The following is a 56,988-nucleotide window of genomic DNA, read 5'->3' on the forward strand; positions in this document are numbered from 1 at the left end:
CCAGCCAGTCGCCCATGCCGTACCAGCCGAAGATCTTCTCGGTGAAGACGCCGCCGGTGATGAGCAGGCCGAAGCCGAACGCGAACAGCGTCGCCATCGGGATCAGCGCGGTGCGCAGGCCGTGCTTGAACAGCGCGCGCCTGCGGGTGAGGCCCTTGGCCTGCGCGGTGCGCAGGAAGTCCGAGCCGAGCACGTCGAGCATCGCCGAACGCTGATAGCGGCTGTAGTAGGCGACCTGGGTCAGCACGATCGCCAGGGTCGGCACGATGATGTGCTGCAGCCGGTCGAGCAGGACGTCGCCGAAACCGCCGTCGATCGCGCCGCCTTCGCCCTGCACGATGAAGAACTGGTACCCGTCGAGCAGGTTGTCGTTGACCGACTGCGCGCCCGCCTTGAGGATCGTGGCGATCACGAACACCGGCGTCGACAGCACCACGAAGGAGAACGTGGTGGCGATGTAGTCGCTGATCTTGTACTGCCGGATCGCGCTGACCACGCCGACGAGCACGCCGATGATGATGCCGATCGTGATCCCGAGCAGGAACAGCCGCAGGCTGACGCCCGCGCGGCGGAACAGTTCGTCGGTGATCGCCTGATCGGCGACGGTGCGGCCGAAGTCGCCCTGGATGACGCCGCCCAGCCAGGTGAAGAACCGGTGCGGGATCGCCTGGTCCAGGTGCAGCTCGGCGGCCTTGGCGTCGATGGTCGCCTGCGGAGCCGGCGGGTTGCGCAGCTTGAGCGCGTCCAGCGGACTGAACGACAGCGACGCCAAGGAGAACGCCGCGAAGGTCGCGACGAGGCACAGGGCGATGTAGTTGACGAGTCTGCGGAGGAGGAACCCGATCACAGTTGCCTCGCTTCGCCGGGGCCGGAGGATCCGCTCCGCGCCGCCGGGCTTCCCTGGCTCGCTCGCGATTGAGTTTTCGTCGAAAACACTGGGCGGTGCTGCCTTCCAATACTGACGCTCGTTGTGGGCGCAGCCTAATGGCGATCAGCCGTTGCGATCTTCGTTTTCAGGCAACCAAACAATCACGATTTCCGCGCTTCGGCGGAGAACAACCGACTTTAGCCTCTTGTTCGGGTCCCAGTGTCGCGGTGGGTGCGCGACTGTGCACCGGCGATGAGTATTCCGGAACGGTTCCGGGGGTTCCGGGTGAACGGTTGTGAACGGGGAACGGACACGCACGGAACGTCCGCTGCTCGGCGGCGCGCCGAGTCGCACGTGCGGATGCGTGTTCCCGCGGCGGAAACGGGCCGGCGGATTCCGGTTGTGCCGCAGCGTAATTCGCCTCGGGCTCCCGCGTCGCCGGGTTTTCCGGACCGGCCGGTGTCCACTGTGGTCAGGCGAAGGAAGGATTTCGCGGAAATGTCAGGACGGCGCCCGTCGCGTTGTTGTCGGTAAACGCGAAAAACCCCGCCGCCGCGTAGTGCGGGGCGGGGTTTGTCGCGAGAACCGAAGCGGTTCAGTCCAAGTAGTCGCGCAGCACCTGCGAGCGCGACGGGTGGCGCAGCTTCGACATCGTCTTCGACTCGATCTGCCGGATCCGCTCGCGCGTGACTCCGTAGACCTGGCCGATCTCGTCGAGGGTGCGCGGCTGGCCGTCGGTGAGGCCGAAGCGCAGCCGGACCACGCCCGCCTCGCGCTCGGACAGCGTCTGCAGCACCGACTGGAGCTGGTCCTGCAGCAGCGTGAACGACACCGCGTCGACCGCGACGACCGCCTCGGAGTCTTCGATGAAGTCGCCGAGCTGCGAATCGCCCTCGTCGCCGATGGTCTGGTCCAGCGAGATCGGCTCGCGCGCGTACTGCTGGATCTCCAGGACCTTCTCCGGCGAGATGTCCATCTCCTTGGCGAGCTCCTCGGGCGTCGGCTCGCGGCCGAGGTCCTGCAGGAGTTCGCGCTGTATGCGGCCGAGCTTGTTGATGACCTCCACCATGTGCACCGGGATGCGGATGGTGCGGGCCTGGTCGGCCATCGCGCGGGTGATCGCCTGGCGGATCCACCACGTGGCGTACGTGGAGAACTTGTAGCCCTTGGTGTAGTCGAACTTCTCCACCGCGCGGATCAGGCCGAGGTTGCCCTCCTGGATCAGGTCCAGGAACGCCATGCCGCGGCCGGTGTAGCGCTTGGCCAGCGACACCACGAGCCGGAGGTTGGCCTCCAGCAGGTGGTTCTTGGCCCGCTCGCCGTCGCGCACGATCCACTTGAGGTCGCGGCGCATCTGGGTGACGAGCTTCTCGCCCTCCTCCTCGGCGGTGCGCACGCGCTCGGCGGCGTAGAGCCCCGCCTCGATCCGCTTGGCGAGCTCCACCTCCTCCTCGGCGTTCAGCAGCGCGACCTTGCCGATCTGCTTGAGGTAGGCGCGGACGGAGTCGGCCGACGCGGTGAGCTCGGCGTCCTTGCGCGCCTGGCGCAGCGCCTCGGACTCCTCCTCGTCCCACACGAAGTCCGGGTTGTCCGAGGACTTGCCGCCCTTGTCCGCCGCGGCCGCGCGGCGGCGCGCGGCGGTGGACACCGGCGCGCCCGCGGGACCCTCGGCCGTTTCGGCCTCGTCCGCGTCGTCGGAGTCGTCGTCATCGTCGTCGGTCTCGTCGTTGACCGTTTCGTCGACGACGTCGACCTCGACCTCTTCGAGATCGGACAGATCCGGGCTGTCGAGTTCGGCCTCGTCGAGGTCGACCGGGCCGTCGGGATCGCCGTCTTCGGTCTTGGCGCCCTTCGCGGCGGCCTTCTTCGCCGGAGCCTTCTTGGCCGGAGTCTTCTTCGCGCCTGCCGACTTCGCGGCGGTCTTGCGCGCCGGGGACTTCTCCGCTCCGGTGGCCGCCTCGTCGGCAGGCTCGCCGGCTTCGGTCGCTGTCTTCGTCCCGCCTCGGGTTGCGGTTCTTGCGGCTGCCACTTACGCCCTTTCGCAGCGGTCGATCATGACGAGCCGAGATGTCGCCACCTCGGCTGCCTCACATTCGGGGAACACGCCTCGGCCTGCGGTTTTACCTCCGCAGCTCCTGCGCCGTGTTCCATTGTAACGACGCCGGCCCACTGCGTCGCGAAGCGATCACCCTCCGACCCCTGCCCGGCGCCTCCCGGTGACCGGTCCGAGACCCGGCGCGGACCCCTCGTTCAGCGCCCGGCGCCCTCCGCGGCGGCCGCGGCGGCCCCGACGATGCCCGCGTTGTTCTGCAGCGACGCGACGACCACCGGCGTGCGGATGTCCAGCAGCGGCACCCACTTCTCGGCCTTCTTGCTGACGCCGCCGCCGACGATGAACAAGTCCGGCCAGATCAGGTTCTCCAGCACCGAGAGGTACCGGTGCACCCGCTTGGCCCACTCCGGATACGACAGGCCCTCGTTGTCCTTCACCGAGGCGGCGGCGCGCTTCTCCGCGTCGTGGCCGTCGACCTCCAGATGGCCGAATTCGGTGTTGGGCACGAGCTTGCCGTCGTGGAACAGCGCGCTGCCGATGCCGGTGCCGAAGGTGAGCAGCGCGGTCACGCCGGCGCGCGCGGCCGCGTCGCCGAAGCGGATCTCGGCGAGGCCCGCGGCGTCGGCGTCGTTGAGCATCGTGACTTCCTCGACGCCCTTGCCGAGCCGCTTCGCGAACAGCGCTTCGGCGTCCGTGCCGATCCACTTGCGGTCGATGTTGGCCGCGGTGTGCGCGGTGCCCTTCTTCACGACCGCGGGGAGCGTGACGCCGACCGGGCCGTCCCACTCCGCCGCGCGGACGATCTCGGCGACGACGTCCGCCACCGCGTCCGGCGTCGACGGCTGCGGCGTTTCGATCCGGTGCCGGTCCCCGATGAGCTGTCCCTGTTCCAAATCGACCAGCGCGCCTTTGATCCCGCTGCCGCCGATGTCGATTCCGAAACCTCGGGTCGCCGTCACTGACGTGGTCCCTTCTCGCACGATTCAGAAGTCTGCTGCGGAGACTTTAACCGGATGTGATGACATGGCGGGCGTGGGAGTTGACGAGGCGATGCTGAACGACCTGAAGGACACCGCCGAGCAGGTCGCGGTCGAGGCCGCGCACCTGGTCAGGACGGCGTGGGTGCGGATGCAGTCCGGCGGCGAGGTCGCGGTGGACACGAAGTCGGCGGAGACCGACGTGGTGACCGCGGTGGACCGGGAGTCGGAGGAACTGGTCCGCGCGCGGCTGGCGCGGATCCGGCCCGGGGAACACGTGCTCGGGGAGGAGGGCGGCGGTTCCGCCGACGACGCTGCGGGCGGGGTCACCTGGGTGGTCGACCCGATCGACGGGACGGTCAACTTCCTCTACGGCTTGCCGGGCTTCGCGGTGTCGATCGCCGCGCAGATCGACGGGGTGTCGGTCGCGGGAGCGGTCGTGGAGCCGGTGAGCGGGCGGCGCTGGACGGCCGTTCGCGGCGGCGGTTCGTGGCTGGACGGCGTCCGGCTGTCGGTGTCCGCGGCGGACCGGCTGGACCTGGCGCTCGTGGGGATGGGGTTTTCCTACGCGCAGGACCGCCGGGTCCGGCAGGGCAAGCTGACGGCGGATCTGGTCGGGCGCGTGCGCGACATCCGCCGCGGGGGAGCCGCTTCGCTGGACCTGTGCGCTGTCGGGGCCGGTTGGCTGGACGGATTCTTCGAGCACGGCCTGCACCGCTGGGACTGGGCGGCCGGGGCCCTGGTGGCGCGGGAGGCGGGCGCGACGGTGCTGCTGCCGGGCGAGGCGGCGGAGCTGGGGGAGGACTCGACCTTCGCGGCGTCGCCGGGGATCGCGGCCGAGTTGCGCGCGGCGCTGGCCGAGGGCGGTGCGGCAGAGGTGTGACCGCGGGTCGTGCCTGCTGATCTCGTCGCGGACGAGGTCAGCAGGTGACGGCGCGGGCCGAGGCCAGGAGCGTCTGGTCGATGACCGGCGCGCCAGGAGTGGCTGATTGCTCGCTGCTGCCGCCGCCCTGGTGCGACTGCGACCAGGCGGTGAGCTCCTTCAGGATCTTGACCGCCTCGGGGCGCGGCTGGATGTCGGTGAACAGCTTGCCGGTGGCGAGGTCGACGGTGGCGTCCTTGCGGGTGTCGTGGACCAGCTCCGCGCAGGGGATCACGAGGCTGACCGTGCGGGCCGCGGCGGCTCCGTTGTCGCCGTAGCGGATCTGGCCGCGGCAGCGCGCGTCGCCTTTGGGGTAGGCCGGGTCGTTGCCGGGGTCGCCGATCGCGGTGAAGCCGAGGTCGCGCAGCGCGTTGGTGGCGATGCTGCCCTGTCCGCGCGTGCTGCTCGCGTTGAGCACCTTCAGCGCGACCTTGTCCGGCGGCATCGGCGAGCGGTCGTCCAGGCCGTTGTGCGGCACCGAGGTGTAGGTGATTCCCGGCGGGGCTTTGGGCTCGGGACTGCAGCGCACCGCCTCGTCGACGTCTCCGCGGCCCACGACGGCATTGACCCAGACGAACACCGCGCCGAGCGCGAGCACGCCGATCACGATCAACGCGGGCAGCGGACGGTGCTTGCGATAAGGCCGCGCACCACGGTTCCCCGACCCGTTCCCCGACGCCACCTGCCCCGTCCCTTCCCCTCGCAGAACCGGCCGCGGTAACCCCGCCGCGCCTCGCGGTAACCGCCAGCGTACGCACCGGCGTGGTAGCCGGTGAGCCTAGGCGCTCGCCGCCGCGCGCGGTGTCGCGGGTCACCTTCACCCGTTCCGCGTAATGCCCCTCCGTGGCGATCGCACCACGGACGGCTCCGCGGGAGCAAGCGGACACGGCCGCGAGGTGACGTTCGCGACGCCGGGGCAACCCGAACGGAGGACAGGCGTCTCACCTGCGCGTTCCCCCTCCCGGGTGACGCTGGAGCGGCAATGTCCGACTCGGTGCGAGGCGCGCCCGGCGGTGAGCTACCCTTCCCGGGCTCCGGCCGCCGGACGAGGTCAACCAGGTTGAGACCTGGGTCACTCGCAGGCCGGGCACAAACAGGGGCGCTGGAACGTTGACCAGCGGCACGACCGGTATCGGGCGCCTCCGGAACCGGTGCAGGACGACACGCTGAATCGCAGGGGTGAGGGACACCATGGCTACCGACTACGACGCTCCGCGCCGCAGCGAAGCCGACGAGCTGGCCGAAGACTCGTTGGAGGAGCTGAAAGCCCGGCGCAACGAGAACCAGTCCGGCGTCGTCGACGTCGACGAGGACGCGACCGCGGAGAACTTCGAACTTCCCGGCGCGGACCTCTCCGGGCTCTCCGGGGAAGACATGACCGTGAAGGTCGTGCCGAAGCAGGCGGACGAGTTCACCTGCTCGGTCTGCTTCCTGGTGCACCACCGGAGTCGGCTCGCCGAGGACAACGGCGGCCGGCTGATCTGCCGCGATTGCGCCTGACCTGGGGATTTTCCAGGGGAGATCCAGGGGAGATTCACGGGGACAGCGTTTTCGCGGTCTTGGGACAGACCGGGTAAGCAAGGGGGTCGGCCGTTGTGGTCGGCCCCTTTACTCGTGTTGGGGGGGCGGCTCGTCGCCTGGCGGCGACGTTGCCGTGGTTCTGCGTGGGGCACCCCGAAGTCCATTGTGCTGACGGTTCGGGGGTGCTTGTCAAGGCGGGAAAGATGCCTTGACAAGCACCCCCGAACCGCAGGGGAGGCTTCGTATCGGGGTGCAGGGTGGGGGCTGGCTGCCTGGACGCGTTGGGTGCGTCTGCTGCGGTTCGCGGGTGGCCGAAACTGCGGCGGTTCGCGGGTGGCCGAGACCGCCGCGGTTCGCGGGTGGCCGAGACCGCGGCGGTTCGCGGGTGGCCGAGAGGCTGTGAGGGGAACCCTGGGGGAATCTGGGGCTGTGAAGGTGGCCCTCACGGACTTTGGCGGTCGTGAGGGTGGGGGGCGTGGGTCAGGCGTTGGTGCGGAGAAGTTCTGCTACTCGCTTTGGTTTGCGGGTGCTGAAGAGCCAGTACGGGGTGGGGTCGGCTGGGTCGGTCAGCGTGATTCGGACGGCGGGGCCTACCCAGCCGCGGTGGAGGACGAAGGCTGCGGGGTCGCCGTCGCGGCCGAGGGCGTGGCGTTTCGCGTCTTTTTCCACGACGGTGATTTCGCCGACGTAGCGCAGGGGCAGGTGGGCCTCGCCGACCCAGAGTTCGGGGTCGTCGCCCGCGGTGATCTTGACCTTTGCCCTGCCCAGCGAGAGCAGCAGGGCGGCCATGACGGGCACGGCGATCGCGAGGGGGATCCACAGGGGGATCGACGGGTAGCCCAGGTGGACTTCGACGCCCAGCAGGATCGCTCCGGCCATCGGCAGGGGCCAGCCCCACCACGGGAGGTAGAGGCGTTCGGAGTGTGCGACGACGCCCGTCGCGGCGGTGTTCACGCGGTCAGCCACACATCAAGGGTAGTCTCGCCGCCCGTGTCCAGCGTTCAGGTCCTCCTTCAGCGGCTCGACCCCGAAGTCCCGCCGCCCGCCTATGCCCGGCCCGGCGACGCCGGGGCCGATCTCGTCACCACCTCGGATATCGTGCTCGGACCCGGCGAGCGCGGGGTCGTCGGCACCGGGGTCGCGATCGCGCTGCCTTCCGGGTACGCCGGGTTCGTGCACCCTCGCTCGGGGCTCGCGGCGCGCGTCGGATTGTCGGTGGTCAACACTCCCGGCACGATCGACTCGGGCTACCGCGGCGAGATCAAAGTCTGCCTCGTCAATCACGACCCGCGCGAGAAAATCGTGCTGGCGCGCGGCGACCGGATCGCGCAGCTGGTGATCCAGCGCGTCGAGCACGCGGAATTCGTCGAGGTCGCCGAACTCGAGGAGACCGAACGCGGCGCGGGAGGTTACGGCTCGACCGGCGGGCACGCCACACTGGCACCCGGCGCCGGAGACACCGGCGCGGGCACCGGGGAAGGAACGGAACGATAGTGGGGATTTTCGGACGCAAGCGCCGGTCCGGCGACGACGAGACCGGGGGCGTCGCTTCCCAGCGCGGCGAAAGCGCCGAAGCCGACGACGCGCTCGAACCCGAGGACCAGCTGTCGGAAACGACCGACGGTCCGTTCGACGCCACCGAAGCGGAGGAAGACGGCATCCCGCGCATCGACCTGGGCTCGGTGCGCGTACCGGTCCCGGACGGCTCGCAGGTGCAGGTCGAAATGGACCCGGAGGAAGGCGGCGTGCGAGCGGTGCACGTCGTGACGGAGGTCGGGCAGATCACCGTCAGCGCCTACGCGGCCCCGAAATCCGGCGGCCTGTGGCGCGAGGTCAGCAACGAACTCGCCGACCAGCTGCGCGCGGACGGCGCGAAGGTCAACATCGGCCGCGGCGAATGGGGCATGGAACTGTCCGCGATCGTCGGCGACGTAGCGCTGCGCTTCGTCGGCGTGGACGGCCCGCGCTGGATGCTGCGCGGCGTAATCGCCGGCCCGCAATCGGCTGCTTCGCAGGCCCCCGAGGTGCTGCGGGCCATCGTGCGCCGCACCGTCGTGGACCGAGGCAACTCCCCGATGCCGGTGCGCACCCCGCTCCCGATCACCCTTCCCGACGCGGTCGCCCAGCACATCGCCGAACAACAGGGCTGACCGCTTTCGCTCTCCAGGAGGCCCTCACGGACACCATTCCGTGAGGGCCTTTTCGGCGCATCCTCACAACGCCCGCAAAAACGCCAAAACAGTCGCCCTTCCCAGCGCTTCTCGTTCCCGGCCGAGCGCGCCGAGCGACGTCTCTCCGTACCGCCCCCGGGGCAACGCTTCCGCCCACTCCTCGGCGACCGAAGCGGGATGAACCGGATCATCCACGCAAGCGCCGACGCCCGCCGGAACGTCCAGCCCTCGCAAGGCCTCCACCGTCGGCGCGGCCCGCCCAGCCGCCACCCGCAGCCCGGCCTCCAACCCGTCTCCATGCCGCCGCCAAGCCCGCCCCAACTCCTCCACGAGCCACCCCGGACTCCCCGCGGCAGCCGAAGCTACCGCCCCGTCGACCCCTTCAGCGGCCACCAGATCCGCTGTAACGCCCGCAGCCAGCGCGGCGGGTGCTGCTCCGGATTCCCCATTCCAAGCCGGGAGCGCCGCGAGCAGCCCCCCGCAACGCCCGGGATTCGCCACCGCCCACTCCGCCGCGAGATGCGCCCCGAACGAAATCCCGCCCGCCAGCACCGTCCCGTGCCGTTCGGCGAGACGGTCCAGCTCCGCCAGGAACGCCTCCGCAAGCCCCGCCCCGGCGACCGGCGCGGGCGTGATCAGCGGCACTCCCAGCGCCGCGAGCGGCCCCCCGAACACCGAGCGCACGAAGACCTCGTCGGAGCCGGTGCCGGGCAGCAGGACGGCGACGGGGAGACGGATTGCGGACGTCACGTTGCGATCTTGCCGCAAACCCGTTTCCCTGGCTGGGACCACAGCTACGCTGGAACACGCACGGGCCGAACGAAGTCGGGGGCCCCGGAGCACAGGAGCACACCATGTCCGCCAAGGACGGCGGCTACTTCAGCCGGTTGGTTCGCAAGCTGACCAGCGACGTCGAGGACCTCGACGCCGACGAGATGTCCGAGAGGTCGGGTGCCGAAGGCGCGCAGCGCGCCTGTGACTGCCGGTCCGGCGAAGAGGTGACGGTGCTCGGCAGGCTGCGCAGCGTCGAGCTGTCGCCGACCGACGGGCCAGCCTCGCTGCAGGCGGAGCTGTTCGACGGCACGCAGGGCGTGACGCTAATCTGGCTGGGCAGGCGCCGGATTCCCGGCATCGAGCCCGGCCGCACCGTCAAGGTCCGCGGCCGGATGGCCGAACGGGACGGGCAGAAGGTGCTCTACAACCCGTATTACGAACTCCAGAGCCCGGTAGGGTGATCAACGCTCGTGACTGAACCCGCTGCTCCCCGCGACAAGAAGGACGTTCCCGGGAACGGGGACGACGAAGAGCGGCAGCCGACGCTGATAGAGCAGATGGGCGGGGTTTCCGGCCTGTTCTATTCCTCGGTGCCGGTCATCGTGTTCGTCCTCCTGAACGCGCTCTTCGGGCTCACCGTGGCGATCTGGGGCTCGATCGGCAGCGCGGTGGCGATCACCGTCCTGCGCGTCGTGCGCAAGGAGCCGCTGCAGCCGGCCATCTCGGGGTTCTTCGGCGTCGCGATCGCGGCGTTCATCGCGTTCCGCACCGGGTCCGCGAAGGGATTCTTCCTCTTCGGCATCTGGGCGAGCCTCGCGTACTGCGCCGTGTTCGTGATCTCGGTGGCGGTGCGCTGGCCGCTGGCGGGCGTCGTCTGGAACGCGCTCAACGGCAACGGCACCGCCTGGCGCAAGGACAAGCCCTCGCGCTACGGCTACGACGTCGCGACGCTCGCGATGGCCGTCATCTTCGCCGCCCGGTTCGTGGTGCAGCGCTGGCTGTACGACGGCAACCAGACCGGCTGGCTCGCGTTCGCCAAGATCGCGATGGGCTACCCGCTGTACGCGATCGGGCTGCTGGTGGTCGTCTGGGCGGTGCGCCGCTCGGACAAGCGGCTGAAGGCGCTCGCCGAGGAAGAGCCGGAGCCGGAAACCGACGCGCAGGTGGAGGCGCGGCTGCGGGAGAAGTACGCGCAGACGCCGACCCCCGAGACCTGATCCGACCCGCGAAAAGGGGGCGGGCCCAGCGCGGGCCCGCCCCCTTTTTCGGATGTCTCAGTAGCCCAGCGCCGAGCGGATCTCCGGTTCGACGTCCGAGGTCGCGACGAACAGCAGCTCGTCGCCCGCCTCCAGCGGGTCCTCCGGCTGCGGCACGATCACCCGGTCGCCGCGCAGGATGGTCACCAGCGCCGCGTCGCGCGGCAGCGCCAGTTCGCTCACCGGCTTGCCCGCCAGCGGCGTCTCCTCCGGCAGGGTGAGTTCCACCAGGTTCGCCTGCCCCTGCCGGAACGTCATGAGCCGCACCAGATCGCCGACGCTCACCGCCTCCTCGACCATCGCCGCGAGCATCCGCGGGGTCGACACGGCCACGTCGACGCCCCAGGCGTCGGTGAACAGCCATTCGTTGGCCGGGTTGTTCACCCGCGCCACCACGCGGCGCACCGCGAACTCCGTCTTCGCCAGCAGCGACACCACGAGGTTCGCCTTGTCGTCGCCGCTCGCCGCGATCACGACGTCGCAGCGTTCGATGCCGGACTCCTCGAGGATCGACACCTCGCACGCGTCGCCCAGCACCCAGTCGGCCTGCGGAACGGATTCCGGCTCGAACTGGTCGGCGTCGCGCTCGATCAGCATCACCTGGTGGCGTCCGTCGATCAGCTCGGCGGCGATGGACTGCCCGACGGCTCCCGCGCCCGCGATCGCGACCCGCATCAGTTCTCCTCCTCGGGGGCGCGAGCGGCCAGGCTCGACACGTCTCCGACGGTGCCCGACCGCGCCGCCACCCACACGTCGTCGTCGGCCTGCACGACGGTTTTCGCGTCCGGCAGCACCGGGGTGCCGAAGCGCATCATGAACGCCACCCGCGCGCCGGTGGTCTCCTGCAGCTCGCGCACGCTGCGGCCGACCCAGCCCTCGTGCAGCGGCAGCTGCAGCAGCGCGACGTTGCCGGACGGGTCGCGCCACGCGGAGGCGACGCCGTCGGGCAGCAGGGTGCGCAGGAACCGGTCGGTCGTCCACGGCACGGTCGCGACGGTCGGGATGCCCAGCCGTTCGTACACCGCGGCGCGCTTGTGATCGTAGATCCGCGCGACCACGTGCTCGATGCCGAAGTTCTCGCGCGCGACCCGTGCGGAGATGATGTTGGAATTGTCGCCGCTCGACACGGCCGCGAAGGCGCCCGCTCGCTCGATCCCGGCCTCGACGAGCACCCGGCGGTCGAAACCCGCCCCGACGACCTGCTGGCCGTGGAAGTCGCTGCCCAGCCTGCGGAACGCCTGCTGGTTCTTGTCGATGACGGCCACGTCGTGGCCGAGCCGCTCCAGCGCCGCGGCCAGGGACGCGCCGACGCGGCCGCATCCCATGATCACCACGTGCACGCTTAGCCTCCTCGAAGGGGGTGGGGATAACGTCCGGAGGTACCCTCGGACACCAGCGCCGAACCTACCTTGCGGCCACCCGGTTACGCTCTCGTGGTGTCGAAGTTCCCGACAGTGCTGAAGCGGCTGGTCCTAGGGCGTCCGTTCCGCAGCGACCGTCTCTCCCACACCCTGTTGCCCAAGCGCATCGCGCTGCCCATTTTCGCCTCCGACGCGCTGTCCAGCGTGGCCTACGCGCCGGAGGAGATCTTCCTGACGCTGAGCGTCGCCGGTCTGTCGGCGTACGCCTTCGCGCCGTGGATCGGCATCGCGGTCGCGCTGGTCATGCTCGTCGTCGTGGCGTCGTACCGGCAGAACGTGCACGCGTATCCGAGCGGCGGCGGCGACTACGAGGTCGCGACCACCAACCTCGGCGGGAAGTTCGGCCTGACAGTGGCGAGCGCCCTGCTGGTCGACTACGTGCTGACCGTCGCGGTGTCCACTTCGTCCGGTGTCGCCAACATCGGCTCGGCGATCCCGTGGGTGGCGAACCACAAGGTCATCACCGCGGTGGCGATCGTCGCCGTGCTGACCGCGCTCAACCTCCGCGGCGTGCGCGAATCGGGCAAAGCGTTCGCCATTCCCACTTACGGCTTCATCGCCGGCATCCTGATCATGGTCGTCTGGGGGCTGTTCCAGACCTTCACCGGCACCGAGATGCGCGCCGAGAGCGCGGGCTTCACGCTGCACGAGGAAGGCAGCTGGGCGGGCGTCGCGTTCGTGTTCCTGATCCTGCGGTCGTTCTCCTCCGGCGCGGCAGCGCTGACCGGGGTCGAGGCGATCAGCAACGGCGTGCCCGCGTTCCGCAAGCCGAAGTCGAAGAACGCGGCCACCACGCTGCTGCTGATGGGCGTGCTCGCGGTGACGATGCTCGTCGGGATCATCACGCTCGCGGTCGTCACGAAGGTGAACTTCGCCGAGGACCCGGCACGGCAGCTGGCCGGCGCGCCCGCGGGCTACGAGCAGAAGACGATCGTCGCGCAGATCGCGCACGCGGTGTTCGAGAACTTCCCGCCCGCGTTCTACTACATCTCGTTCTCCACCGGCATCATCCTGCTGCTGGCCGCGAACACCGCGTTCAACGGCTTCCCGGTGCTCGGCTCGATCCTCGCCCAGGACCGCTACCTGCCGCGGCAGCTGCACACCCGCGGCGACCGGCTGGCGTTCTCCAACGGCATCCTGTTCCTCGCGATCTTCGCGCTGGTGCTGATCATCGCGTTCGACGCGGAGGTCACCCGGCTGATCCAGCTGTACATCGTGGGCGTGTTCGTGTCGTTCACGGTGAGCCAGGCGGGCATGATCCGGCACTGGAACCGGTTGCTGGCCAAGGAGACCGACCCGGCGGCGCGGCGGCGGATGCGCCGCTCGCAGACGGTGAACGCGGTCGGCCTGACCATGACCGGCATCGTGCTGGTGATCGTGCTGATCACCAAGTTCCTGCTCGGCGCGTGGATCGCGATCGCCGCGATGGTGGCGATTTTCGCCCTGATGACGGCGATCCGGAAGCACTACGACCGGGTGTCGGAAGAGCTCAAGGACATGGGCGACGCGCCGACCGTGCTGCCTTCGCGCAACCACGCGATCGTGCTGGTGTCCAAACTGCACCGGCCGACGCTGCGCGCGCTGGCCTACGCCAAGGCGATGCGCCCGGACGTGCTCGAGGCGGTCACGGTCAACGTGGACGACGCCGACACGCGGGCGCTGACCCACGAATGGGAAGCGCACAAGTTCAAGGTGCCGCTGAAGGTCGTCGAATCGCCGTATCGGGAAATCACGAAGCCGGTGCTGGATTACGTGAAGCGCGTTCGCGGCGCCAACCCGCGCGACGTCGTCACCGTGTTCATTCCCGAGTACGTCGTGGGACACTGGTGGGAGCAGGTCCTGCACAACCAGAGTGCGTTGCGGCTCAAGGGACGGCTGCTGTTCCAGCCGGGCGTGGTCGTGGCGAGCGTGCCGTGGCAGCTGGAGTCGTCGCAGAAGGCGGCGGCGCGGATGCGCAAGGCCCGCCCGTCCGCCGGTGACGTCCGGCGCGGGTTCACCCCCGGCACCGCTCGACCGGCGGATGCCAAGAAGCCAGCCCCTGCAACAAAGGAATCATCTGAATGACCGACAGCTGGCTAGGCCGCGTACTGGAACTGGAAGTAGGTCCGGTAGCGCACGGCGGGCATTGTGTGTCGCGTGTGGACGGACGAGTGCTGTTCGTGCGGCACGCGCTGCCCGGTGAACGCGTGCGGGCCGAAGTGACCGAAGACAAGGGCGGTTCGTTCTGCCGGGCGGACGCGATCGAGGTGCTCAGCGGGTCCGAGCACCGGGTGACGCCGCCGTGCCCGCTCGCCGCGCCGGGCGGCTGCGGAGGTTGCGACTGGCAGCACGCCGAACCGGCCTACCAGCGTGAACTGAAGGCCGCGGTGGTGGCGGAGCAGCTGCAGCGGCTCGCCGGAATCACGCGCGAAGTGGTCGTGGAACCGCTCGACGACAGCCCGCTCGGCTGGCGCAGCCGGGTGCGTTTGGTCGCCGGACGCGACGGCCAGGCCGGGCTGCGCGCGCACCACAGCCACCGCGTCATCCCGATCGACGACTGCCCGATCGCGGTGCCGGGATCGCTCGACGCCGCGCTGAGCAAGCGGTGGCGGCCAGGCGTCGAACTGGAAACGACCAGCGACGGCGAGGGCCACCTTCACCTGCGCGAACTCGCCACCGTGCGCGGGCGTACGCAGGGCAAGCAGCTGTCCGGCGGCATGGCGATCCAGCACGCGGCCGGGCGGGACTGGCGGTTCGACGCGCACGGATTCTGGCAGGTCCACCCGCTCGCCGCGGACACGCTGGCGGAGCTCGTGCGGGACTGGGCGGACGCACCTCTCGGCGGGGTCGCCTGGGATCTGTACGCCGGGGTCGGGCTGTTCGCTTCGGTGCTGGCCGAGCAGGTCGGTCCGGACGGACAGGTGCTGGCGATCGAATCCGGCCGGCGCGCGGTGACCGACGGAGAGCGCAATCTTGCCGACCTGCCGCAGGTCAGCTGGCGTTCCGGGCGGGTGGAACACCTCATCGGGGACGCTCCGACGCCGGTCGACGTCGTGGTCCTCGACCCGCCGCGCAAGGGGGCCGGCCGGGACGTCGTCAACGCGATCGCGGCCGGCGAGCCGGACCGGATCGTCTACGTGGCCTGCGACCCGGCGGCGCTGGCGCGGGACGTGCAGTTCTTCTCCGAGCACGGGTATTCGCTGACGGATCTGCGGGCGTTCGACGCGTTCCCGATGACGCACCACGTGGAGTGTGTCGCGCTGCTGCAGTGACTTTATTGCGCCCGTTGGACTTTCGCCGCCGCGGCGAGCCCCGTCGCGGCTAAGACCAGTCCCGATGCGAGCAGGACCCAAGCCCCGGCCGCTGGCCGCACGGCGGCGGACGGGGGGAGATAGTCCACGCTGGGGAGCGTGATCACGAGGTAGCGCAGGAGGATTCCGGTTACCGCGATGCCGGTCAGGGCGGTGAAGGCCAGGGGCTTCGCTTGACGCCTGCGGAGAGCCAGGATCGCCAGCGCGAACGCGAGTGCCAGCGCTCCGGCGCAGGCCAGGCGGAGGCCGAGGTCCAGGTAGGGTTCCGTCGCGCCCAGCGGCAGATGCGCCGGAAGATAATGCGCGGTCGGCAGGGCAAGCCCGACGCCGCCTCCCACCGCGGCGATTGCTCCTGCCCACGCGAGCGCCCGATTTCCTGCCACACAAGGAAGTCTACGTCCGGCGCGTCGCCTGCCGCAGTGCTTTGCTTCGCGATCCCGCGCGGTTCCCCCTCTCTGCAAGGCTGCAGGCGCACTCGACTTCATCTGGTCGTTAAATCGCTTGTCCCGCAACGAAATCCGCGCCCTGGGCAACGCCCCGTTGCCGTTCCCGCGGGCGAGCGGCAGTGACTTTTAGTAACGGTTTGATTACACGAGAACCTTCACGCTCTCGCTGGCGACTGACCTTATGTGCATCGAGGAGGTGCGCTCTCCGGCAACGGCCGGAGGACGAAGCGAGGGGCGGACATGATTCTGCGCGAAATGCCGGCAGCGGCACGTGCTCTGGCGGCGAGCCGTCCGAGAACCGGATCCGGCGGGCTGGCCGATCCCGTCGTCCGGGGCGAGCGGGTGGTTGCGCCCGCTGGGACACCACCACCCGCTCGAAGATCAACCCCGGTCTTCCTTCAGCATGTCCGCGCACTTCTCGCCGATCGCCATCGTCGTGATGCACGGGTTCACGGTGACGAGGAACGGCATCACCGAAGCGTCGGCCACCCGGAGGCCCTCGACGCCGCGGACGCGCAGGCGGGCGTCCAGGACCGCCTCCGGGTCGCCGTCCGCGCCCATCCGGGCCGTGCACGCCGGGTGGTACACGGTGTTGTGCGTCTTGCGGAGGTAATCGGCGATCTCGTCGTCGGTTGTGCAGTCGCGGCCCGGCGCGAGTTCCACGCCTGCCCATTCGTCGAGGGCGGGCTGCGCGGCGATCTCGCGGGCGAGCTTCACGCCGTAGGTCATCACGCGCATGTCGTACTCGTCGGTGAAGTAGCGCGGGTCCACCCGGGGCTTGTCGCGGAAGTCGCGGGTGCGCAGCCGCACGGTGCCCCGCGATCGGCTGCGCGTCACGTTCGGCGTGAGGCAGAAGCCGTTCTCCGTCGTCGGGTAGCCGTGCCGGACGGTGTTCATGTCGAACGGGACCGAACCGTAGTGGAACATCAGGTCCGGCCGGTCCAGGCCGTCCTCGGTCATGGTGAAAATGCCGATTTCCCACCACTGCGTGGATTCGGTGACCATCGGCTGCAGGGCGTCCCACATCACCAGGCCCTCGGGGTGGTCCTCGAGGTTCGAGCCGATGCCCGGCGAGTCCACGAGCACCTCGACGCCGACCTCGCGCAGGTGCTCGGCGGGCCCGATGCCGGACAGCATCAGCAGTTTCGGCGTGTCGATCGCGCCGGAGCTGACCACGACCTCGCGGCGCGCGGTGATCGTGCTGTGGTGGATCAGGTCCGGGTCCAGCACCTCGACGCCGGTGCAGCGGCGGCCGTCGAACAGCAGCCGCTTCGCCCGCGCGCCGGTGCGGATCTCCAGGTTCGGCCGCTTGCCCATGATCGGGTGCAGATAGGACACCGATGCCGAGGACCGGGTGCCGTCCTCGCGGGCGTTGATCTGGAACCAGTTCGCGCCGTGGGTGACCGTCTTGCCGGAGTTGAACTCCGTCGTCGGGATGCCCGCCTGGTCGCACGCGGACAGCAGCGCCGCGCCCGCCGGGTCGCGCGGCGGGACCGACCGGATGGTGACCGGTCCGGAGCGGCCGTGGTGCTCGCCGGGGCCGTCGTTGGTCTCGAGTCGCTTGTACAGCGGGAAAACGTCGGCGGCCGACCAGCCGGGCAGGCCGATCGAGGCCCATTCGTCGAGGTCCTCGGCCGGGGCCCAGAACGCGATGCACGAGTTGTGCGACGAGCAGCCGCCGAGCACCTTGGCGCGGGCCTGGCGCAGGTAGGAGTTGCCCGCCTCCTGCGGCTCCACCAGGTAGTCCCAGTCGTAGCCGGATTCCAGCAGGCCCATCCACTGGGTCAGCTCCAGCACCTCCGGCACGTCCGTGTCGGACGGTCCGGCTTCGAGGAGGCAGACCGTCACGTCCGGATCCTCCGACAGCCGGGCGGCCACCACCGATCCGGCCGTGCCGCCGCCGACCACCACGTAGTCGAACTCGCTTGCGCTCACCGGGAAACCTCCTCGTCGGGCGCGGGGGCGGCGGCGTGGTCCGCCAGCACCCCGACCTTGTGCCGTTGCACGAACCAGTAATAGGCGAAGCCGCCGGCGGCGAAGACGCCGACGAACAACACCGAAATCCACTGCAGATACCAGTGGTAGGGAGGGGACGCGTTGTAGATCTCGTTGCGGGGCCAGGCCAGGTTGATCGTCATCGCGCCGCCCCACAGCACCGCGAGCACGTTCACCGGAAGGCCCCAGCGGCCGAGGGAGAACCGGCCCGCCGGGGTGCCCTCGCGCGGCCAGCGTCCGCGCAGCCGGCGGATCAGCATCGGCACGGTCACGAGGAGGTAGGACAGGTAGATCAGGATGATCGCGAGGCTGGTGACGGCCGAGAAGATCTGCGTGGAGTTGATGTTCAGCACCAGCAGCGCGACCGCGAGCACGCCGATCACGATCGCGGGCAGCACCGGCGTGCCGGTCGTTTTGTTGACCCGCGCCAGTTTCCGGCCGCCGGGCAGGGCGTTGTCCCGCGCCATCGCGAAGGCGATCCGGATCGCCGCGGTGTGCACCGCCAGCACGCACACCGTGATCGCGATGAACACGACGAACAGGAACACCCGGCCGATCGCCGGGCCGAGTGCGTCGGTCAGCACGTACTGCAGGCCGACTGTGCCGAGTTCCGGTGCGTTGATGTTGCCCACGGCCATGAGCGCGAACAGGATGATCAGCCCGCCCAGCACGAAGGACGCCACCAGCGCGCGCAGGATCGCCTTCGGCGCGTTGCGGTGCGGGTTCAGCGATTCCTCGCCGAGCGAGGCGGCGGTGTCGAAGCCGTACATCACGTAGGAGGAGGCGATGCCGGCGATCAGGAACGCGCCGAGGTAGCCGGACGAATGCCCGGCCTCGGTGCCGTTCGTCTGGGTCACCACCGACGGGCCGCGCACGAAGTGGAACGCCAGGAAAACGACCAGCAGCACGGCGAACAGCAGCTCGACGAACACGCCCGCGCTGTTGATCCGGGCCATCAGCTTCACGCCGAACGCGTTGACCAGCGTCGTGAACACGATCAGCACGGTGGCCAGCAGCACGCCGTTGGCCGCGTCGCTGGTGCCCGTGCCGTCGCCGATGAACTGGAAGAACGACGTGATCTGCGGCAGCGTCCGCTGGTAGGCGAGCGCGGTCGCGGAGATCGAGACGATCGAGGCCAGCAGCATCATCCAGCCGGCCATCCACGCGATGTGCGGGTTGCTGAGTTTCTTCGCCCAGTTGTAGACCGACCCGGCGACCGGGTACTGCGCGGCCAGTTCTGCGAAGCAGAGAGCCACCATCAGCTGCCCGACGAACACGGCGGGCCAGGACCACCAGTAGGCCGGGCCGCCCTCGGAGAGGCCGAGGTAGGACAGCTGGAACACCCCGGTCAACACCGAGATGTAGCTGATGCCGGCAGCGAAGGTGTGGAAACTGCCGAGCGTTCTCTTGAGCTGGTTGGTGTAGCCGAATTCGCCGAGTTCGCGATCGCCGGTGTCGCTCAAGGGCACGGTTCCTTTCGGTGGGGGAGGGGAATCAGCCGGAGAACCAGTGCTGGGGGCCGGGCTTCAGGTTCTGGTGGATGTGCTTGACCTCGGTGTATTCCGCCAGCCCGGTCGGGCCGAGTTCGCGGCCGAAGCCGGACTGCTTGTAGCCGCCCCATTCGGCCTGCGGCAGGTACGGGTGGTAGTCGTTGATCCACACCGTGCCGTGCCGGAGCCGGTTCGCCACGCGCTGGGCGCGGGCGGCGTCCTGGGTGAACACGCCGCCGGCCAGTCCGTAGTGGGTGTCGTTGGCGATGCGGACGGCGTCGTCCTCGTCGGTGAACGTCTCCACGGTCAGCACCGGGCCGAAGGATTCCTCGACGACCGCGGTGCTGCCCTGCTGGACGTTGTCGAGGATGGTCGGCAGGTAGTAGAAGCCGTCCTGCAGCGCCGGGTCGTCCGGGCGCTTGCCGCCGGTGCGCAGGACCGCGCCCTCCTCGATGGCGGTCGCGACGTAGCGTTCCACCTTCTCGCGGTGCGCGGCGGAGATGAGCGGCCCGGTCTCGGCGTTCTCGTCGAACGGCCCGCCGAGGCGGATCCGCTCCGCGCGGCGCACCAGTTCGTCGACGAACTCGTCGTGCCATTCCCGCTGGACGATCAGCCGCGCACCGGCCGAGCACACCTGCCCGGAGTGGAGGAACACGGCGGTGAGCGCGTAGTCGACAGCCGTCTCGAAGTCCGCGTCGGCGAACACGACGTTCGGGTTCTTGCCGCCGAGTTCGAGCGCGACCTTCTTCACCGTCGCCGCCGCGTTCGCCGCGATCACCCGTCCGGTGGCCAGCCCGCCGGTGAACGACACGAGGTCGACGTCCGGGTGCTCCGACAGCGGGGCTCCGGCCGCCGGACCGGCGCCGAGCACCAGGTTCGCGACGCCGCCGGGCAGCCCGGCCTCGGCGAGCAGCCGCATGAACAGGATCGAGGTGTGCGGGGTCAGCTCGCTCGGCTTGAGCACGAACGTGTTGCCCGCCGCCAGTGCCGGGGCGATCTTCCACACCGTCTGCAGCAGCGGGTAGTTCCACGGGGTGATGAGCCCGCACACGCCGACCGGTTCGTGCACGATCCGGCTGAAGGAATCCGCGCTGCCGGTGTCCACGACCCGGCCCGCGTCGTTGCCCGCGAGCTTGCCGAAGTAGCGCAGGCAAGCCGCGATGTCGCTCATGTCGTACCGGCTCTCGACCAGGCGTTTGCCGGTGTCGAGCGATTCGGCGCGGGCGAATTCCTCCGCGTCGCGGTCGAGCAGGTCGGCCGCGCGCAGCAGCAGGTTGCCGCGTTCGCCGGCCGGGGTGCCGGGCCACGGGCCGGTGTCGAATGCCCGGCGCGCCGCGGCGATGGCGGCCTCGGTGTCTTCCGCGGTCGCTTCGGCGACCTCGGCGACCAGGCTGCCGTCCGCGGGACACCGGATCTCGCGTCGCCCGCCTGCGCGCGCGTCCACCCATTCGCCGCCGATGTACAAGTCCGCCATGGGGTCCTCTCGAGCTCGGGGGTCCGTCCGGGATTATCACGGCCACGCGGGGTGACCGCGACTTGACTGACCGGGCAGGTGATCTTCCCCGCTCGTGGAGTTGCGTTCTCCCCGAAGCTGTGATCCGGGACGCGGGCGGCCGGACCGAGGTGGCGGCCGTCCGTAGACTGGCCGGAACCGGCGGAGGAAGAAACGGGCGAGGTGGAGCGGTGACCATGCTGGACTCGGTGCACGGACCGGCGGATCTGAAGCGCATGAGCGTCGAGGACCTCGGCGAGCTGGCGGCCGAGATCAGGGACTTCCTCGTGGACAAGGTCCGCCGCAGCGGCGGGCACCTTGGCCCCAACCTGGGCGTCGTCGAGCTGACGCTGGCGCTGCACCGGGTGTTCGACTCGCCGCGCGACGCGATCGTGTGGGACGTCGGGCACCAGGCGTACGTGCACAAGATCGTCACCGGGCGGCACGTCGACTTCGACAAGCTGCGCCAGCAGGGCGGGCCCACCGGGTACCCGTGCCGCGGCGAGAGCGAGCACGACCTGGTCGAGAACAGCCACGCGTCCACCGCACTGTCCTATGTGGACGGAATGGCGAAGGCGTTCGAGCTGTCCGGCGGCCCGCGCAGGCACGCGATCGCGGTGGTCGGCGACGGCGCGCTCACCGGCGGCATGTGCTGGGAGGCCCTCAACAACATCGCCGGGCGCAAGGACCGCCCGGTCGTGATCGTGGTCAACGACAACGGCCGGTCGTACTCGCCGACCATCGGCGGGATGGCCGATCACCTGGCGTCGCTGCGGCTGCAGCCGGGCTACGAGCGGCTGCTGGACGGCGGGCGCGAGCTGCTGCGCAGCACCCCGGTGGTGGGCAAGCCGATCTACGCCGCGCTGCACGCGGCCAAGGCGGGCATCAAGGACGCGCTGAGCCCGCAGGTGATGTTCTCCGACCTCGGCCTGAAGTACCTCGGCCCGGTGGACGGGCACGACCTGGTCGCGCTGGAGAAGGCGTTCCAGAGCGCGCGGGCGTTCGGCGGCTCGGTGATCGTGCACGTGGTCACCGAGAAGGGCCACGGCTACGCGCCCGCGGTGAACCACCAGGCCGACCAGATGCACCAGACCGACCCGATCGACCCGGAGACCGGCCTGCCGCCGGTGAAGGGCCCCAGCTGGACCGGCGTGTTCGGCGACGAGCTGGCGAAGATCGGCGAGGAGCGCGAGGACGTCGTGGCGATCACCGCCGCGATGCTGCGCTCGACCGGGCTGGAGAAGTTCTCCGAGCGCTTCCCGGACCGCTGGTTCGACGTCGGCATCGCCGAACAGCACGCGGTGACGTCCGCGGCCGGGCTCGCGATGGGCGGCTGCCACCCGGTCGTCGCGCTGTACTCGACGTTCCTGAACCGGGCGTTCGACCAGGTGCTGATGGACGTCGCGCTGCACCGCCAGCCGGTGACGTTCGTGCTGGACCGCGCCGGCATCACCGGCCCGGACGGCCCGAGCCACCACGGCATGTGGGACCTGTCGCTGCTGGGCATGGTGCCGGGCATGCGAGTGGCCGCGCCGCGCGACCCGGGAACCCTGCGCGAGGAACTGCGCGAAGCGGTCGCGGTCCAGGACGGCCCGACCGCGCTGCGGTTCTCGAAGGGCAGTGTCGGCCCGGACGTGCCCGCAGTGGAACGGGTCGGCACAGTCGACCTCCTTCGCCGCCCCTCCGGCTCGACAGACGTGCTGCTCGTCGCGGTGGGTCCGTTCGCGCAGTTGGCACTGTCGGCCGCGGACCGCTTGGCGGACCAGGGCATCGGCGTGACGGTCGCGGACCCACGCTGGGTCGTCCCGGTGCCCGCGGAGCTGGTCGCGCTGGCGGAGCAGCACAAACTCGTGGTGACGGTCGAGGACAGCGGACGGCACGGCGGTTTCGGCTCGGCGCTGGCGGCGGTGCTGCGGGACGCCGAATGCGACGTTCCGCTGCGCGATCTCGCGGTGCCGCAGGCGTTCCACGACCACGGAACCCGAGCCGAGGTGCTCGACCGGATCGGCCTGACCGCCCAGGACGTGGCGCGGCGGATCACGGAGTGGGCTTCGGGGCGGTTGGGTTCCGACGTGGAGGAGACCGCGGGGGAGAAGCCGCGCGCCTGAGGGGAGGCGCGTTGGGTGAGGATGCTTCGCGCTTGAGTGGGCTTCGGGGCGGCCGGGCTTCGACGTGAAGGCCGCTGGGGAGAAGTCTTGCGCTTCGAGCTTGGGCGGACTGGGCTTCGGGACGGCCGGGCTTCGACGTGAAGGCGACGGCTGGGGAAGAGCCTTGCGCCTGAGCGGTGTGGACTGGGCTAGGCGGAAGAAGCTTCGCGCCTGAGCGGAGTCGGCCGAGTGGACCGCGATTCGGCCGGGCTTGCCGAGTCGGTCGGCGACGAGCCGGTAGGGGTCGTCGCGGTCGGGGGAAGCTTCGCGCCTGAGCAGAGTTGGCCGAGTGGACCGCGATCCGGCCGGGCTTGCCGACCCGGTGGGCGACCAACCGGTAGGGGCCGTCGCAGTCGGGGGGAAGCTTCGCGCCTGAGCGGAGTTGGCCGAGTGGACCGCGATCCGGCCGGGCTTGCGACCCGGTCGGCGACGAGTCGGTAGCGGGTCGTCGCAGTCGGAGGAAGCTCCGCACCGGAGCGAACTGGACTCGGCTGAGCGAAAGACCCCCGCGCCTGAGAGCTTGAACGGCGGGTCTCCGGAGCGGAGGCCCGCCATTTCTCCCAGATCCGGTGCGGGCCGTCCTCCCGGGTCGCTAATCCGCAGCCGGGGTTTCGGCGGCGAAGGTCTCGTCGATGTCCGGGATCCAGTAGCAGATTTCGAGCGTCTTCATCCTCGACATCTGCCACACCTTCCGCCCACTGCCCAGCGCCCCGGCCGCGCCGAGCAGCGAAAGAACCGTGGCCCCGGCGGCGATCAGCCGGTGCGGTCCGGTCGCGGTCTGGACGAGCGCGACGACCGTGGCCAGGACGAAGGCGAAGGAGACGTTGCGCAGCATGACCGATTGCGCGCGCATCCGGACGATTTCTCCGGCAGCGTCCTTGTCGTGCAGTTCGGCCGCGGCGACGAGCAGCGCCGGGTTGGCCTGGACGTAGGCGCGGTCGCGTGCTTGCGGAACCCCGGCGGTGAATTCCCTCCGGGCTTCTTCCGCGTCCTGCCTGGGCCGCAGCCGGTCCAGTTGCCGGGCCAGCGGGTGGAAGAGATGTCCGAGCAGATAACTCGCCACCACAGCGCCGGCGACCAGCAGCGCGCCCGGCGCGGAAGTCAGTGCGGCGACGTGCAGCACGCCCAGCCGGTCGAGCACGTAGACCAGCAGCGACAACTGGACCGCTCCGGGCACGGCGAAGCTGAACAGGTCGAAGATGCCGACTGCGAACGTCACGAATCGCCTCCAGGACAGGGGGTTTCGGGGATCGCGATCGTCCCACAGCCGCCGCCGGCCCGTACCGCGTTCGCTCATCGCGGCGCGCGATAGCTGTGATCCGCGCGGGGCCCTTTCCGATTCTCGCGTTCTCGGAAGAATCTGAGGCAGCAGATCTTCCTCAGTTTCTGGGAAAGGCGGAAAGAATGTCGGAAATCAGCAGGCGTGGTGCGCTCGGGGCGGGTGCGGGAATTGCCGCGGCGACCGCGTTGGGTGCGACCGGAACCGCGCGGGCGAGCACTGCGGCGCCAGCGAATCCGGAGTATGTTTTCCCGCTCGCCAAATCCGCGCCGGCTGTCCACGACGGCGGGACGTTGCGCGGAGCCCACGAGAAGAACTTCAAGGTGCTGGCCGGTCAGCAGGGCTCGGTGTACCTGGTGCACCTCGACCCCGGCGGCGTGCGCGAACCGCATTGGCACCCGTCCGCGTGGGAGCTGAACTACATCATTTCCGGCAAAGCGGACTGGAGCATTCTCGGCACGCACGAGGACGGCAGCTACCACAATGAGGTTTTCAGTGCGAAAGCCGGGGAACTCGTTTTCGCCCCGCAGGGATTCTTCCACTATTTCGCGAATTCCAGCACCACCGAAGGCCTGGACGTGCTCGTCATGTTCAACACCAGCACCGGGGAGCCGAACGACGACATCGGCATCGTCGGGACGCTGAACTCGCTGCCGCGCGAGATTCTCGCCGCCTCGTTCGGGGTTCCGGTGTCCGCGTTCGCCGCGATCCCGAAGGACCTCAAGCCGGTGGTGATCACCCGCCGCCGGTAGTGGCAGTGCCCACACCTGGTACACGGTCGCGTACCGAGAGTGGTACTCCGGAGTAGTGATCGATCCGGTGCTGCTGCGCACTTTTCTCGCCGTGGCCGAGGCGGGCGGGTTCTCCGAGGCCGCCCGCAGGCTGGCTCTCGGGCAGTCGACGGTGAGCCAGCACGTCCGCCGCCTCGAGACCGCGCTCGGCAGCGTGCTGTTCGAGCGCGACACGCACAGCGTGCGGCTCACCGGCGACGGCGAGACGATGACCGGCTTCGCCCGCGGCATCCTCGACCAGCAGGACCGCGCACTGCGCTATTTCTCCCGGCCGGGCCCGCGCGGGCGGGTCCGGTTCGGGGTGTGCGAGGACTTCCTGCTCGGCCACGCCGCGGACGTCCTCGGCCGGTTCCGCGGAGCGCATCCGGGGATCGACCTCGAACTGTCGGTCGAGCTGAGCGAGGTGCTGCATTCCCGGCTCGCCGACGGCGACCTCGACCTGGTGCTCGCCAAACGCGACTCCGGACAGGGCGTGCGGCGGGATCCGCTCGTGTGGGTGGGCGCGCCGGGGCTGGAGTTGGCGCCGGGCGAGCCGGTTCCGCTGGTCCTCTACCCGGAGCCGAGCGTCACCCGGGCCCGCGCGCTGAACGCGTTGCGCCGCAACGGAATCCAGTGGCGGATCGGCTGCGTCAGCGAACGACTGAACGGTCTGCGGGTCGCGCTCCAGGCCGGGCTCGGGGTCGGCCTGTTCGCGGAGTCGGTGGTGCCGGAGGGGCTGGTCCCGGTCGCCGGGCTGCCCGATCCGGGATCGGTGACGTTCGTGCTGAGCCACCGGGGGACCGCGCGGGGTTCGACGGCCGCGCTGGCGGATACGATTCTGTCGGCCCGGTGGAGCTGCGCGCACTGATTTCGTTGCGCGGCAAGGCGAATCGCGGCCCGGCCTGCCTGCGGGAAACCCCAGTCCAGAACAGGGGTTTCACCTGTCGGCCCGCGAGACCGCCCGGTTGAATACTTTCCCTTGCCCGGAATCGGTTCGCCGCGACTGGTGTTCGAGCCGGGCATCCGCCACGGACAAGGGAGACACCCATGCGCCTGACCACGACCGCGTTCGTCGACCACCGCGCCCAATCCGGGCTGGACCTGGCCTCCACCCTGAGCTCGGGTGGCTGGCGGATCCTGGTGCCCGGCGTCAGCAGCTCGTGCAGTTGCTGCTGCTGCAGCGCTTCGACCTTCACCGAGTGACGATCGGCCGGCCTGCGAAGCACGGCCGAAGGCGGCACGGCGCCGAACCCGCGTCGTGCCGCACTGCTGCCGTCAGCAGGCCCGGCCGATCCGGAACTGCCCGAAATCCGTACTGCCGGAAGAGGGGTTGTCCATGCCTTTCGAAGCCAAGCTCGCCATCGTCGTCATGCCTGCCGGCCGGGACGACTGCGAGGCGACCGCGCGGTTCTACTCCCACATGTTCGCCATCGAGTTCAGCCGGACCTGGACCGATGTCGTCCGGGTCTTTTACGCACCCGTCTCGATCGACGCGACGATGTTCTCCGTCGAGTACCGGAAGAACGAGGAATGGGAGGACGCGGGACGGCCCCCGTTCCCCGTCATCGCCGTCGACGATCTCGAAACCGCCATGCGCGAGCTGTGCGAACTCGGCGGCGAGGAGGTCGGGGAGCGGTTCGAGCTGCCGATCTACGACGAGAAGTTCAGCGAGTACGAGAACTTCCTGACCAGCCGGGGCATGCATCCCGGCTCCATCACCCACAGCGTCGGCACGATGGCCAGGCTCCGCGACCCGTCGGGCAACGTGATCAACCTGCTCGAGCCGGCCCCGCATTCCCAGTACGCGTTCAAGACCGGTCTTTTCAAGATCGGGCTCAGCCACGCCCAATGGCTCAAGTGGCAGAACGAACTGGCGCTGACCAAGTCGCTGGAGACGCTCGGGGACGAGATCCAGCACGACCGGGTCCAGGACGGGACCCAGGCCGGCCGATGACCGGCCGCCGCAGCCGGAGCGAGGAGGTCCCGTGAAAGACCCGATGACTGAACGGCCCGCACCCTCGTTGATCCGGGACGCCGTGTTCGAGAACAGCTTCACCGCGGTGTATCCGTCGGTCTCCTCCACCGCGTTCCGGCCGTTCGGGCTGCGGCACCGTTCGCACAGCCACCACCGCGACGCAAGGGTGGCCGAGGAGTTCCTGATCAACAGCAGGGTGCGATTCGACGACCGCGAACAGCACCAGTCCCAGCAAGGCTTCTTCATCGACGCCGCGGGCGTCATGGCCACGCTCAACGGCGAGGAGCCCGACGTCGAGGACGCGGTGGAACTCCCCGCCGGGTTCGCCCTCGAGCTCTCGGCAGGCGAGACGATGCTGCGCAGGCGGAGCGTCCAACGCTACAGCGGCGAGCCGATCGGCTTCACCGGCCTCGCGACGGTGGTCCGGGCGGGCGGCGGGATCAGCGCCAAAGGCGAGGTCGCGCATCCGCGCGGCGGGAAGACCTGGCTGCACCTGCGGTTCACGCCGTCCGGCGGCGCGCTGCACGCCACCGAACTGCAGGTGGCCGCGTTGAACGTGCAGGGACTCGCCCGCGGGATGTACCGCTACGACGCCCTTTCCGACCGGCTGCTGCGAGCCGGCGGTCCGGATCTCGTCGACCGTCTTCTCGGTGCTTTCGCGACCGGCGACGACGTCACGACGATCACCTACGACAAAGCCGCGGCCGTGCTCGTCTTCACCGGCAGGCCGTGGCGGCTGATCCGGAAATACGGGGCGAGAGGGGTCCGGCACTTGTTCCTCGAAGCCGGGCAGATTTCGCAGAACATCCACCTCGCCGCGACCGCGCTCGGAATCGGAAGCGTCGACTGTTCGTCCGTCTACGACGACGAAGCGCACGCCGTCCTGGGGATGGACGGCACCTACACGATGCTCGTGCACACGATGGTGCTCGGCGATCCCGCCTGAGCCGGTTCGAGAGTCCACAACGGACACTCATGCGCGGAAGGGAAGCCACTGTGGCCACGGTGAACCCACGACTGATGCCTCACTATTCCGTTGTGCCGCACAGCAGCGATTCGGTCGAGCTGCGGTACGGCGTGTGGAACCCGGTGTCGATCTCGCTCAACGACGACGCCGGCACCGGCACCCTCGCGCAGGTGCTGCTGCGCCTCGACGGCACCCGCGCGGTGTCGGAAATCGCGCGCGAACTCGACATGCCGCGGTCGGACGTCGAAGTCGTCATGGACCAGTTGCGAGGGCTCGGCGCGTTGGAGGAGTCCGGGCCGACCTCGGCGCTGCAGCACTACGCCGATCTGGCGACCCCCGCTCTGCGGACGAGCCAGCAGAGCAAACACCGGCCTCTCCCCGTCCTTCTGCTCGGCGACGAACAGCTCACCGGGAAGCTCGAAGCTTCCCTGTCCGGCTCTCTGGGCGAAACCGGGGTGCGGAGGGTGCCGCCCGACGATCCCGCATGGCTCGCCGTGACCGAACGGGATCCCGCCTGGCTGCTCGACGGCATCGCTCTCCAGGAGACGCTGCCGGTCTTCGAATCCTGGCAGGACCACTTCGCCGTGTTCGTCACCGCGGTGCCGGATCCGGCGTCGGCGCGGGTGTTCAACCGGGTCGCGCTCGAACTCGGGATTCCCTGGCTGCACGGCTCTCTGGACGGACCGCTGGTGATCGCCGGCCCGATGTTCCTGCCCGGCCGTACCAGTTGCTACGAGTGCTTCGAGACCCGGGTGACGATGAACCTGCGGGACGCCGACAGCTACCTGCGGTACAAGCGGGCGCTGGCGGAGAGCCGGGTCAGGCACGGCAGAGCGCCGCTCGAGCCCGCGCTGACCGGCTTGCTGGCTTCGCACCTGGCGATGGAAACGATCAACCACCATCTGACCGGCAGCGGGTTCACCGACCAGAAAGCCCTGTGCGTCTACCTGCCGACGATGGAGATCTCGTTCACCGAGGTGCTCCGGCTGCCTGGCTGTCCTGCCTGCGGGGCGACGCTGGAACGCGACGACCGGGAGTTGTTCTTCGACATCCGGGAGCTGGTCCTCGACGAAGTCCGCACGAACGAGAGGTAGCCAGATGCAGCTGAAGCAGCGGATCGCCGAGCAGCGCATGTCCACCGGAACCCGTCGGCTGCTCGACCGGATGTTCGGCCCGTTCTGCGGGCTGGATCTGCAGATCTCCTCGCTGCTCCCGGGCCGGTACGGGCCGCGGGTGGTCGTCTCCGGGGCAGAGCTGACCGGGGTGCACTTGCTGCAGAAGCAGCCTCGGCCCCGGGGCGTCTCGCCCTACCACATCGGCGGTGCCGGCTTGTGCCTCGACGAGGCACTGATCCGGTCGCTGGGGGAGACCGTCGAGAGATACTGCCAGTTGCTGTCCGGAGTCAGCGCCGCCGGCCGCATCCGGCTGTGCCCGGCGGACGAACTCGAGCCGGGCAAGGGCCGGGTCGTCGACGCGCGGGTTCTCCGGTTTTTCACCGCCGACCAGCACGCGGCCGCGAATTTCCTCTTCCAGGAGTACTCGCCGGGCAAACCCCTCGGCTGGATCGAGGCGCCGTCGCTGATCGACGGCAAGCCCGTCTGGGTGCCCGCGCAATCGATTCTGCTCGGCTACGCGGCTCGCTGCGATCAGGGCGAGCCCCGCATAGTGCCCGGGGTGACGACCGGCGGCGCCGCGCACGTCGTCCCCGAATTGGCCTTGCGCAGTGCGCTGCTCGAAGCGGTGCAATTGGACGCGGCGATGGGACATTGGTGCGCCGGCGGTGCGGCGCATCGCATCGAACTCGACGAGCGCACCTCGCCGCTGGCCGCGGTATTGGCCAGGAGCCTGCCCGCCAACGGCCCGTCCGCCGAGTTCTACTGGCTGCCCAGTGCCGATCTGCCGGGACACACGATCGCCTGCGTGCTGGGGGAACGCAACGGCCAGGTGCCCGCGGCCGCCGTCGGGATCGGGTGCGAATTGCGGCTCAACAGATCGATGTACAAGGCGTACGTGGAGGCCGCGGGAGTTTTCGGTTTGGGGAAGGCCACCTTGCTCGAGGCGACCATCGACGACAAGGCCGATCGCTGGCGTGCCGTCGATCTCGACGTCGGCGGCATGTTCGATCTCGACGCCAACATCGCGTACTACGCCCTTCCGCAACATCGCAAGGCGCTTCAGGAACGCTATGCCAGCGGACCTCCGCTGGCCGCCAGCGACCTTCCGGCCGACGTCGTGCTTTCGCCTGCGGCGGAGAACCGCTTCCTCGTCGACGCGTTCCGCGCGTCCGGAAAGGAACTCGTCGCTCTCGATGTGTCCACAGTGGACTGCGTGCAGCTCGGCTTCCGCGTTTTCCGGGTCTGGTCGCCTGATCTGCTGCCGCTGACGCTGCCGAGCGTGCCGATGCTTGCCCATCGGCGGCTGTCTGACTACGGCACGGCGCGCAACGCCGACCCCCATCCCTACGCATGACCGCCTACGTCCCGGCGACTGTCGTTCTGGGCTGTATGGGTTCGGGAAGTCTCGCGGTCGCGCTCAGTGCCAGGTTCGCGGCGTTGCGCACGCGTCCGTTTCTGTTCGTCTACACAGTCGTGCTGGCCTGCGCGGTGGCGCCCGGCCTTCTCGTGCAGCCGATCGCGTGGAACCGGTACTGGTGGTCGCTGCTCGCAGCGGTGCCGGTCGGCCTGGTCGCAGGCGAAGCCGCCCGGATCGCGGACCGCGCGGTGGTCCGGCACGCGCTCCGGCTCCGGACGGCAACGGCCCCCGTCGAGGACGGCGCGAACCGGTTGACGGGCGTGCGGCCCGCCGGAGTCGGTGCGGCGGCCTCGGCTCCGGCCTCGGACCGGGCCGCCGGACCGCGTCGGCTGGCGGAGGCGGGCCGGGCCGCGGAAACCGCGTTCGGCCTCGGCTGGACGCTTCTCCTCGCTGTGCTCGAAGAGCTCGCCTACCGCGGTCTTGTCCTCGCGGAGTGCCTGCGGCTGCAGCCGGTTCTGGCTGCGTTCGCCCTGCTCGGAGCAACCTGCTGGTTCGGGCTCCTCCACCTGCCCTTCGGCTGGGCGCATGTCGCGGGCAAGATGCCGCTCGGTCTCCTCGCGACGACCGTCGTGCTCGGCACGGGCACCGTCGCCGCCGCGGTCGCCGCGCACCTCTGGTTCAACCTCCGCACCTGGTCGGAGGCACGCGCCCGACAGGCGACACCGTGATCGCGGGCCTGATGTCCGCGCTCGCGGCGACCGGCGTAGCCGGCCAGTACGCCTACGCGGACAAATGGCTGGCCCGCTGGCCGGAGCTGATCGCCCGGCGGCTGCGTGCGGCGGGCAGGCGCCCGCACGCCGAGTTGGCGGCGCTGGTGAGGACTCAAGCCGGAGTGATCGTCTGGCTCTGCAGCGCCGTCCTGCTCACGCTCCTGCTTTTCCTCGTCGGCGTCGATCTTCTCGCCGCTGCCGGTTTCGCGCGCGGAGATTGGTGGCAAGCAGCGCTCGGCGCGCCTCTCGGACTCGCCGAAGCCGGAACCTCCGGCATGGTCTGTTTTCTGGTTTCCCGTCTGGCCCGATGCGACGACTGGCCGCGCGGCTCCGGCTGGATCCGCGGTCTCGGCAGATCGTTGCCCGGGGCGGGCCGGCTCCGGACCGCGGCGGTAATCCTGGGCTTCGCGCTCGCCGAAGAATACCTTCTGCGAGTCGTCCCGGTCGCCGCCGCGCGTCCCCTCGGGCTCGGCTGGGCCGCGCTCTGCGCCATCGGTTTCGGGCTGGCCGCGCAGTTGTTGCCGCCGACCTCGTGGCGAGGGTTCCTGATGCCGCTCAGCGCCGCCGCGGTGACGGTTCCCGTCCACACCTTGCTCTTCATCGCGAATCCCGACGTGCGCCCGCTCGTCGTAGCCCACGCCGTCGTCACGGTGATGTCCACCTGGTAGGCACTCCCGAAAGGATGTGTGCGATGCGTTTCGGCCTGTCCTTCCTGCCCGACGGCGACCCGGGGACCCAGTCGCCGGTCGACTATTACCGCGACGCGATCCGGTTGTGCGAGGCCGCGGACGAAGCGGGTCTCGACTACGTCAAGATGACCGAGCACTATCTCCGGGCCTACGGCGGCTACTGCCCGAGCCCGCTGCAATTCCTCTCGGCGGTCGCCGCGCGCACCAGCCGCATCCGGCTCATGACCGGCGGGATCATGGCGACGTTCCACCACCCGCTCCAGATCGCGGCGCACACGGCGATGCTCGACGCGCTGAGCGCGGGGCGGGCGGACATCGGGTTCGCGCGGGCCTACCTGCCGTACGAGTTCGCCGCGTTCGGGGTGCCCATGGACGGGAGCCGCGAGCGGTTCGTCGCGACCGTGCAGACGGTGCGCCGGCTGTGGACCGAAGACCGGGTGACGGTCGAAACTCCGTTTTTCGCCTTGCACGAGGCGTCGAACTTGCCGAAATGCACTCAGCGACCGCATCCGCCGGTATGGATCGCCGCGGTGCAATCGCGGCAGAGTTTCGCGTGGATTGCCGAACAGGGTTTCCGGCTCTTGGTCACCCCGGGAATCCGGGGATTCGAAACCCAGCGCGATTTCCTCGCGATCTACCGGGAATCGTTCCGGGCTTCGCCGCTCGAACCGGACGCGGCGCCGGAGATCGCGCTGAGCCTGCCCGTGTTCATCGCCCCGGACCACGAAACCTCGGTGGCCGAGGGGGATGTGCACTTGCGCCGTTACCTCGACGTCTGGGCCGCCAGCGCCCGTGCCTGGGACGGAGCCAGTTCGGCGGACTACCCGCGCTACAGCGGATTCGGCCAGGCGCTCGCGGAGGACTCGCCCGAACGGATGCGTGCGCGCGGGGCGGCGGTCGTGGGCAGCCCGGACGAGGTCGTCGACCAGATCGGCGGGCTCCGGGAACTGCTCGGCATCGACACGCTGCTGTGGCAGATCGATTGCGGAACCATGCCGGGGGACGTCGCGATGCGCACCCTCGACCTGTTCGTCGAAAAGGTCTTGCCGCAGCTTTGAGCCAGGACAGCGGCGATCCGGCCCGGCCGCCGGTTTTGCTCGAAACCGTTTCCGGCGGACAGCCCCGCTGCGGGGAGTTCGGGCGAATCCGCCGTTCGGGTGGTGCGTTCCGAAGGAGGTGGACAGCAGGTTTACCGTGTAAAGTACAGTGCACTGACCTGGGGGTGGGCCGCGTGCGGCGATTTCGCACCCGACGGACAAACGGATTGCGCCGGCATGCCTGTTTCGTGCTGGCATGCGGTGTTTTCCGCCCTGGCCCATCGCCCTAATCGCGTCCGGCTGGGGGAGAGAAATGATCAGGCGAAGAATGGCCGGGGCCGAGCTCCGGTGCGACCCGGGGCTCCGCTCGGTCGTGGTGGTCGGCGGCTGGACGGTGCTCGAGGGACGGCCGGCCGAGTTCCGCACGGGACGGGCGACCATCCACTGCTGCGGCAGCGACCGGGCCGAGTTGCACGATCTTCTCGTGCGGGCGTTCCCCGCGTGGTTCGTGCTCGGCAGCGGCCTCGACGACGAGTCGATGGTCGAGCTGCTCTACACCGCGAGGGTCCGGCTTTCCGACGTGCGCCTCGCGGTCCTCGGGCCGGACAGCGATCCGGAACGGGCGGACCGGTGGTTGCGCCGCGGGTGCGCGGTGTACCTCGCCGAAACCGCTCCGCTGAGCCGGTTCCTGCGGGCGATCGACCTCGCCGACGACGGGCTGGTGGTGGTCGACCCGCTTTCCGGCGCGTTCACCTCGTTCACCACGCCGCTGGCGACCACGCTGACCGCGCGGGAAGGGGAAGTGCTGCAGCTGGTCCGCCGGGGCCTGCGCAACCACATGATCGCCGAGCACTTGCACATCAGCGGCCGCACTGTCGAGTACCACCTCCGGAAAGTGTTCTACAAGCTCGGCGTGCGCAACCGCGTCGAGGCTGTCATCCGGGCAGGCGAGCTGGGGCTCTGAACGGCTCGTCCGGAAGTTCGCTTGCCCGGCCAAGGGGAAGAGGGGGAAACCATGAATGCCTTGCGGGTGAAACTTGCCGCACTGGCGGCGGCGACGGTCCTGCTTCAGATGCTGTCCGCTCCCGCGGCGGCGGGCGGGCCGCGGTGCACGGTCACCACGGTACCGGTGACCGTTCCCGGATCGTCGGCCGAATATCCGCTGTGGGGCCGGTACTGCCACGCCGCCGGAGTGTCGCTGGGGTTGCAGATTCTGGTTCACGGCTACACCTACGACCACAACTACTGGGATTTCCCGCATCAGCCGGAGTTCTACTCCTATGTGCGGTTCGCGGCGGCGGGCGGATTCGACACTCTCGACATCGACCGGCTCGGGGTGGGGCTGAGCGGTCATCCGCCCGCGAAGCTGCTCACCGTGCAGAGCGACGCCGCCGTTCTCCACCAGCTGGTCAGCCGCGCCAGGCTCGGCGGTTTCGGCTCCCCGCAGCGGAAGGTGTTCCTGGCGGGCCACTCCTACGGCGGCGATGTGGTCAAGGCCGAGGCGGCGACCTACGCCGACGTGGACGGCGTCATCCTGACCGACAGCCTGCACGTGGTGAACCCCGACATCTCGCAGGAATTCGCCGCGCTCGTGCAGGATCCGCGCGAGGTGCCCCGGCTCGCCGCCGAGGTGCCGCCGGACGAGCCGCTCTACTTCACGCTGACCGACGACTCGCGCCGCTTCTTCTACGACCGGCAGTTCGCCGACGCCGCGGTGATCGCCGACGACATCGCCCGCAAGGAAACCTTCGGGCTCTACGAGCTGATCACCCAGGGCACCGCGAACCAGCTCACCAAGCAGATCACTGTGCCCGTGCTGCTGGTCGTCGGCGAGCACGACCGGCTTTACTGCGGCCCCCATGCCGCCGATTGCTCCTCCGCGGCGTCCGTGCTCGCCGCGGAAGGCCCCTACTACGGGCCGAAGGCGTGCCCGCAGGCGATCGTATTGCCGCGATCCGGGCATTCGGTCAACCTTCATCGGGACGGTTTTCTCTGGTTCACGGCCGCGTCGCTCTGGGCCGCCGGGGTCGCCACCGGCGCGTTGCGCTGCGGGGCCTGAGGGCTTCTCGCGTGCACGACCCGCACCGGCGGGTACAGCAACCAGGAACGTCCACTGTGGACAACGTCCTGGGCTCCGGCGGCGCGGAGGAGGTCGGCGAAGCGGTCGGTGTCGCGGTAGTCCAGGATGACGATCCTGCCGTCCGGGGCCAGTACTCGTACTGCTTCCGCCAAAGCGAGGCCGGCGTCCCCGGCCGGCAGGTTGTGGATTGCGAGGCTGGCCACGACCAGGTCGAACGCGTGGTCTTCGAAGGGCAGCGAGCGCATGTCGCCGGTGACCGCCCGGACGCGCCCGGCGACGCCTGCCGCCTCGGCGTTGGCCAGGAGGTGCTCCGAGGTGTTTCCGCTTTGGTCCTGCGTGCGCCACAGGTCGATGCCGACCGCGCATCCCCGGGGCACGCGCCGCGCCGCTTCGATCAGCACGGCGCCTCGGCCCGGGCCCAATTCCAGGATTCGCTCGTCCCCGCTCGGGTGCAGTTCGTCCAGCAGCCGAGCCCATTTCCGGCGTTTTCCGCGGATGCTGCCGTATCCGCTCCAGAACAGCATTCCCCAGCACGAGGCCGCGTAGGCGCTCAGGAGCCAGTACGCCACGGTGCCGGGTTGATTCCCGGCCCAGCCGCGGATCGCGCTCGCGAGCGGGCGGACCGCCGCCGTGGCGACCAGGCACAGCGCTCCGAACGCGAGCATCACCTTCGGGGCGTCAACCCCGTACCGTGCGCGCATTTTTACAGCGTAAAACAGTGATCTTATGTTGTAAAGTAGTCGCGTGGAACACGTGATCGACCGGGCGGGCATCCTTGCCGCGGCGTTGCGCGTCGTCGATCGGGAGGGGCTCGGCGCGCTGACGATGCGGCGGCTCGGGCGTGAGCTGGGCGTCGAGGGAATGGCGCTTTACCACTATTTCGCCAGCAAGGCCGAACTTCTCGACGCGCTGGTCGAGAGCTTTTACCGGGCGCCGCCCGAGCCGACCGGCGACTGGCGCGAGGACCTGCTCGCGTTGAGCCACCTGCTGCGCGACGAGGTCCGTGCGCATCCGGCGATGCTGCCCGAACTGTTGTCGAGGCCGGTGCGCGCGGAGAATGCCGACCGGGCAAGGGAAGCGCAGTACGCCGCGCTGGCGGCCGCGGGTTTGCGCGGCGTTGAACTCCTCGACGCCCACCGCACCTGGGGCAGCTACCTGTTCGGCTATCTGGTCTTCGAACAGCAGTCGATTTCCCGGTCCGAGGACGAGTGGCGGCCGGCTGCGGACGCGCGCTTCCCCTTGACCGAAGCACTCGCCGCAGACCAGGCCGCCCGGGATTGGGACGAACAATTCACCGTCGGTCTCCGAATGCTGTTCGACGGCTTCGCCCCGTGACGAATCACGCCTCGGCAGCCACCGCTTCCGCAGCGACAGCCGAAGAAGGACCGAAGACCTCCCGCGGTTCCGGGAACGCCTTCACCAGCACCGGATACGCCACCGCCGCCGTGCACAGCGTCACCACCAGGCTGATGTCCACCCCGCCCGCGATCCCGGCCAGCGGTCCGGTGATCATCGGCGTGTTCGCGCACAGCAGGCCCAGTGCGGTCGCCGGGATCCAGGCCGCCATCGCGCGCCAGTTCACGCCCCGGTGGAACCAGTACCGGCCGCCGGTGCGGCCTTCGTTGAACACTTGCAGGTCGGCCGGGTCGTAATAGCCGCGGCGTTGCACGTAGCCGATCATCATGATCACCATCCACGGCGACGTGCACAGCACGATCAGTGTCGCGAACGCGTTGATGCTGGACACCATGTCGAGCACGAAGTTGCCGACGAAGATGAACAGCACGCTCAGCGTCCCGATCAGCAGCGTTGCCCGCACCCTGGACAGGCGCGGGAAGATCGAGCTGAAGTCCAGTCCGGTGCCGTACAACGCGGTGGTGCCGGTGGACAATCCGCCGATCAGGGCGACCATGATCAGCGGGATCGCGTACCAGAGCGGGGAAATCGCGGTCAGGCCGGTGACGTAGTCGGCCGGGTCGGCGACCAGGGTCGCGGTCGCGATGCCGAAGCCGAACGGCAGCAGCGTCGCCAGTTGCGCGAGGAACGGCGCGGCCAGCAGCGAACGGCGCGAGTGGGTCGCGGGGATGTAGCGCGACCAGTCGCCGAGGAACGCGCCGAACGAGATCGGGTTCGCCATCACGGTCAGCACGGCCAGGATCCACGTCGGCCAGAAGGCGCCGAGGGCGAAGTTGCCGCTGCCGGTGAACGACGGGTCGAACGAGCCGCCGTAGGCGAAAATCCCGACCAGCATGATGAGCGTGCCGAGGGTGACGGCGACGCGGTTGACCAGCAGCATGAAGCGGTAGCCGTAAATGCACACGACGAGGACGGCGATCGCGATCACGCCGTAGGCGATCGCGCGCAGGACGGGGCCGCCGTCGATGCCGAAAAGCCGTTGTGCCGCACCGGCTACCGCGTCGCCGCTCACCCACACCGAGATCGCGAAGAAAGTGATCGCGGTGAGCAGCGACAGGAACGAACCGACGCATCGGCCGACCACGCCGAAGTGCGCGCCGGACGAAACCGCGTTGTTGGTGCGGGTGATCGGGCCGAACAGAGCCATCGGGGACAGCACGAGCGCGCCGAGCACCACACCTGCGACAGTCGCCGCGAGCGCGGCCCAGAAGCTCAGCCCGTACGCGATCGGCAGCGTGCCGAGGATGATCGTGGCGAACGTGTTGGCCCCGCCGAACGCGAGCCGGAACAGGTCGCGCGGCCGGGACGTCTGTTCGGCGGGCGGGATCGGCGCGATGCCGTGCTGTTCGACCTCGGTGACTTTGTCGCTCATTACTCGAACCTCGTCATCACGTGCTTGACGCGGGTGTACTCGGCGAACGAATACGCCGAGAGGTCCTTGCCGTGCCCGGAGTGGCCGAACCCGCCGTGCGGCATCTCGGCGGTCAGCGGGCCGTGCGTATTCACCCACACACAGCCGAAATCGAGATCGCGTGACACCCGGGCGACGCGGGCGACGTCGTTCGTCCACACCGAAGAAGCCAGGCCGTACGGGACACCGTTAGCCAGCTTCAGCGCTTCCGTCTCGTCGGCGAACGACTGGACGGTGATCACCGGAGCGAAGACTTCTTCCTGGACCAGTTCGTCGTCCTGGCGGAGACCGGACACGACGGTCGGCGCGAGCTGGAAGCCCGGCCCGGTCGCGGTGCCGCCGGTTTCGACGCGGGCGTGCGACGGCAGCCGTTCCAGCAGCCCGAGCACGCGGTCGAGCTGGGCGCGGCTGTTGAGCGGGCCGTAGTCGACGTCCGGGCGACGGGTGGCGGCGGTTTTCGTCAGTGCCGCCACGAATTCGTCGTGGACGCTCTGGTGTACCAGCACTCGGCTGCCCGCGGTGCAGTCCTGGCCGGCGTTGTAGAACGCGGCGTCGGCGATCCGCTCGGCGGTGTCGGCGAGGTCGGTGTCCGGGAAGACCAGCAGGGGAGCGTTGCCGCCCAGTTCCAGGTGGGTGCGCTTGAGGTCGGCCGCGGCGACGGTGGCCACGTCGATGCCGGCGCGCGTCGAGCCGGTGATGGACACCAGGTCGGTGTTCGGGTGCCGGACCAGCGCGCGGCCGGTTTCGCGGTCGCCGCACAGGACGTTGAACACGCCCGGCGGCAGGAATTCCGCCGCGATTTCGGCCAGCAGCACGGCGGTGGACGGCGTGGTTTCCGCGGGCTTGAGCACCACGGTGTTGCCCGCGGCGAGCGCCGGGCCGATCTTCCACACGGCCATCATCAGAGGGTAGTTCCACGGCGCGATCTGCGCGCACACGCCGATCGGCTCGCGGCGGATCACCGAAGTGTGCCCGGCCAGGTATTCGCCCGCGCCAGTTCCTTCGAGCTGCCGCGCCGCACCGGCGAAGAATCGCAGCGTGCTCACGCACTCCGGGATTTCCTCGTCCAGCACGACCGAGCGGACCTTGCCGGTTTCGCGGACCTCGGCGTCGGCGAATTCCTCCGCGCGGGCTTCCAGCGCGTCGGCGATCTTGAGCAGGGCTTCCTGGCGCTGCGCGGGAGTGCTGCGCCGCCACGACTGGAACGCCCGCGCCGCCGATTCCATCGCGAGGTCGATTTCGTTCCGTCCGGAAAGGACACTCGTGCCGAAGACCTTGCCGGTGGCCGGGTCGGTCAGCTCGAGGGTCGCCTCGGTGTCGCGCATGTCGACCAAAGCGCCGCCGACGAAGTTGCGGATGTGGGTCACGAATGCTCCAAGTGGGTCGGGGCGAACATCTTCAGCAGCGCGGGAAGAACGACGACGGACGGGCCGGGGGTGCGCAGCGCGTCGGCGAGGTCGGCGCGGACAGTGTCCACAGTGGTCTTCCGGGCGGGGATGCCGAACGACTCGGCCAGCGCGACGAAATCCGGTCGCGGCAGTTCGGTCGCGGTGGTCTGGCCGAACGCGCCGGTGAGATATTCGCGCAGGATGCCGTAGCCGCCGTCGTCGACGATCAGCCAGGTCACGTCGAGCTGGTGCTGCACGGCGGTGGCCAGCTCGGCGAGGCCGTACATCGCGCCGCCGTCGCCGGACACCGCCAGCGACCGCACGCCTGCCGCAGCGGCGCCGAGTGCGCCGGGCAAGCCGTAGCCGAGGCCTCCCGCACCTTGCGCGGTGTGGATCGGCGCGCCGTCCGGATTCCACACCGACCACGCCCAGTAAGCCGCGATTGTCATGTCCCAGAAGGTTTGCGTGCCGTCGGGGAGCGCGGCGCGGATGTCGTCGAGCAGCTTCCGCTCCGCGGTGAGCGGCTGACTGTCCAACCTGGACTCCACGCGCGCGAGCAGATCCTTCACCGCTGCCTCGGCACGACCGTCCGCGGAACGCGGGGTGAGCTGGTCCAGCAGCGCGCGGAGGGTGTGCCGGACGTCGGCGTGCAGGCCGAGCGCGGGGTAGTTCGACTCCAGCTTCCCGAGATCCGCTTCCACCTGCACGACCTGCCCGCGCGGCGCGAACTCGCGGTAGTTGCTGGACAGCTCGCCCAGCCCGGAGCCGAGCACCAGCAGAACGTCGGCGGCGGAGAGGAATTCCGTGGTGTGCCAGTCCTCCATCCACGATTGCGCGGACAGCTCGTGGTCCCAGGCGAAAACGCCCTTGCCGCCGAACGTCGACACCACCGGCGCTCGCAGGGTTTCGGCGAGCTGGCGCAGTTCGTCGTGCGCCCCCGAACGCAGTGCGCCGCCACCGGCGAGAATCACCGGATTCTTCGCTGCGTCAAGGAGTTTCGCGGCTTCGGCCACCAGTTCCGGCAGCGGTTCGAGCGGTGCGACAGCCGCGGTCACGGTGGTCAGCTGCGGCAGGTTCGTCTCGGCAAGCAGCACGTCCTGCGGGATTTCCACCCACACCGGCCCGTACGGCGCGGTCGCGGCGGATTCCCACGCCTCGCGCAGCGCGGTCGGGATCTGGCTGATCGACCGGACCACGTGCACCGACTTGACGACATCGCGGAAGCTGGCCTGCTGGTCCGGCAATTCGTGCAGGTAACCGTGCCGTCCGCCGCCGAGCCCGGCGACCGGGATCTGGCTGGAGATACCGAGAACCGGCACCGAGGCCGCGCGCGATTCCTGCAGCGACGCCAGCGTGAGCAGCGCGCCGGGGCCGGTCGACACGATCATCGGCGTGACCGGCACCGGGCCGTGCGGATCGGCGGCGAGCCGGGCGCGCGCGTGACCGTCCGCGGCGAAGGCGAGATTGTTCTCCACCCGCGAGCTGACGACGCGCAGGTCGTCGGCCCGGCGCAGCGCCTCGAACAGGCCGAGCGCGTGCTGTCCGGGCAGGCCGAACACGGTGTCCGCACCGAGCGCCCGCAGCGTCTCTACGACAACGTCGCCGCCGATCCGGGTCATGCGTCGCGTCCCAGCGCCAGCAGGCTGACCAGGTCGTAGGCGACGTGCGAAGCGGCGACAGCGGTGATCTCGGCGTGGTCGTAGGCCGGGGCCAGTTCCACGACGTCCGCGCCGACCAGGTTGAGCCCGCGCAGTCCGCGCAGGATCTCCAGCAGTTCGCGGCTGGTCATGCCGCCCGCCTCCGGAGTGCCGGTGCCGGGGGCGTGCGCGGGGTCGAGCACGTCGATGTCGACGGACACGTACAGCGGACGGTCGCCGATGCGCTGCCGAAGCGCGTCCACGGTCTCGTCGATGCCGCGGCGCAGTACGTCGCCGGAGGTGACGATGCCGAAGCCGAGGCGACGGTCCTCTTCGAGGTCGCGCTTGCCGTACAGCGGGCCGCGCGTCCCCACGTGCGACACGGCGCTGGTGTCGAGGATGCCTTCTTCGACCGCGCGACGGAACGGCGTGCCGTGCGTGTACGGCTCGCCGAAGTAGGTGTCCCAGGTGTCGAGGTGGGCGTCGAAGTGAAGCAGCGCAACGGGACCGTGCTTCTTCGAGGCCGCGCGCAGCAGCGGGAGCGCGATGGTGTGGTCACCGCCGACGGTCACCAGCTTCGTCTCGCCCGCAGTAAGCGCTTCGGCTTCCTGCTGCAGCTTCTCGATCGCTTCGCCGATGTGGAACGGGTTGACCGCGATGTCGCCAGCGTCGACGACCTGCTTCTCCGCGAACGGCGAAACGTCCAGGCCCGGGTGGTACGGCCGCAGCAGCCGGCTCGCCTCGCGCAGCGCCGAAGGACCGAACCGCGCGCCGGGGCGGTAGGACACGCCGGAGTCGAACGGCACGCCGACCACGGCTACGTCGGCGCTCGGCACTTCGTCGATCCGCGGCAGCCGCGCGAAGGTCGCGAAGCCGGCGAAACGCGGGATCTGCGACGAGTCGAGCGGGCCGACCGGACGCTGTTCACTCACTGGGTCAACTCCTGTCGGGTTTCGGATGCGCTGAGATCTTCAGCGGCTTCGGAACCGTGAAGACGTTGTGTCCACACAGAAAGAATGCTGTCCGGCGTACGCGGTGTCGCGAGGCTGACGCCGATGTACACGACAAGGCTGACGCCGAGACCCCAATAGATCGGACTGTTGGCCGCAACTCCGTCGATGATCATGAAAGCGATGACGGACACCGTGCCGGCCACCATCGACGCGTACGCGCCTTCGCGAGTACCGCGCTTCCAGAACAGCGCGCCGATGATCGTGACGAGCAGGCCGCCGACGAGGATGTCGTACGCGATGGTGAGCGCGTTGACGACGTCGTCCACGAGCATTGCGATTCCGATGGCCACGATGCCCAGCACAAGCACCACGATCGACCCGCCGATCGCGATCCCGGCCCAGCTCGGGATCGAGAACAGCACCTTGAAGATCGACGCGAACGCCAGCGTCGAGGTGACCGTGAGCATCAGCGTGTAGCCCCACATCACCACGCCGGACACCGCGCTCGCGCGGCCGCCGTAGCGCAGGTCGAGCATCTCGCCGACGGTGTAGACGCGCAGTTTCACCAGCCGCCGCGCGAACACCGCGTGCAGCACGAGGATCCCGACGCCGATCGTGATCACCAGCCACGCGCCGGAGATGCCGTAGGTGTAGCCGAGCTTCACGCCGCCGACGGTCGACGCGCCGCCGAGCACGACGGCCGACATCGTGCCGGAGTACATGAACCAGCCGAGCCGCCGTCCGGCGACCAGATAGTCGGATTTGGTCTTGGCCAGCCGGAGGCCGATCCAGCCGACCCCGATCATGCCCGCGATGTACAGCGCGATCACCGCATAGTCGCCGCCCACGGGTCCTCCTTGAAACGGGGTGGGGTTCTTGCGGGACACCGTAGAGTCGGGCGACCCCGCGGCGGCATGGGACGATGTATCCAGGACTTCGCGGAAGATTGGCTGAAATGACCCACCACGACGTGCTGTTGCCCGCGGAGGTGACAGTTCCACTACGCACCGTCGCGGGCAACCCGGAGCTGGCGCTCGACGTCGTGCCCGAAACGCTGCGCCCGGGCGCGCTGGACCGGCCGGTGCGGTGGGCGCACGTGAGCGAACTGGCCGACCCCGCGCCGTACCTGGTGGGCGCCGAACTCGTGCTGACCGCGGGCGTGAACCTGCCGAAGGATGCCGACCGCTACGTCCGGGGGCTGCGCGACGCGGGCGTCACCGCGCTCGGCTTCGGCCTCACCCCGACGGTCTCGGAAACCCTGCCGTCCTCGCTGCGCGATGCCTGCGCGGAGCACGGCCTGCCGCTGCTGGTGGTTCCGCCCGCGACGCCGTTCCTGGCGATCAACCGCGCTGTCGCAGTCGCGCTGGCCGAAGCTGGGCGGCACGAAGAACGACGGCTGGCGGAAGGCCGAGAGGCTTTGACGCGAGCCGCGGGCGGCGGCCTGGGGGAGTTGGTCGCCGCGCTTGCCGGACGGTTGCGTGGGTGGGTCGCGATGGTCGGTGCCGGAGACGTGCTGGCGGCGGGCTACGACGCACCGCAGCCCTTGCCGTCGCCGGTGAAGGAACTGCTCGCGACCCTGCGTGCCCGCTCCGGAATCCGCATCGCCTCCACCGAATTGCCTGAGGGCATTCACGTTGTCGCGCAGCCGGTGTACCCGCAGGCGACGGCCGCGCACCTGGTCGTGGTCGGCCGGGCGCAGCGGTTCGACAGCGGGGACCGGGCGATCCTGGCCGTCGGCGCGGCGCTGCTGGGACTCGTCGGCCGCGCCGGGTCGGACAGCGCGGAACTCGGCGCCGCGGCCACCGCGTTGCTGCTCGGCGGCCCCGGCGCGGCGGCACTCGCCGGAGTCGTCGGCAGCGATCACGCCCGGCTCGTCGCCGGAATCGCCCACCGACGCGGTCCGGACGCCCTGGCTCGACGCCCGGACTGGCTGCGCGCACGGCTCGACACCCCGCTGGTCCAGGTCCTGCCCGGCCCGCGGTTCTATGCCATCACCGGCGAGCTCGGCGATCTGGACGGCCTCCTCGAACACGGCTGGCTGGCGGTAGCGAGTCCTCCGCACCCGGCCGCGGACCTCCCTGCTGCCGTCGCGGAAACCGAACTGCTGCTCGCCCGCGCCCGCGCGCTGGCCCGCCCGCTGGCCGCCAGCGCCGATCCGCTCGGTTTCGACGAGCTGATCCCGCCCGCCGCGGCAGGAGCGTTCGCCGAGCGTCTGCTGGCCCCGCTGCGCGAACTGGACCGGGCACACGGCCGCGAGCTGGTGCCGACCCTGCGGACCTGGCTGGCGAACCACGGCAGCTGGGACCGCACCGCGACCGAACTCGGCGTGCACCGCAACAGCGTGCGGCACCGGATCGGGCAGGTGGAACGAGCGCTGGGGGCGGAACTGGCTGATCCGGAAACGCGGATGCGACTGTGGTTCGCGCTGCGGTGGGGGTGAGCGCGAGTGTCCATTCAGGTCTCTCAGGTGCTCTCAGGAAACTATGGGATTGTGGTCTGGTGCGAGTTCTGGTAGTCGAAGACGAAGAGCCGTTGGCCGACGCGATCGCCCGCGGGCTGCGGCGGGAGGGCATGGCCGTCGACATCGCGCTCACGGGCGACGACGGGCACGAGAAGTCGTCCGTCACGCGGTACGACGTGGTGCTGCTCGACCGCGACCTGCCCGGGATGTCCGGCGACGACCTGTGCCGCGAGATCGTGACGTCCGGCGAGCTGACGCGGGTGCTGATGCTGACCGCGAGCAGTTCGGTGTCCGACCGGGTGGACGGGCTGTCGCTGGGCGCGGACGACTATCTCGCCAAGCCGTTCGCCTTCCCGGAGCTGGTCGCGCGCGTGCGGGCGCTGGGCCGCCGCGCGACGCCCGCCGCGCCGCCGCTGCTCACCGCGGGCGACGTCGAGCTGGACCCGGCGAAGCGCACCGTCCGGCGGGCGAGCGGGCCGGTCGAGCTGACCCGCAAGGAGTTCGGCGTGCTCGAGGTGCTGCTGTCGGCGGCCGGATCCGTGGTCAGCAGCGAGGAACTGCTGGAACGAGTGTGGGACGAGAACGCCGACCCGTTCACCACGACCGTCCGGGTCACCGTGATGACCTTGCGCAAGAAGCTCGGCGAGCCGGGCATCATCGAGACCGTGGTCGGCTCGGGCTACCGGGTGTCGGTCGCCGGTTCCGAGTGAAGCTTCCCGGCGCCCGCAGCCTGCGGGTGCGCGTCACCGTCTTGGCGACCGTCCTGGTCGCCGCGGCGGGGCTGTTGCTGCTGTGGCTGGCTTGGACGCTCGTCGGCGATGCGGTCGACGCCGTGCCGCACATGCCGCCGGGCACCATCGTCCGGGTCGACGGCATCGACGTGGACGCGTCCACGCTCGCGCAGCATCTGCGCACGCACGCCGTCACCCGGGTGCTGATCTTCGGCTCGCTGGCGTTCTGCTTCGTGGTGGCCGCGGCGGCGATTCTGGCCTGGACGTTCACCTCCCGCGTGCTGCGTCCGCTGCGCGAGATCACCGGGACCGCGCAACGGCTGTCGATCGAGTCGATGGGGGAGCGCATCGGCGAGATCCGCTCGCGCGACGAGCTCGCCGAGCTGGCCCGGACTTTCGACGCCATGCTCGACCGCTTGCAGGACGCGTTCGACTCGCAGCGCCATTTCGTGGCCAACGCGAGCCATGAATTGCGCACGCCGCTGTCGGTGATCCGCACGGAACTGGACGTCACGCTGTCCGACGAACACGCCGACGAGGCCGAGTTCCGCCGGATGGCCGGGGTGGTCCTGGACGCGACGAACCGGGCGGGGCAGCTGGTGAATTCGTTGCTGCTGCTGGCCCGGACGGACGGAGCCGGTCTCGTGACGCGGGAACTGGTGGACCTGACGGCGCTCGTGGAACGGGCCTGGTCCGCGGTCCGGGGCGAAGCCGAACAACGGGGCCTGCGCGCGGATTTCGCGATGCAGCCGTCCCCGGCGATCGGGGATTCGGCTCTGCTGGAACGGATCGCGGGAAACCTGGTCGAGAACGCGGTGCGGCACAACGTCGACGGCGGCTGGATCGAGGTGACGACCGAGCCGGGCGCGCAGTGGTCGATCCTGCGGGTGCGCTCGTCGGGCGGCCTGCTGGACCCGGCGGCGGTGCCGGAGCTGTTCCAGCCGTTCCGCCGCGCGGGCGTGGCCCGGACGGCGCGTTCGGGAGCCGGCCTGGGGCTGTCGATCGTGCGCGCGGCGGTGCAGGCGCACGGCGGGACGGTGTCCGCGGAGCCGGTGGTCGGGGGCGGGCTGGCGGTGACGGTGCGGTTGCCTGCGGTGTAGCACAACTGTAGCACTTTCGCGCAAAAGTGCTACAGTGGTGTCTATGGGGCACGCAATCGGCCAGCGAGAGCTGCGCAACGACAACGCGGAGATCATGCGACGCGTGGCGGCGGGCGAGTCGTTCGTGGTGACCCGCAACGGGAAGCCGGTAGCCGATCTGGTGCCGCACCGTGCCCCGGAGGAGCCGCGGCAAGCCCGGACGCTCGGCGAGATCCAGGAAGCTTTCCGCGGGCTGCCGCCGATGGACAGCGCCGAATGGCGTCGCGAGCGGGAAGCCGATGACGCCGTCTTCGGGCCGGACCGCCTCGGCGAGCCCGGCGAAGACCGGTGACCGCTCCGTCCCGGGTACTGCTCGACACCTCGGTGGTCATCGATCTCGAACGGCTCGACCTGGGCCCGTACGCGTCCGCGGTGCCCGCGGTCAGTTCGGTGACCATCGCGGAGCTGGCCTACGGCCTCGCCGCCGACGATCCCGTCCGGCTCGCGGAGCGGGTCGAGCGCTACCGCCGCGTGCTCGACCAGTTCGCAGTGCTGCCGTTCGGCGTCGACGAGGCCAAGATGTACGGCACGGGCGCGGCGCTGGTCCGGCGGTTCGGGCGGGATCCGCGACCCCGCCGGACGGACCTGCAGATCGCGGCGACGGCGGCGGCGCAGCAGATTCCGCTGCTGACCAGGAACCTGAAGGACTTCGTGGGACTGGACCGGCTGCTCACCGTCGTCGAGATCTGAAGCCGGCAGGCGCGGATCGGTCCGCGCCTGCCGTCGAACTGTCCTCAGTAGACGTCCACGAACGTCGGATTCCCGTACAGCCACAGGTCTTCGTACGGATTCGCCTGCCCGATCACGTCCATCGCCGGCTCGATCCCGCCGGCGACGTGCCGCTTCCCGTCCGTCCCGCGCACCCGGACGTAGAACGGCTCCCGCACGTTGCGGAACGTGTGCTTGAACATGACCCGCCGTCCCGCATATCCGCGCGAAGGCGTGAACGACTCCACGACCCGCGTACCCGGCGCAGTCATCGCGTCGCGATCCGCCGCCGGGCCGGTGACCGGGCCCGAGATCAGGTCCAGCCGACCCAGCCGAGGCACCGAACCCGACCCGTTCGGCCGGTACGCAGTCACCGCGGAAACGACGACCGTCACGGTCGAGCCACGGCGCACGCGCAGCCGTCCGCCGAACGTCGCGCAGTCCCCGCCGCCGAGCACGCCGACTTCCAGCTGCTGCACCAAACCGCCGTGAGACAGCCAAATCCGGCCCGCGCGCAGACCCTCCAGCACGCCCTCGAAGCCCGGCCGACGCACGCCGACCACGGTGCGGCTGAACTCGCCGGGGTAGAAATCCGCGTACGGCGCGGACAATTGCGGCACCCCGCTGTCGACCGGGTCCGGGTACTTGCCGTTCTGCTCGTACCAGCCGTCCGGCACCGACGGCCGCACCAGCTGGTCGCCCCGGTTGTAATGCGAGTCGGAGTTCGTGGTGATCCACCACGGTTTTCCTTCGGCCAGCAAGGAATCCCACAGCCCGCCGACCTTGGCGGTGGTCCAGTCCCAGCCGCCGAACGTCCGGTACGCCTCGGCCGGGAAGCCGGGCCACGAGTCGCCGCCGGGGCTGTTGCCGTAGCCGCCTCGCGCGCCGCCATTGCCTTGCGGCTTCGGGAATCCGTCGGCCTGCGCGCCGGGCGCGCCTTCCATGCCGATCACGATGCCCGGCGCGGTGTCGCGGTAGTTGCGCAGTTCGTGCGGCGACACCCGGCCGTTGCGCAGCGGATGGTTGATCAGCACGACCGGCGCGTGGATCCGGCGTGTGCGTTCCTGCTCGGCCAGCCACCGCAAACCCTTGAGCGCCAACGCTTCGTGCTCCGGGCTGGAGGATTCGGACCCGGTCAGCCGCCAGTCGAAACTCCGCTCGAACTCGCGCAGCACGCTCGCCTGGTCGCGCCCGGCCTGGAAGAACAGCGTGGCGTGCTCCGCGCCCGGCACGTTCCACTCCATGCCTTGCCACAGCAGCAGATCCGGATGCCTCCGCTGCGCGGCGAGCACGTCGCGGCTGGTCGGCTCCACGGACGACTTCTCGTGCGTCGCGTGCCCGTGGTCGGTGAAGACGATCCACTTCGCGCCGTGCTCGCGCGCGCCGGCCGCGATCCGGTCGATGGTGTACATCGCGTCGTAGGAGTACTGGCTGTGCGTGTGGTGATCGCCGACGACCCACTGGTAGCGGCGGCCGAACAGCCAGTCGAGATCAATCCCGAGGTCGAGCCCCAGATCGAGGTCCATGGCGTCGGCCTGGCCCGAGGCCAGCACCGGGGCCCCGGCCGCGACGGCGCCGACGAGCCCCGCCCGCTTGAAGAAGCCGCGACGGCCGACGCCGCCCGGGTCCGTGGTGTTCATCCTGCTCCTGACCTGCTCCGAAGATTCGGCAGGACGCTATGGGGCAGTAGTGAACGGCTGGTGCCTGGAAGGTCACGAAGCGCTCGATGTGTCCGGGTTCACGGCGGAGCCGCCCCGTGGAACAGGGCGGCTCCGCCAAGGCTTTACGCCGGAACCGAAGCGACGCCCTGGGAGAGGAACGGCTTGCCGTTGACCCGCTCCGAGACGCCCGCCCGGTCGAGGTACGGCGTGATGCCGCCCAGCCAGAACGGCCAGCCCGCGCCGAGGATCAGGCACAGGTCGATGTCCTGGGCCTCCGCGACCACGCCCTCGTCGAGCATGATCCGGACCTCCTCCGCGATCGCGTTCAGCGCGCGGTCGCGGACCTGCTCGGCGGTGGACGGCTGGTCGCCCTGCGTCCACAGCGCGGCGACCTCCGGGTCGACCGACGGCGTGCCCGTCGCGTCCCAGGTCCACACGCCCTTCTTGCCCGCCTTCACGAACTTGTCCAGGTTCTCGCTCACGGTGAAGCGGTCCGGGAACGAGCCGTGCAGCGTCTCGCCGACGTGCAGCGCGATCGCCGGGCCGACGAGCTGCATCAGGTTCAGCGGCGACATCGGCAGCCCGAGCGGCTCCAGCGCGGAGTCGGCCACGTCGAACGGCGTGCCCTCGTCCACGGCCACCAGCACCTCGCCGAGGAAGCGCAGCAGCAGCCGGTTCACGACGAACGCCGTCGCGTCCTTCACCAGCACGCTCGACTTCTTCAGCTGCTTGCCGACCGAGAACGCGGTCGCCAGCGCCGCGTCGTCGGTCTTCTCGCCGCGCACGATCTCCAGCAGCGGCAGCACGGCCACCGGGTTGAAGAAGTGGAAGCCGACCACGCGCTCCGGGTGCTGCAGCTTCGAGGCCATCGCGGTGATCGACAGCGACGAGGTGTTCGTGGCCAGGATCGTCTCGGGGGAGACGTGCTGCTCCAGCTCGGCGAACACCTGCTGCTTCACGCCCAGCTCTTCGAAAACGGCCTCGATCACGAAGTCCGCGTCGGAGAACGCGGCCTTGTCGAGCGAGCCGGTCACCAAAGCCTTCAGCCGGTTCGCGCCGTCCGGCGACACGCGCTTCTTGGCCAGCAGCTTGTCGATCTCCTCGTGGACATAGCCCACGCCCTTGTCGACGCGCGCCTGGTCGACGTCGGTGAGCACCACCGGCACCTTGAGGCGGCGCACGAACAGCAGCGCCAGCTGGCTGGCCATCAGGCCCGCACCGACGATGCCGACCTTGTTCACCTTGCGCGCCAACGACTTGTCCGGCGCGCCGGCCGGTCGCTTCGCCCGCTTGTTGACCAGGTTGAACGAGTACAGCCCGGCGCGCAGGACGTCCGACATCAGCAGCTCGGCGAGCCCGTCGGTCTCCGCCGCGTAACCGCGGTCGAGATCGTTCTCCCGCGCCAGCTCCAGCAGCTCGACAGCCTTGGTCGCGCCCGGCGAAGCACCGTGCGTGCGACCGTCCACGACGGACTTGGCGCGCGCGACGGCCGCGTCCCACTCCGCGCCGCGGTCGATTTCCCGGCGGGCGGGGGTGATTTCGCCGTTGACGACCTTCGCCAGCCACAGCAGCGACTGCTCCAGGTAGTCCGCGGAACCGAAGACCTCGTCGACGATGCCGAGTTCGGCGGCCTTGCGCACGTTCAGCATCTTGTTCTGCGCCAGCGCGTTCTCGATGATCACGGTGACGGCGGCGTCCGGGCCGATCAGGTTCGGCAGCAGTTGCGTGCCGCCCCAGCCCGGGAACAGGCCGAGGAACACCTCGGGGAACGCGATCGCCGCGGTGTTCTCCGACAGCGTCCGGTAGTGGCACGACAGCGCGAGTTCGAGCCCGCCGCCCATCACCGCGCCGTTGACGAACCCGAACGTCGGGATCTTCGATTCGGTGAGCCGGCGGAACACGTCGTGCCCGGTCTGCGCGATCTCGCGCGCCAGCTTCGGGTCCGACACAGCCTCGACGCCGGAAAGGTCCGCGCCGACCGCGAAAATGAACGGCTTGCCGGTGACCGCGATCGCGGCGGGCTCGGCGGCGAACGCCTTGTCCAGCGCGGTGTTCAGCGCGACGAGACCCTGCGGGCCGAAGGTGTTCGGCCGCGTGTGGTCGTGGCCGTTGTCCAAAGTGATCAGCGCGACCGGCTTGTCCAGCCCGGGAACCTTGACCAGGTTGGTGACCGCGTCGGTCACGACCTCGTCCGGGAACGCGGCCTTCGCCTCTTCAGCGGTGAAAGTCATTACTTCGCCCCCTCAGAGCCGTTGTAGGCCGGGTTTTCCCAGATCACGGTGCCGCCCATGCCGATGCCGATGCACATCGTGGTGAGGCCGTAGCGCACGTCCGGACGCTCGGCGAACTGACGCGACAGCTGCGTCATCAGCCGCACGCCGGACGAGGCCAGCGGGTGGCCGCACGCGATCGCGCCGCCCCACTGGTTGACCCGCGGGTCGTCGTCGGCGATGCCGAAGTGGTCGAGGAACGCGAGCACCTGCACCGCGAACGCCTCGTTGATCTCGAACAGGCCGATGTCCTCAATGGACAGACCGGTGCGCTGGAACAGCTTCTCGGTGGCCGGCACCGGGCCGATGCCCATGACCTCCGGCTCGACGCCCGCGAACGAGTAGCCGACCAGCCGCATCCCGATCGGAAGGCCCAGCTCGCGCGCGGTGTCCTCGTCGGCGAGGATCGCCGCGGTGGCGCCGTCGTTGAGACCGGCCGCGTTGCCCGCGGTGATCCGGCCGTGCGGGCGGAACGGCGTCTTCAGCTTCGCCAGCTGCTCGACGGTCGTGCCCGGGCGCGGCGGCTCGTCCTCGGTCGCGAGACCCCAGCCGAGTTCCTTCGACTTCGTCGCCACCGGAACCAGCTCGGGACCGATCTTGCCGGTCTTCACGGCCTCGGCGTAGCGCTCCTGGCTGCGCGCGGCGAACGCGTCCGTGCGCTCCTTGGTGATCTCCGGGAAGCGGTCGTGCAGGTTCTCCGCGGTCTGGCCCATCACGAGAGCGGTCGGGTCGACCAGCTTGTCCGCGACGATCCGCGGGTTCGGGTCGACGCCCTCGCCCATCGGGTGGCGGCCCATGTGCTCGACGCCGCCGGCGATGGCGATGTCGTACGCGCCGAAGCCGATGCCGCTCGCGGTGGTGGTGACGGCGGTCATCGCGCCCGCGCACATCCGGTCGATCGCGAAGCCCGGCACGGATTTCGGCAGCCCGGCGAGCAGCGCGGCGGTGCGGCCGATGGTCAGGCCCTGGTCGCCGATCTGCGTCGTCGCGGCGATCGCCACCTCGTCCACGCGCTCGGGCGGCAGCTCCGGATGCCGCCGCAGCAGCTCGCGGATGGCGTTGACGACGAGGTCGTCCGCCCGGGTCCCGGCGTACATGCCCTTGTCGCCCGCCTTGCCGAAGGGCGTGCGTACCCCTTCGACGAAGACGACATTGCGCACCCCTCGCGCGGTGGGCGCGAGCGGCGGCGTTGCTGGTGCGGCCACGAATGCTCCTGAAGTAGAGAGTGTTCCTGTCCCGCACCCTAGCCCTTGTTACCCGTGGGTAACCAGGGGAGTGGCCCGGTCGAGTGGGGGACGGCACACTCCCGGGGTCTTGTGGCATGCGGCACACTGGCGGGAACGCACCAACCGGACGGGGGACGGCAATGGGGCTTTTCCGGGCGAACCCGGCGACCGAAATCGCTAAGCTGCGCAGAAAACTGGCGAAAGCCGCGGATCCGGATCTCCCGGAGAATCTCGCGGTGCGGCACCGGATCGGCGTGCTGCTGGTGGAAACCGGCGACTGGCCCGCGGCGGAGGAGCATTACACCGAACTCGCCGACGCCCAGGTACGCGTCGAGGGCGAACAGCACCCGGGCACGCTGGGCGCGTGGCTGAACCTGGCCATGGCGAAAGCCGCGCTGGGCCAGACCGAGGACGCGGTGCACCTCATGGAGTCCACAGTGGACATCTACGAGGCAGTCGGTCCTGACGACCCGGCCACGATGCAGGCGCAGTTGCTGTTGGCGGAGATGTATTCGGTGTCCGGGGAGTACGACGAGGCGCTGGCTGTGCTGACCCGGCACCTGAACGCGTGCGTGGCCAAGTTCGGGGAGTACCACGAGCTGACGATCGCGGGCGCGCGCCGGAAGGTGAGCGTGCTGCGGACGCTGGGCCGCTACGACGAGGCAGCCGGTCTGAACTCCGGCCTGTCCCGCAAGCCGCGAGACGACCTCGAACGCGACCAGGCCGCCGCGGTCGGCCTGCTGATCCGAGCGGAACGCGGCGAGGCGAAGATCGTCAAGCACAAGGCAAGGGAACTCGCCGAGCAGTACCGCACGCCGGAGTTCGTGGAGGTGCTCGCGGCAGTGCTGTTGCGGGCTGGGGAGCCCGCGGAAGCGGCGGAGCTGTACCGCGCCGTGCTGGCCGCACAACCGGCGGCGCAACAGTGGGGCCCGGCCGGGGAATTGGCCCGCGCGTACCTGGAAAGCGGCCAGCTCGACGCGGCGGAGACGCTGGCCGGAGAAATCGCGGCGGCTGATGGCTTGCCGGACGGACACCCGCTGAAGCTCGGCGCCCGGGCGACGTTGGCGCGGGTGGCCCGGGAACGCGGCCGGGACGCGGAGGCGGATCGGGAGCTGACTGCCGTTGCGGCGGGGTTGACGGAGGCGTTTGGTCCGAAGCATCCGGATGTCGTCGAAGTTTCCGGGTGGTTGAAGAAGGACTGATCCGCCGGGGCGGGCAGACTGTCCAGGTGGGACTCTTCCGCACGAAGCCAGAGCCGGTCGACGAGATCGCCGCATTGCAGGCCGCCCTCGCGAAGGCGCGCAACCCGAAGAGCGTGCCGAACCTGCGTCGGCGGCTTCGGCTGGGTCAGTTGCTGCTCAAGAACGAGGACTGGGCGGCAGGGGAGCGGCACTACACGGATCTCGTGCCCGCGTTGACGGACGAATTCGGTCCCCGCGAGCCGAACACCCTTGCGGCATGGGCGAATCTGGCGTATTGCCAGACGGCGCAAGGCCGTCCGGCGGAGGCGATCCCGCTGCTGGAACGCACCGCGGAGGCGTTCGAGGAAACCTGGGGCGCGCGCCAGCCAGGGACGTTCAAGACCCAGTTGCTCCTCGCGGAAGCCTATGGCGTGGCAGCGCAGTACGAAGACGCGCTGGCGGTGCTGGACGCGCACGTCGACTACTGCGCCGCCGAACTCGGCCCGGCGCACGCCCTGACGAGAGCCGGACGACGTCGGAAGGTCGTCATGCTGCGCGCGCTGGCCCGCTACGAGACGGCCGAACAACTGCTGTCGGCCGAGGACGCGCTCTGCGAGACCGACGAGCAACGAGACGCGCTCCTCTTGGTGGTGCGAGCCGAAATCGGAGATCCGGAGGCGGCGATCGCTCCGATGCGCGAACTGTTCGAGAAGCGTCCAGAGCGGGGGGAGTCCCTGGCACTCGTTCTCCTCTTGGCAGGGCAAGCGCCCGAGGCAGCCGACCTGCTCCGCCAGGCACTGGGCGAAGCGCGGGGCCGAGGCGCGCTGATCATCCGCACCGCGCTCGCGCGAGCCTGCGTGGAGAGCGGAAACCTGGACGAAGCCGAGCAAGCGGCGCGGGCGGTGCTGGCCGCTGGTGCCTGGCCAGCGGGACATCCGATGGTGCTCGGCCTCCGCGCGACGCTGGCCCGAGCCGCCGCCCGACGAGGCGACCGAACAGGCGCGGCGGCGGAGCTGGAATCCGTGGTGGCCGGGCTCAAAGCAGTCCTCGGCGCAGCCCATCCGCGCGTCGCCCAGGCAACCGGCTGGCTTGCGGAGTGCTGACGGCCGCGGGCCTGAACCCGCAGCCGCCAACCGGAAGTCACTCCTGTGGACGCTCCGGAACCGGCGTCCCGTCCCGCAAATGCGGTTCCCGCAGCCGGAAGATCTCCTCGAACTCCCGCATCCGCGCCGCCCGGTACTCCGGCACCCCGGCCGCGTCGAAGCGGTAGAACCCGGCCCCGTCCTGGAGACCTCGCCGCCGGCCGGTCATGTTCTCCTCGACGATCGCGGGCGCCTGGAACCGCTCGCCGAGTTCGCCGGTCAGGTAGCGCGAGGCGTAGTACAGGATGTCGCCGCCGCCCCAGTCGATGAACTCCAGCGGGCCCAGCACCGAGAACCGCGGCCCGAGACCGGCGCGCACCGCGAGGTCGATCTCGGCGGCTCCGGCCACCCCTTCCTCGACCATCCGCGCGGCCTCGTTCATCAGCAGCGCCTGCAGCCGAGGCACGATGTACCCGGCGGCGGGCCCGCACACCACCGGCACCTTGCCGATTTCGCGCAGGAGCTCCACGAGCCGCTCGACCGCGGCCGGATCGGTGTCGTCGCTCCGGCTGACCTCGACCAGCGGCATCAGCTCGGCCGGGTTGAGCCAGTGCGCGTTGACGACCCGCTCCGGCCGACCGGCGAGTTCCGCGATCTGCGTGACCAGGAAGGTCGACGTCGTCGAGGCCAGCACCGCCGACTCCGGCACCTGCGAGCCGAGCCAGCCGAACACCTCGCGCTTGACGTCCATGACCTCCGGCACGGCCTCGAACACCACGGTCGCGTCGGCGAGTTCCTTCGCCGAACGGTCGCCCAGCGTCAGGCTTTCCAGCGCGTCGGCGTGGCCGAACATCGCGCGCAGCCGGTCGGCGAGACGCTTGCGGACCTCGTCGCGCCGGAGCTGGCGTTCTTCCTCGGTGCGGTCCTTGACGTCCGCGAGCAGGACCGGATGTCCCGCCGCGAGGAAGGCCAGCGCGATGCCCTCGCCCATCCGCCCGGCGCCGACGATGGCGATCACGACTGGACTCCGTCCTGCAGCAGCGTGGTCAGCCCGGCGCGGTCGAGCTCCGCCAGGCCGAGGTTCTCGAACGTCCGTCCCTCGGCGTAGAAATCGCGGCCGGTGATCGCGGAACCCAGAGCCAGCAGGCCTTCCGCGACCGGCGTCGGCACCCCGGCCCACCGGCCCGCGGACACCAGGAGCGACAGCCCGAGCCGGGTGTCTTCCACCATGTAGCGGTGCGTGTGGAGGTCGATCTTCTCGCGCCAGTCGCCGCTGTCGGTCAGCCTTTCGTGCGCCGAGCGGCCGTACATCCATTCCTCGCCGTCGGCTGCGTAGTGATCGGCCAGCGGGAAGTGCGGCGCGCTGTAGCCGAATGCTTCGCGCAGCGCGACGCGCTCGGCGTCGAGCGCGTCGGTGACGCTGCGGATCGACGGCTGCGTGCCCTCGTTGTGGATGTCCCAGGCGGCGAAATGCTCCAGCGGACCGGCGTTCATCGTGATCAGCGGCGGGTGGATGATCGGGCCCGCGTTCATCAGCGCTCCGCTGAGCCCGTCGCCCGCGTCCTCGACGCTCGGGTACGCCTCGCGCAGCGTCGTGAACGCGCTTTCCGCCAGCCGCAGCGGGAAAACCCCGGTCGGCAGCCGGGTCGCGTACCCGCTGATCACCACTTCCGCGTCCCCGTGCCGGCGGGCGAGATACGGCAGCGTCCCGGCTTCGGCGAACGCGATCTCCGAACTCCCGCCCGCCGCGGCGACGGCCTTGGCGAACACCATCGAGCCGAACGTGCCCGGCGGCAGGAAGACCACCTGGCCCTCGGTCAGCAGCGGCGCGAGCCGGGGAGCCAGGTCGTCGTGCGTGGTCGACGGCAGCGGGATCACGATCAGAGCCGCGCCCCGCACCGCTTCGGCGAGGTCCGCCACCGGGTTGATCTCCCCGGCTCCGTCGCCCACCGGCACCGAACGGGAGCCCCGGTAATCACGGACGCTCACCGCCCCGGTCGCGCGCAACGCTTCCAGCGCCTCGGCGTTCCGCCGCCACCAGCGCACTTCGTGGCCGTGCTCGGCGAGTTCCGCCACCGTGGCCCAGGAACCGTGCCCGCCCCCGAGAACCGCGATCTTCACTGTCATGTGCTCCTGTCTAGTGCTGGTGTGCTGTCGCACTTTCTCACGGGCCGACCAGGTCGGTCTGCTCCCAAAGCCGATCTTGCTGCTCGCGCACGATCCCGCCGAACTCGCCCGGCACGATCGTCCGGTACGGCCCGGATTCGACCGCGACCCGGGCGATCGTCTCGATCGCCGCCGCCGGATCGCGCTGCATGGCGAGGAAATCCGAAAAGTCGTGCTCCGAGGCCGGCGCGTTCTCCACGAGTTTCTCGTTGAATCCAGTGGAAAACGGCCCGGGCTCGACGACCCGCACTTCGATTCCGTGCGGCCGCAGCTCCTGACGGACCGCCTGTGCCATGGCTTCGAGGGCGAACTTGCTGGCCCCGTACGCACCCGCGCCGGGAGCGACGAACAGCCCCGCCACCGACGTGACGAACACGATCCGCCCGCCCCGCCCGGCCGCGACGAGCCGGTCGGAGACCAGTCGCGTCAGCTCGAGCGTGCCGAAGACGTTGACCTCGAACGTTTTCCGCACCATCGCGGAATCCGTGCGCAGGAGTGGCCCTTCGGCCCCGAATCCGGCGTTGTTGAGCAGAACCGACGCGTCGAGCGCCGCAGCCGCTTCACGATCGGCCGGGTCGAGCAGATCAAGCCGGGAGACCTCCGCGACGAGCCCGCGCTCGGCGAACGCCGCCCGTGCCGGCTCGACCTGATCGTCCCGTTCGACCGTGGCGAAGACCCGGTGCCCGCGCGCCGCGA

The 56,988-nt window shown here is 69.9% G+C and carries 54 protein-coding genes (2 of these 54 cut by a window edge); 29 read left to right on the forward strand and 25 right to left on the reverse strand.

The genetic code is table 11. The annotated features are described in order from the left end of the window. From ACZ7OI_RS30345 to ppgK, 3 genes are all read right to left on the reverse strand, one after another. Positions 1–847, reverse strand: the 5' portion of a protein-coding gene (locus tag ACZ7OI_RS30345) for an ABC transporter permease (protein WP_470267535.1). It extends 131 nt beyond the left edge of the window; 847 of the gene's 978 nt are visible here — the first part of the coding sequence; the start codon lies at positions 845–847; its stop codon lies off the left edge, out of view. A gap of 616 nt (positions 848–1,463) precedes the next feature. Next, entirely contained in the window at positions 1,464–2,897 is a 1,434-nt protein-coding gene (locus tag ACZ7OI_RS30350; protein WP_470267536.1) for an RNA polymerase sigma factor, read from the reverse strand. Positions 2,898–3,118: 221 nt separating this feature from the next. Next, positions 3,119–3,880, reverse strand: coding sequence for a polyphosphate--glucose phosphotransferase (gene ppgK, locus ACZ7OI_RS30355; RefSeq protein WP_470267537.1), 762 nt, complete (start codon positions 3,878–3,880; stop codon positions 3,119–3,121). 64 nt (positions 3,881–3,944) lie between these two features. Between ppgK and ACZ7OI_RS30360 the strand changes: the two genes are divergently transcribed. Next, complete coding sequence (locus ACZ7OI_RS30360; RefSeq protein ID WP_470267538.1) at positions 3,945–4,781, forward strand: inositol monophosphatase family protein; 837 nt, start codon at positions 3,945–3,947, stop codon at positions 4,779–4,781. A gap of 37 nt (positions 4,782–4,818) precedes the next feature. On the opposite strand, the gene cei is transcribed toward ACZ7OI_RS30360, so the two are convergent. Next, positions 4,819–5,502 (reverse strand): envelope integrity protein Cei, encoded by a 684-nt coding sequence (gene cei, locus ACZ7OI_RS30365; protein WP_470267539.1) that lies wholly within the window; start codon positions 5,500–5,502, stop codon positions 4,819–4,821. Between the two features lie 509 nt (positions 5,503–6,011). On the opposite strand from cei, the gene ACZ7OI_RS30370 reads away from it, so the two are divergent. Further along, complete coding sequence (locus ACZ7OI_RS30370; RefSeq protein WP_013224476.1) at positions 6,012–6,320, forward strand: DUF4193 domain-containing protein; 309 nt, start codon at positions 6,012–6,014, stop codon at positions 6,318–6,320. A 501-nt stretch (positions 6,321–6,821) separates the two neighbouring features. On the opposite strand, the gene ACZ7OI_RS30375 is transcribed toward ACZ7OI_RS30370, so the two are convergent. Then, on the reverse strand, positions 6,822–7,307 hold the full coding sequence (locus ACZ7OI_RS30375; protein ID WP_470267540.1) for a DUF3093 domain-containing protein: 486 nt from the start codon (positions 7,305–7,307) through the stop codon (positions 6,822–6,824). Positions 7,308–7,331: 24 nt separating this feature from the next. On the opposite strand from ACZ7OI_RS30375, the gene dut reads away from it, so the two are divergent. Together dut and ACZ7OI_RS30385 are read left to right on the forward strand one after the other, a co-directional pair. Beyond that, the gene (gene dut / locus ACZ7OI_RS30380) at positions 7,332–7,835 is read left to right on the forward strand and encodes a dUTP diphosphatase (protein ID WP_344267559.1); all 504 of its coding nucleotides are present in this window, start codon (positions 7,332–7,334) and stop codon (positions 7,833–7,835) included. Then, positions 7,835–8,491 carry a DUF3710 domain-containing protein gene (locus tag ACZ7OI_RS30385; protein WP_470267541.1) on the forward strand — a complete coding sequence of 219 codons (657 nt, stop codon included), beginning with the start codon at positions 7,835–7,837 and terminating at the stop codon, positions 8,489–8,491. Before dut ends, ACZ7OI_RS30385 begins: the two co-directional genes overlap by 1 nt. 63 nt (positions 8,492–8,554) lie before the next feature. Here the strand turns inward: ACZ7OI_RS30385 and ACZ7OI_RS30390 are convergent, their stop codons facing one another. Continuing rightward, positions 8,555–9,262, reverse strand: a complete 708-nt coding sequence (locus tag ACZ7OI_RS30390; RefSeq protein WP_470267542.1) for an alpha/beta fold hydrolase — start codon at positions 9,260–9,262, stop codon at positions 8,555–8,557. Positions 9,263–9,366: 104 nt separating this feature from the next. Between ACZ7OI_RS30390 and ACZ7OI_RS30395 the strand changes: the two genes are divergently transcribed. Further along, positions 9,367–9,747: an OB-fold nucleic acid binding domain-containing protein gene (locus ACZ7OI_RS30395; RefSeq protein ID WP_009075573.1), complete on the forward strand. Its 381-nt coding sequence runs from the start codon at positions 9,367–9,369 to the stop codon at positions 9,745–9,747. Between the two features lie 9 nt (positions 9,748–9,756). Beyond that, positions 9,757–10,503, forward strand: coding sequence for a DUF3159 domain-containing protein (locus ACZ7OI_RS30400; RefSeq protein ID WP_470267543.1), 747 nt, complete (start codon positions 9,757–9,759; stop codon positions 10,501–10,503). Positions 10,504–10,560: 57 nt separating this feature from the next. Here ACZ7OI_RS30400 and ACZ7OI_RS30405 read toward each other — a convergent pair whose 3' ends face one another. Next, a complete protein-coding gene (locus ACZ7OI_RS30405; protein WP_406629384.1) occupies positions 10,561–11,217 on the reverse strand; it encodes a potassium channel family protein in 657 nt (218 codons plus the stop codon). Then, on the reverse strand, positions 11,217–11,882 hold the full coding sequence (locus tag ACZ7OI_RS30410; protein ID WP_470267544.1) for a potassium channel family protein: 666 nt from the start codon (positions 11,880–11,882) through the stop codon (positions 11,217–11,219). Before ACZ7OI_RS30410 ends, ACZ7OI_RS30405 begins: the two co-directional genes overlap by 1 nt. Before the next feature lie 96 nt (positions 11,883–11,978). Here ACZ7OI_RS30410 and ACZ7OI_RS30415 point away from each other — a divergent pair, with 96 nt between their 5' ends. Together ACZ7OI_RS30415 and ACZ7OI_RS30420 are read left to right on the forward strand one after the other, a co-directional pair. After that, positions 11,979–14,027 (forward strand): APC family permease, encoded by a 2,049-nt coding sequence (locus tag ACZ7OI_RS30415; protein ID WP_470267545.1) that lies wholly within the window; start codon positions 11,979–11,981, stop codon positions 14,025–14,027. After that, positions 14,024–15,214 (forward strand): class I SAM-dependent RNA methyltransferase, encoded by a 1,191-nt coding sequence (locus tag ACZ7OI_RS30420; protein ID WP_470267546.1) that lies wholly within the window; start codon positions 14,024–14,026, stop codon positions 15,212–15,214. The genes ACZ7OI_RS30415 and ACZ7OI_RS30420 overlap by 4 nt, the downstream gene beginning before the upstream one ends. 2 nt (positions 15,215–15,216) lie before the next feature. Here ACZ7OI_RS30420 and ACZ7OI_RS30425 read toward each other — a convergent pair whose 3' ends face one another. The 4 genes from ACZ7OI_RS30425 to ACZ7OI_RS30440 all read right to left on the reverse strand — a co-directional run bounded on the left by ACZ7OI_RS30425 (position 15,217) and on the right by ACZ7OI_RS30440 (position 20,658). Continuing rightward, positions 15,217–15,636: a hypothetical protein gene (locus ACZ7OI_RS30425; RefSeq protein WP_470267547.1), complete on the reverse strand. Its 420-nt coding sequence runs from the start codon at positions 15,634–15,636 to the stop codon at positions 15,217–15,219. A gap of 444 nt (positions 15,637–16,080) precedes the next feature. Then, positions 16,081–17,634: a GMC family oxidoreductase gene (locus ACZ7OI_RS30430; protein ID WP_470267548.1), complete on the reverse strand. Its 1,554-nt coding sequence runs from the start codon at positions 17,632–17,634 to the stop codon at positions 16,081–16,083. Continuing rightward, the gene (locus ACZ7OI_RS30435; RefSeq protein ID WP_470267549.1) at positions 17,631–19,157 is read right to left on the reverse strand and encodes an APC family permease; all 1,527 of its coding nucleotides are present in this window, start codon (positions 19,155–19,157) and stop codon (positions 17,631–17,633) included. The genes ACZ7OI_RS30430 and ACZ7OI_RS30435 overlap by 4 nt, the downstream gene beginning before the upstream one ends. A gap of 31 nt (positions 19,158–19,188) precedes the next feature. After that, positions 19,189–20,658: an aldehyde dehydrogenase family protein gene (locus ACZ7OI_RS30440; protein ID WP_344267536.1), complete on the reverse strand. Its 1,470-nt coding sequence runs from the start codon at positions 20,656–20,658 to the stop codon at positions 19,189–19,191. Between the two features lie 209 nt (positions 20,659–20,867). Between ACZ7OI_RS30440 and dxs the strand changes: the two genes are divergently transcribed. Next, the gene (gene dxs, locus ACZ7OI_RS30445) at positions 20,868–22,784 is read left to right on the forward strand and encodes a 1-deoxy-D-xylulose-5-phosphate synthase (protein ID WP_470267550.1); all 1,917 of its coding nucleotides are present in this window, start codon (positions 20,868–20,870) and stop codon (positions 22,782–22,784) included. A gap of 631 nt (positions 22,785–23,415) precedes the next feature. Here dxs and ACZ7OI_RS30450 read toward each other — a convergent pair. Further along, the gene (locus tag ACZ7OI_RS30450) at positions 23,416–24,042 is read right to left on the reverse strand and encodes a hypothetical protein (RefSeq protein WP_470267551.1); all 627 of its coding nucleotides are present in this window, start codon (positions 24,040–24,042) and stop codon (positions 23,416–23,418) included. A gap of 185 nt (positions 24,043–24,227) precedes the next feature. Here ACZ7OI_RS30450 and ACZ7OI_RS30455 point away from each other — a divergent pair, with 185 nt between their 5' ends. The 12 genes from ACZ7OI_RS30455 to ACZ7OI_RS30510 all read left to right on the forward strand — a co-directional run bounded on the left by ACZ7OI_RS30455 (position 24,228) and on the right by ACZ7OI_RS30510 (position 34,841). Beyond that, positions 24,228–24,854 carry a cupin domain-containing protein gene (locus ACZ7OI_RS30455; RefSeq protein ID WP_470267552.1) on the forward strand — a complete coding sequence of 209 codons (627 nt, stop codon included), beginning with the start codon at positions 24,228–24,230 and terminating at the stop codon, positions 24,852–24,854. A 55-nt stretch (positions 24,855–24,909) separates the two neighbouring features. Next, positions 24,910–25,740: a LysR family transcriptional regulator gene (locus ACZ7OI_RS30460; RefSeq protein WP_470267553.1), complete on the forward strand. Its 831-nt coding sequence runs from the start codon at positions 24,910–24,912 to the stop codon at positions 25,738–25,740. A 179-nt stretch (positions 25,741–25,919) separates the two neighbouring features. Beyond that, complete coding sequence (locus ACZ7OI_RS30465; protein ID WP_470267554.1) at positions 25,920–26,075, forward strand: hypothetical protein; 156 nt, start codon at positions 25,920–25,922, stop codon at positions 26,073–26,075. 133 nt (positions 26,076–26,208) lie between these two features. Then, positions 26,209–26,826 (forward strand): VOC family protein, encoded by a 618-nt coding sequence (locus ACZ7OI_RS30470; RefSeq protein ID WP_470267555.1) that lies wholly within the window; start codon positions 26,209–26,211, stop codon positions 26,824–26,826. A 31-nt stretch (positions 26,827–26,857) separates the two neighbouring features. Next, positions 26,858–27,793, forward strand: a complete 936-nt coding sequence (locus ACZ7OI_RS30475; protein WP_470267556.1) for a SagB/ThcOx family dehydrogenase — start codon at positions 26,858–26,860, stop codon at positions 27,791–27,793. 92 nt (positions 27,794–27,885) lie between these two features. Beyond that, positions 27,886–28,908: a TOMM precursor leader peptide-binding protein gene (locus ACZ7OI_RS30480; RefSeq protein WP_470267557.1), complete on the forward strand. Its 1,023-nt coding sequence runs from the start codon at positions 27,886–27,888 to the stop codon at positions 28,906–28,908. A gap of 4 nt (positions 28,909–28,912) precedes the next feature. Then, positions 28,913–30,283 (forward strand): YcaO-like family protein, encoded by a 1,371-nt coding sequence (locus tag ACZ7OI_RS30485; RefSeq protein ID WP_470267558.1) that lies wholly within the window; start codon positions 28,913–28,915, stop codon positions 30,281–30,283. Beyond that, positions 30,280–31,014: a CPBP family glutamic-type intramembrane protease gene (locus ACZ7OI_RS30490; RefSeq protein WP_470267559.1), complete on the forward strand. Its 735-nt coding sequence runs from the start codon at positions 30,280–30,282 to the stop codon at positions 31,012–31,014. Before ACZ7OI_RS30485 ends, ACZ7OI_RS30490 begins: the two co-directional genes overlap by 4 nt. Continuing rightward, positions 31,011–31,724 carry a hypothetical protein gene (locus ACZ7OI_RS30495; RefSeq protein WP_470267560.1) on the forward strand — a complete coding sequence of 238 codons (714 nt, stop codon included), beginning with the start codon at positions 31,011–31,013 and terminating at the stop codon, positions 31,722–31,724. Before ACZ7OI_RS30490 ends, ACZ7OI_RS30495 begins: the two co-directional genes overlap by 4 nt. 23 nt (positions 31,725–31,747) lie before the next feature. Continuing rightward, positions 31,748–32,803 (forward strand): LLM class flavin-dependent oxidoreductase, encoded by a 1,056-nt coding sequence (locus ACZ7OI_RS30500; RefSeq protein WP_470267561.1) that lies wholly within the window; start codon positions 31,748–31,750, stop codon positions 32,801–32,803. A gap of 292 nt (positions 32,804–33,095) precedes the next feature. Further along, entirely contained in the window at positions 33,096–33,746 is a 651-nt protein-coding gene (locus ACZ7OI_RS30505; protein WP_470267562.1) for a response regulator transcription factor, read from the forward strand. Between the two features lie 51 nt (positions 33,747–33,797). Beyond that, a complete protein-coding gene (locus tag ACZ7OI_RS30510) occupies positions 33,798–34,841 on the forward strand; it encodes an alpha/beta fold hydrolase (RefSeq protein WP_470267563.1) in 1,044 nt (347 codons plus the stop codon). Here the strand turns inward: ACZ7OI_RS30510 and ACZ7OI_RS30515 are convergent. Next, a complete protein-coding gene (locus ACZ7OI_RS30515) occupies positions 34,757–35,563 on the reverse strand; it encodes a class I SAM-dependent methyltransferase (protein WP_470267564.1) in 807 nt (268 codons plus the stop codon). The two genes, ACZ7OI_RS30510 and ACZ7OI_RS30515, sit on opposite strands and share 85 nt — an antisense overlap. A gap of 43 nt (positions 35,564–35,606) precedes the next feature. Here ACZ7OI_RS30515 and ACZ7OI_RS30520 point away from each other — a divergent pair, with 43 nt between their 5' ends. Continuing rightward, positions 35,607–36,197, forward strand: coding sequence for a TetR/AcrR family transcriptional regulator (locus ACZ7OI_RS30520; protein ID WP_470267565.1), 591 nt, complete (start codon positions 35,607–35,609; stop codon positions 36,195–36,197). Between the two features lie 4 nt (positions 36,198–36,201). Here the strand turns inward: ACZ7OI_RS30520 and ACZ7OI_RS30525 are convergent, their stop codons facing one another. The 5 genes from ACZ7OI_RS30525 to ACZ7OI_RS30545 are packed head-to-tail and all read right to left on the reverse strand — an operon-like array spanning position 36,202 to position 42,515. After that, positions 36,202–37,650 carry a purine-cytosine permease family protein gene (locus ACZ7OI_RS30525; RefSeq protein ID WP_470267566.1) on the reverse strand — a complete coding sequence of 483 codons (1,449 nt, stop codon included), beginning with the start codon at positions 37,648–37,650 and terminating at the stop codon, positions 36,202–36,204. Continuing rightward, positions 37,650–39,056 carry an aminobutyraldehyde dehydrogenase gene (locus ACZ7OI_RS30530; protein ID WP_470267567.1) on the reverse strand — a complete coding sequence of 469 codons (1,407 nt, stop codon included), beginning with the start codon at positions 39,054–39,056 and terminating at the stop codon, positions 37,650–37,652. The genes ACZ7OI_RS30525 and ACZ7OI_RS30530 overlap by 1 nt, the downstream gene beginning before the upstream one ends. Beyond that, a complete protein-coding gene (locus ACZ7OI_RS30535; RefSeq protein WP_470267568.1) occupies positions 39,053–40,696 on the reverse strand; it encodes a thiamine pyrophosphate-binding protein in 1,644 nt (547 codons plus the stop codon). The genes ACZ7OI_RS30530 and ACZ7OI_RS30535 overlap by 4 nt, the downstream gene beginning before the upstream one ends. After that, positions 40,693–41,646 carry an agmatinase gene (gene speB / locus ACZ7OI_RS30540; protein ID WP_470267569.1) on the reverse strand — a complete coding sequence of 318 codons (954 nt, stop codon included), beginning with the start codon at positions 41,644–41,646 and terminating at the stop codon, positions 40,693–40,695. Before speB ends, ACZ7OI_RS30535 begins: the two co-directional genes overlap by 4 nt. Next, positions 41,643–42,515, reverse strand: a complete 873-nt coding sequence (locus tag ACZ7OI_RS30545; RefSeq protein ID WP_470267570.1) for a sodium:solute symporter family transporter — start codon at positions 42,513–42,515, stop codon at positions 41,643–41,645. The genes speB and ACZ7OI_RS30545 overlap by 4 nt, the downstream gene beginning before the upstream one ends. Positions 42,516–42,622: 107 nt before the next feature. Between ACZ7OI_RS30545 and ACZ7OI_RS30550 the strand changes: the two genes are divergently transcribed. Genes ACZ7OI_RS30550 through ACZ7OI_RS30570 form a run of 5 tightly spaced genes read left to right on the forward strand, consistent with a single transcriptional unit; the run spans position 42,623 to position 46,688 of the window. Further along, positions 42,623–44,107 carry a PucR family transcriptional regulator gene (locus tag ACZ7OI_RS30550; protein ID WP_470267571.1) on the forward strand — a complete coding sequence of 495 codons (1,485 nt, stop codon included), beginning with the start codon at positions 42,623–42,625 and terminating at the stop codon, positions 44,105–44,107. Positions 44,108–44,166: 59 nt separating this feature from the next. After that, positions 44,167–44,838 (forward strand): response regulator transcription factor, encoded by a 672-nt coding sequence (locus ACZ7OI_RS30555; RefSeq protein WP_344267515.1) that lies wholly within the window; start codon positions 44,167–44,169, stop codon positions 44,836–44,838. Beyond that, the gene (locus tag ACZ7OI_RS30560; RefSeq protein WP_470267572.1) at positions 44,835–45,959 is read left to right on the forward strand and encodes a sensor histidine kinase; all 1,125 of its coding nucleotides are present in this window, start codon (positions 44,835–44,837) and stop codon (positions 45,957–45,959) included. The genes ACZ7OI_RS30555 and ACZ7OI_RS30560 overlap by 4 nt, the downstream gene beginning before the upstream one ends. Before the next feature lie 43 nt (positions 45,960–46,002). Beyond that, a complete protein-coding gene (locus ACZ7OI_RS30565) occupies positions 46,003–46,290 on the forward strand; it encodes a type II toxin-antitoxin system Phd/YefM family antitoxin (protein WP_470267573.1) in 288 nt (95 codons plus the stop codon). Continuing rightward, positions 46,287–46,688, forward strand: a complete 402-nt coding sequence (locus ACZ7OI_RS30570) for a PIN domain-containing protein (protein ID WP_470267574.1) — start codon at positions 46,287–46,289, stop codon at positions 46,686–46,688. The genes ACZ7OI_RS30565 and ACZ7OI_RS30570 overlap by 4 nt, the downstream gene beginning before the upstream one ends. Positions 46,689–46,732: 44 nt before the next feature. On the opposite strand, the gene ACZ7OI_RS30575 is transcribed toward ACZ7OI_RS30570, so the two are convergent. From ACZ7OI_RS30575 to ACZ7OI_RS30585, 3 genes are all read right to left on the reverse strand, one after another. After that, entirely contained in the window at positions 46,733–48,346 is a 1,614-nt protein-coding gene (locus ACZ7OI_RS30575; protein WP_470267575.1) for a PHP domain-containing protein, read from the reverse strand. A 143-nt stretch (positions 48,347–48,489) separates the two neighbouring features. Further along, positions 48,490–50,598 (reverse strand): 3-hydroxyacyl-CoA dehydrogenase NAD-binding domain-containing protein, encoded by a 2,109-nt coding sequence (locus ACZ7OI_RS30580; protein ID WP_470267576.1) that lies wholly within the window; start codon positions 50,596–50,598, stop codon positions 48,490–48,492. Next, positions 50,598–51,797, reverse strand: coding sequence for a thiolase family protein (locus ACZ7OI_RS30585; protein ID WP_470267638.1), 1,200 nt, complete (start codon positions 51,795–51,797; stop codon positions 50,598–50,600). Before ACZ7OI_RS30585 ends, ACZ7OI_RS30580 begins: the two co-directional genes overlap by 1 nt. 206 nt (positions 51,798–52,003) lie before the next feature. Between ACZ7OI_RS30585 and ACZ7OI_RS30590 the strand changes: the two genes are divergently transcribed. Together ACZ7OI_RS30590 and ACZ7OI_RS30595 are read left to right on the forward strand one after the other, a co-directional pair. Then, positions 52,004–53,065, forward strand: coding sequence for a tetratricopeptide repeat protein (locus tag ACZ7OI_RS30590; protein ID WP_470267577.1), 1,062 nt, complete (start codon positions 52,004–52,006; stop codon positions 53,063–53,065). Between the two features lie 26 nt (positions 53,066–53,091). Further along, on the forward strand, positions 53,092–54,147 hold the full coding sequence (locus tag ACZ7OI_RS30595; protein ID WP_470267578.1) for a tetratricopeptide repeat protein: 1,056 nt from the start codon (positions 53,092–53,094) through the stop codon (positions 54,145–54,147). A gap of 37 nt (positions 54,148–54,184) precedes the next feature. Here ACZ7OI_RS30595 and ACZ7OI_RS30600 read toward each other — a convergent pair whose 3' ends face one another. The 3 genes in view from ACZ7OI_RS30600 to ACZ7OI_RS30610 are tightly spaced (at most 37 nt apart) and all read right to left on the reverse strand, a layout consistent with a single transcriptional unit that may run on beyond the window. Then, on the reverse strand, positions 54,185–55,144 hold the full coding sequence (locus ACZ7OI_RS30600) for a 3-hydroxyacyl-CoA dehydrogenase NAD-binding domain-containing protein (RefSeq protein ID WP_470267579.1): 960 nt from the start codon (positions 55,142–55,144) through the stop codon (positions 54,185–54,187). Next, positions 55,141–56,253, reverse strand: coding sequence for an NAD/NADP-dependent octopine/nopaline dehydrogenase family protein (locus tag ACZ7OI_RS30605; RefSeq protein ID WP_470267580.1), 1,113 nt, complete (start codon positions 56,251–56,253; stop codon positions 55,141–55,143). Before ACZ7OI_RS30605 ends, ACZ7OI_RS30600 begins: the two co-directional genes overlap by 4 nt. A 37-nt stretch (positions 56,254–56,290) precedes the next feature. Then, positions 56,291–56,988 carry the 3' portion of an SDR family NAD(P)-dependent oxidoreductase gene (locus ACZ7OI_RS30610; RefSeq protein WP_470267581.1) on the reverse strand. The gene runs 49 nt beyond the window's last position, so the window shows 698 of its 747 coding nt (coding positions 50–747); the start codon falls outside the window, past its right edge; it ends in the stop codon at positions 56,291–56,293.

Source organism: Amycolatopsis sp. NPDC114503 (assembly GCF_055633655.1).

Coding starts and splice junctions, on each gene's coding strand:
- ACZ7OI_RS30465 (WP_470267554.1), top strand. CDS start 25,920: ATGCGCCTGACCACGACCGCGTTCGTCGACCACCGCGCCCAATCCGGG.
- ACZ7OI_RS30580 (WP_470267576.1), bottom strand. CDS start 50,598: ATGACTTTCACCGCTGAAGAGGCGAAGGCCGCGTTCCCGGACGAGGTC.
- ACZ7OI_RS30440 (WP_344267536.1), bottom strand. CDS start 20,658: ATGGCGGACTTGTACATCGGCGGCGAATGGGTGGACGCGCGCGCAGGC.
- ACZ7OI_RS30470 (WP_470267555.1), top strand. CDS start 26,209: ATGCCTTTCGAAGCCAAGCTCGCCATCGTCGTCATGCCTGCCGGCCGG.
- ACZ7OI_RS30525 (WP_470267566.1), bottom strand. CDS start 37,650: ATGAGCGACAAAGTCACCGAGGTCGAACAGCACGGCATCGCGCCGATC.
- ACZ7OI_RS30515 (WP_470267564.1), bottom strand. CDS start 35,563: ATGCGCGCACGGTACGGGGTTGACGCCCCGAAGGTGATGCTCGCGTTC.
- ACZ7OI_RS30505 (WP_470267562.1), top strand. CDS start 33,096: ATGATCAGGCGAAGAATGGCCGGGGCCGAGCTCCGGTGCGACCCGGGG.
- ACZ7OI_RS30395 (WP_009075573.1), top strand. CDS start 9,367: ATGTCCGCCAAGGACGGCGGCTACTTCAGCCGGTTGGTTCGCAAGCTG.
- ACZ7OI_RS30565 (WP_470267573.1), top strand. CDS start 46,003: ATGGGGCACGCAATCGGCCAGCGAGAGCTGCGCAACGACAACGCGGAG.
- ACZ7OI_RS30510 (WP_470267563.1), top strand. CDS start 33,798: ATGAATGCCTTGCGGGTGAAACTTGCCGCACTGGCGGCGGCGACGGTC.
- ACZ7OI_RS30550 (WP_470267571.1), top strand. CDS start 42,623: ATGACCCACCACGACGTGCTGTTGCCCGCGGAGGTGACAGTTCCACTA.
- ACZ7OI_RS30535 (WP_470267568.1), bottom strand. CDS start 40,696: ATGACCCGGATCGGCGGCGACGTTGTCGTAGAGACGCTGCGGGCGCTC.
- ACZ7OI_RS30590 (WP_470267577.1), top strand. CDS start 52,004: ATGGGGCTTTTCCGGGCGAACCCGGCGACCGAAATCGCTAAGCTGCGC.
- ACZ7OI_RS30455 (WP_470267552.1), top strand. CDS start 24,228: ATGTCGGAAATCAGCAGGCGTGGTGCGCTCGGGGCGGGTGCGGGAATT.
- ACZ7OI_RS30485 (WP_470267558.1), top strand. CDS start 28,913: ATGCAGCTGAAGCAGCGGATCGCCGAGCAGCGCATGTCCACCGGAACC.
- ACZ7OI_RS30490 (WP_470267559.1), top strand. CDS start 30,280: ATGACCGCCTACGTCCCGGCGACTGTCGTTCTGGGCTGTATGGGTTCG.
- ACZ7OI_RS30605 (WP_470267580.1), bottom strand. CDS start 56,253: ATGACAGTGAAGATCGCGGTTCTCGGGGGCGGGCACGGTTCCTGGGCC.
- ACZ7OI_RS30405 (WP_406629384.1), bottom strand. CDS start 11,217: ATGCGGGTCGCGATCGCGGGCGCGGGAGCCGTCGGGCAGTCCATCGCC.
- ACZ7OI_RS30575 (WP_470267575.1), bottom strand. CDS start 48,346: ATGAACACCACGGACCCGGGCGGCGTCGGCCGTCGCGGCTTCTTCAAG.
- ACZ7OI_RS30420 (WP_470267546.1), top strand. CDS start 14,024: ATGACCGACAGCTGGCTAGGCCGCGTACTGGAACTGGAAGTAGGTCCG.
- ACZ7OI_RS30360 (WP_470267538.1), top strand. CDS start 3,945: ATGGCGGGCGTGGGAGTTGACGAGGCGATGCTGAACGACCTGAAGGAC.
- ACZ7OI_RS30370 (WP_013224476.1), top strand. CDS start 6,012: ATGGCTACCGACTACGACGCTCCGCGCCGCAGCGAAGCCGACGAGCTG.
- ACZ7OI_RS30500 (WP_470267561.1), top strand. CDS start 31,748: ATGCGTTTCGGCCTGTCCTTCCTGCCCGACGGCGACCCGGGGACCCAG.